Genomic DNA, 57,671 nt, shown 5'->3' on the forward strand with positions numbered 1-57,671 from the left:
GCCTGAACCAGTTGTTGAGCCTGAACCAGTTGTTGAGCCTGAACCAGTTGTTGAGCCTGAACCAGTTGTTGAGCCTGAACCAGTTGTTGAGCCTGGCGTAAATAATTCTCAGTTAACCTCACATATTGATGATCCTCGTACCTTACTACGTTGTCCGACACAAGAGCTGGTGGGTGAGTGGACACCAGAGAAATGGGATTATTGGTTACAGACGGCTCGTGAGGCAGATGTCTTGGCCCAAGATGAGTTGGCGCTTGCTCGTCAAGGCATGATGACCGGTTTATGTGATGGTCAGGCAGTCTTTGTGACCAGTGTGGATAGCCGACATCTGCAAACGACTTTTCAACAGTTAGCAGCCAAATTGCAACAGCAGTTTACCCAAGCGGAGATCGACCTGAAAATTGATGGTAGCGTCATGATGGCTGAAGATAAAACACCTGAACGTCGCCAACAAAAACGCTTAGTACAAGCTAAGGCGGTTGCAGAGTCAAAATTGCTGAACACTCCAGTGATGCAATACCTAACTGAACGTGGTGAAGGAAGGATGGGTAAGGTACATTTGTATTAAGCAGTCAGAAAAAATATTGTTAAAATTATTTAAAGTTCTATATAGTTGTCAGACGCAATTACTACACAAAACATCAAGGTGATATTGTACTATCGTCTTGATGTTTTTACTTTTATTGCTTATAAAATGGATAAATCCGAATAATAGAAGTATGCTTAATTACTATAAGGAAATTAAAAATTCGTTATAGTGGTTAAGTTATATTAAAAATTGAAATGTAGCTTAGGTGAAAGTATGTTGGATAATTTACGCGGTATGGCTGTGTTTGCCAGTGTGGTCGGACATGGTTCTTTTAGTGGCTCAGCTCGTGAGCTAGGTATTACCACCAGTGCAGTTAGTCAGCAAATCAGATCATTAGAAAATGATTTAGGTGTGGTGTTACTGCATCGCTCAACTCGTAAGCTGAGCTTAACAGAAGCGGGTGAAAGTTTTTACGAGGCCGCAAAAGATGTGGTGAGTGCGGCTGAACAAGGCCGAATAAAGGTTAATCAACTGCGTGATGAGTTAGCAGGTAGCTTACGCGTGGCTACAACGCCTGAGCTAGGTGTGAATCATATTTTGCCAGCACTATCTACGTGGATGGCAGCGCATGATGATCTTAGCATTACCTATTTAGCAGACAATCATTATGTCGATATGATTGACGCGCGTATCGATATAGCGATACGGATGAGCCCATCGATGAATGACTCTAGTCTGAGCAGTCATCCTTTGACAGACGTGCGTCAAATGCTCGTTGCTTCACCGCAATATCTACGTCAACATACTAAGTTACAAACGCCCAAAGATTTGGCCGATCACCAGCTGATTTGTATTGAAATCATGAAAGATGCCAATCAAATTGATTTGGTTCAAACCGAAACGGGTAAAAAAACCCGCACAAAAATGAACTCACGCATTTATACCAACAATGTCTTTATGGCAACCACTTTGGCCAAAGAAGGCCATGGTTTGGTTAGAATGTTGGAAATGGATATCAAGAAAGAGCTTGAGAGTGGTGAGTTGGTTGAAGTTTTAACTGGTTATCAGTTACCAAGCTTTGTGCTATATGCAGTTACCTTAAATGGTGAACAGCAACCCGCTAAAATAACTCGCTGTTTAGAAGTTTTGAAAAAGTATTTTCATGCCAATTAAGTGGTAACTTAATGACATGCTAGAAGTTCAGTGATTAGCAGTCAGCAAAAAGCCTATAGATATAACTATCTATAGGCTTTTTTATGGTTCTCAGTTCTATATCAACTGAATAGAGTGTGAAGAGCCTTATCGCTTAGTCTGTCATCTATAGTGCTTTTGCTAATCTGACTTGCACATATTCAAATGATTGTGAATTAACTATGGTATTTATCAGCCACACTCTAAAAAGACGGTTGTAATAAATAAACCAAGCGTTCAACCACTTGTGTGCTCTCATCTCGGCTCATATTCAGCGGCGGTAGCAAACGTATCACATGGCCACCAGTAACGTTGATGATTAGCTTTTGCTCATCACGTGCACGATCTACGAGCTGACTACAGTCCATGTCTTCAGGCAAGGCGATACCAATCATCATCCCTGCACCGCGACTGCTCACGCCATGTTGTCCCAGTGTATCAACTAGCGTCTCTCGAATGAATAGCCCTTCAATAACCGCATTTTCCATTATGTTACTGTTGCCGAGTACATCATAGACAGTATGCACCACGCGGCTTGCCAATGGCGTGCCACCATACGTTGAGCCGTGACTACCTGCACCAAACAAACCATTAGCACGTCCGCGTACCATACAGGCTCCCACTGGGAAACCATTGCCTAATCCTTTAGCTGTTGTCAATACATCAGGGCGCGCATTACTATGTTGATAAGCGAAATACTTACCAGTACGGCCGTTACCTGTCTGAACTTCATCCAACATAAATAGCCAGTTGTTAGCTTCACACTCTGCTTGTATCTCTTCAAGGTACGTAAACCCGTTGGCAGCGGTGTTCAAACCACCTTCACCTTGAATAGGCTCTACAAAGATAGCGCAAATATCATCATGGTCTTGTGCTGCTTGCTTAATGGCTGAAATATCGCCAAATGGAACACGAATAAAGTCATCATCTAATGTATAAAAGCCTTCACGCGCTTTTGGATTGGCAGTGGCAGACAGTGACAGTAATGTGCGACCGTGAAATGATTGTTCCATTACGATAACTTTTGGACGTTTAAAACCTTGCTTATGTGCGTATAGTCTTGCCAGTTTTAAGGCCGCCTCATTTGCTTCAGCACCACTATTGGCAAAAAACACGCTATCCATTCGAGCTGCCGTGCACAGAATCTCTCCTGCACGCTCTTGCCAGTCAATACCGAATAGATTGCTGGTATGCACTAGAGTCGCTGCTTGCTGCTGAATGGCATCGGTCACCTGTGGATGGCAATGCCCCAATCCGCAGACAGCAATGCCAGTCAGTGCGTCTAAATAAGGCGTATCATCTTTGGTATATAACCAACTGCCCGAACCACGCGTAAAGTTGATTGGCTGGCGGTTATAAGTGGGCATCAGGTAAGTAGCAGACATATAAAACATCCTTAAGAGGAACAGTGAGTAAAAAGAAAAGTGATTGGTTATAGCTCGTCAGAGAATGGCGTGGTTTCCGCAGGCAAAGTATAGTCTTCATTTGCCCATGAACCTAAGTCGATAAGTTTGCATTGACTACTACAAAACGGCTTATATTTATTATCCTGCCATGCTGTTTGGGTGCCGCAGCGTGGGCAAGGATAAGTCTTGGGTGATGTGTTGGGGGTAGGGTCAGTCATAATAAGAGTGAAAGCATCCTCGATTTATTTGAATTATTAATAGTGAATGACAGTCAGTAGGTTTGCCTACGTGATGATTAATAGACGGTTTTAGCATTGCTAGCTGTCGTCATATTACTATTGCAGCGGATTGACTATATAATAGCATGCAGCCGAATAATGGCAAAAGACAAATACTTTAAGGATAGTAAATGACTGACAATATTGAGCTTACGCATCAACAAGAGCGTGCATTTCAACCACAGAGACTCTCAGCACCGCGTGACTTTATCTTGCCAAGCATCATTGGTGAAAACAAAAATAATCTGCCCTTATTATTAGAGATTGGTGCAGGGAAGGGCAAGCATGCGCTTGGTTTTGCAGTACAAAATCCTGATAAGCATTTGATAGCAATTGAGCGTACACGCAACAAATTCGAAGCATTTGCGAAACTGGCGGCAATACAAGCTTCACAGAACCTAGACGCGATTCATGCTGATGCCATTGCATGGACGGTGCACGCTATCAAGCCGAACAGTTTGGCAAAAATATTTATTCTTTATCCAAATCCTGAACAGCATAACCCCAATCAACAGTGGCTAAATATGCCATTTTTTGAGTTTCTATTGTCACGTTTGCAGATAGGTGGCGAGGTAGTGCTCGTCACCAATATAGAAGCATATATGGATAATGCAGAGCAGCAGGCAACCAAGGTATGGTGCCTGCCAAACACTCGATATACAGTAGCGACTGATAGCCAGCGCACACATTTTGAAGTGAAGTATCTAGCGCGCGGAGAAACATGTTGGGAGCTGAACATGCGTAAGCCAGAAGGGTATAAAACAAGGTTTGATGAATGGCAAGTAGGCCATATAAGCGAAGACAAATAGCCTAAGTAAAAATAATATGAATATGAAGAGGGACTGGAATAATCAAAACTAACAAATATAAAATAGCCTAAGCAAATAAAATCAATAAAAGATAAAGCCGTCACTAAAAGACGGCCAAAAAATAGGTAATTATTCGATACTATAAATAGGGTTTAACGAGCTTATTAGAATCGGTATAAGCATCCAAAACTGTCAAAAAAGTATAAGCTCCGATGAATTTACGGCTGATAAACATAAATTCTTTCGGTGGTAGGTTAAATTCGAAAGACTGCATTGCTCGTGTGGCTTCTGTAGAAAGGCGCGAGTGTAGCTTGCTATTCGCCCAAATATAGCGGTTGCCTTCATCTAGACAGACAGACGGGATATCAGGATTCATCGCTGGATCGCTGAATGGCTCTGTTGCCAACAGAAATAGCGAAGCAATATCGGAACGCACTTTGCCACTCATACTATCAAAGAAATCATAACCAGTCATTGCTAGATTCATCGCTTGATGGTTATGGCGGTAGCCAGCTTTTAACAAGCCGTGGGCAATGGTTAATAAGTTATTATCAAACTGGCGAATCGCACCAAAATCTAGTAAGACTAATTTATCGATACCATCTTTATCCTCACTGACTCGAACTAGATAGTTACCAAAGTTTGGATCTGTCTGCATTTCACCCCAAACAAAAATCTCTTGCATCATGATTTCGATAGCAGCTTGACCAATGGCATTACGGCGCTCATGAGGGAGTAATTGTAGGGCATCAGATACAACTGTGATACCTGGCTCATAAGACATGCACAATAAACGCTTTTTTGAATAACTGCGGTTAATCTTAGGAACGACATAACGCGGATCGTTGCTTAGGCGCTCATAAAAACGTTCTGTGGTTGATGCTTCTGCTTCATAATCGACTTCATGATGGAGTAGGTCACGTATCTCTTCGAACCATGCATCGAGTGAGCGAGTTTGTGGAACGATGTTACTGACTTTCAATAATTGCTTGAATAGAGAAAGGTCAGAGTTGATAGCATCGGCCACACCTGGATATTGGATTTTTAGTACTACTTGCTCGCCAGTTTCGATGACTGTTGCGCGGTGTACTTGGGCAAGTGAAGCGGTTCCAATAGGGACAGTGTCAACTTCTAGTTCATCTAACTTCTTACCCAACAACTGACGTAATGTAAGCTCTATCGTTGGCCATGATAATGTAGCCGTATCGTCATTTAGGGTTTGGAGCGCGCGCGTGATTTCAGGTGGTAAAATGTGCTCACCATAAATTGCCAGCATTTGGCCAATCTTTACGACAGAACCTTTTAACTTACCGAGCTCTGATGCAAGGTAATTTGCTTGTTCTTCCATAAAAGCTTGGTTACGCGCTGTACGCGTCTCTTTATTCAAAAACATGCCAGACACGCTATTACCTGCCCAACGACGACCAATGTTTAAGGAAGTTTTGGCAATCGACATTCGACGCTCAAACCCTGAGGTTTTTAAGTTATCGATGGATTGCTTATTGCTAGAAGGTTTAGACGTATCATTTGCCATAAATATAATCATTCATCCGGTTGGTATTGATTTGTGGGTTAGGAACCTACAATACAAGGGAGATACGATGCATAGGGGTAAAATTGTATCATATAAAGCATATCTGGTTGATGAGTCTGTTGATAATACTAAGGTTGAATAGCCTCTTTGATACTTATGTTAACATTTAATTTTTGCTAAATTATTGGGTATCATTTTGTAGAAATATACTAGGGTCTGTTTGGAAAACGAAACTGTATCAAAAAATAAGACCTAGCGTGTTGCTAGGTCGAATAATAGAATAGAAGGATTTTACTCAGTTAGATGACTAACTGATTTTACGGTAATGAATTTACTGAGCATTTTCGCGAGCAATGGCATGATGGCCAATGTCACGACGATACTGTGCACCATCAAAACTAATCGCACCTGTCACGGCTAATGCAGCTTGTTGAGCATCAGCGATATTGTCTGCCAGTGCAGTCACGCATAACACACGACCACCATTGGTCACCACTTCATTCTCAGAGCTGGCTTCGTCAGCATTAGAAAATGCCGTACCCGCATGGAATACCTTAACGGCATTGTCATTATTGCTATCTAACTTTGGCAAGCCAGCGATAACGTCACCTTTTGAAGAGGTTTCTGGATAGCCTTTAGACGCAACAACGATACCGAGAGCAGGGCGGGCATCCCATTTAGCATCACTAGGCAACTGACCTGCTAGCCCTTGAGCGACCAAATCTACCATTGATGACTGTAAACGCATCAAGATAGGCTGTGTCTCTGGATCGCCGAAGCGGCAGTTGAATTCGATCACATAAGGATCGCCTGCTTCATCAATCATAAGGCCAGCATATAAGAAGCCCGTATAAGGATGACCGGCATCTTTCATGGCATCAACCACTGGCTGAATGACTTGAGTCATTACCTTGTCATGTACATCCTGAGTGACGACTGGTGCAGGAGAGTATGCGCCCATACCGCCCGTGTTTGGCCCTGTATCACCTTCGAAAGCACGCTTGTGATCTTGGCTGGTTGCCATCGGTAAGATGTTGTCGCCATCAACCATGCAAATAAAGCTGGCTTCTTCGCCTTGCAAAAACTGCTCAATAACCACACGGCTACCTGCATCACCAAATTTATTGTCTGCTAGCATGTCGTCGATTGCATCATGTGCTTGTTCGATCGTTTCAGCAACGATGACGCCTTTACCAGCAGCTAAACCATCAGCTTTGATAACGATTGGTGCACCTTGCTCATCGATATAAGCTTTGGCTGCTGTTGCATCTGTAAAGCCTTGATAAGCAGCTGTTGGGATATTGTTTTGCGCCATAAATTCTTTAGCAAAGGTCTTTGAGCCTTCTAATTGTGCACAATATGCTGTCGGACCCCATGCTTTGATGCCAGCATCACGACATGCATCAACGATACCAGTCACCAAAGGTGCTTCTGGTCCAACGATGACCATGTCGATATCATTATTTTGGCAAAACGCTATCACTGCGCTATGTTCACTAGCGTTATCACCAGTAGATTCTAAGATTACGTTTTGGCATTTAGGTTCAAGTGCAGTACCAGCATTACCAGGAGCGATGTAGATATTATTGACCTTATCGTCTTTTGCACACTGCCATGCCAGCGCGTGTTCGCGACCACCTGAACCGATTACCAAAATATTCATCATACGTCTCGCCCTTAGCATTAAAATTAATAATGAGTTAGTCACACACTCTCAAATATACCGGCATATTCTAACAAAAAAGTCGTACTGATTACCATGAGTATCACTTGCCAGCAGCCAATCAATAACAAAGACAAGCAAAAGTATACTTTTATCTCATTAGCAAATGTTATCGACATGTTGCTGATTCATGAAATGATGTTGCACACTTCAGCTAGCGCCCTAGTTGCGTTACACTTCACTAGATTAATGGCGTTATATCCTGATTGCTGCATGTCATCGAAATATAGTAGTAAATATAGGAGAAAAACTCAAAAAAGTAAGAAAAAATTAGAATAATTTGTATAAATGGCTATACTGCCTCGCGGCATCAATAGTATTCAATATATTCATGCGCTGCCAGTGATGTTACTCATTAATAAACTCAAATAAATAATAGATAGACCAGATCTATAAAAAAGGATAAAGAACATGCCAAACTCTCTTAGTATCGCAACAGAGCGAATCAGTCAGATAAGCGATATTGCGACCAGTTATGTACAAAAAGATAAGTCGTTGTTTGACCATTTTATTCATAGCTATTACCAGCCGCTCCACCAAGAAACGGCAAAAGTCATCAGTAATGCTGATTTGGCAGGCATGGCGTTACATCACTTTACTTTGCTCAAAGCCTATGACCGCAGTAGACCACAACTGACTGTACTCAACCCTAAAGCGGAAGAGCAGCATTTTCACAGTTCGCACACAGTCATCCAAATTGTGGCGTATGACCGATCGTTCTTAGTCGATACGATTCTGATGAGTCTCGAAGCGGAGGGTATCGATGTACATCGTACTTACAATATCATTGTTAGCGTTGATCGTAACGATGATGGCGATATTACGCATATCGAAGGCGCACATGAAAGTGCCACTTCACATCTGTCTTTGATTCATTGCGAGATTGCTTATCAAAATGACGAAGATTTGGACGTGCTACAACAAATGCTATTGGCTAAAATCGATACGCTAGATACAGTCGTTGGTGACTGGACACAAATGCGATCTAAACTGACAGATATTAAAGCAGAGCTGTCTACAAAACCATTGCCAGAAGTGTTTTATTCACAGCAAGAAATTCAAGCGTTTTTAGATTGGGTATTAGACGATCATTTTATATTCTTGGGTTATCGCGAATACCGCCTAGAAGGTGGAAAATCTGTTGAAGTTGATACCGATTCTGTGGATTTAGATTTATTTGCCATTGGCAATAGTGGTCTTGGTTTATTGCGCGGTGCTGAAGAAGACAAATTGTCAGAAAGCTTTAGCCAACTGCCCAAAGTATTGAAGCAACTATTGACTGAACCACGCGTATTGATGCTATCAAAATCAAGCCGTGTATCACCTGTGCATCGTCCTGTATATATGGACTTTTTGGGTATTCATAAGTTTGATGATAACGGTAAATTGGTTGGTGAATATCGATTCATCGGTCTACTGACATCACAAGCGTATCAGCTTACCGTGCAGCAAATACCATTATTACGTGAAAAAGCCAATAAGATTATGGCCATGGCAGAGTTGCCACGTGACGGTCATGCTCATCATAAAATGATGCACGTGATTAACACGTTACCGCGTGATGATTTATTCCAAGCCGGTGTCGAAGAGTTATATCCTATCGTATCTGGTATTAGCCAGTTACAAGACAAAAAGAGCTTGCGTCTATTCAGCCGTATTGATCATTATCAGCGTTTTGTCTCGTGCTTGGTCTACATCCCACGTGATAAGTTCAACACTGAGCTGCGTATCAAAGTACAAAACGTGCTAAAAGATGCTTATGGTGGAACCTCTTCAGGATTTACCACTGAGTTCAATGAATCTGCTCATGCTCGTGTGCATGTCCATGTACGAACAGTGCCTGGTCAAGTGAACGACGTCAACACGACAGCACTAGAAGCCAAATTGTCAGCGTTGATGGAGTCATGGAGCGATGACTATCAAAGAGTACTTCTTGATAATGTCGGTGAGCAGCATGCCAACGCCTTAAACCGTCGCTTTTTGAACTACATTCCTGCCGCGTATCAAGAGCGTTTCGATGCACGTACAGCGGTTGAAGATACCAAGCGCTTGGCTGTATTGACCGCAGAGCAACCGATGATTTGGCACTTGTACCAATCAACGGGTGATGCAAGCAACCAGTTGCATCTAAAACTCTACGGTCGTGAGCAGCCTGTCATTTTATCCAAAGTCCTGCCAATTCTTGAAAACTTTGGTGTGTCGGTTATTTCAGCACAGACTTATGAGTTTGATCTGCCAGAGCAGCCGATTTGGATGCAAGAGTATGAGCTGACGCTAGAACATGTCGATACCGTTAATATGCAAGTGGTACGCGGTCAGTTCGAAGACAGTCTCAAGCAGATTTGGGCCGGAAAAGTTGAAAGTGACTCCTTTAACGAATTGGTATTAACGACCAACTTGGATACTTATGGGGTGGTATTATTACGAGCGCTATCACGCTATATGATGCAAGCCCGCGCACCATTCTCTAGTAACTACATTCAACAAACTGTGGTAAAAAACAGCGATATCAGTGTGGCACTGGTCAGCCTGTTTGATGCTCGCATGAATCCGAAGTACAGTGAAGATGAGCGCACACAGCAAACTGCTCAGGTGCAAGAAAAAGTTATCGCGGCGCTAGCAGATGTAGACAGCCTCGATGAAGATCGTATCCTGCGTTGGTACTTGGATTTGATTAACGCGATGGTACGTACCAACTTCTACCAGACTGATACCGATGGTCAGCGTAAAGATCGTTTGTCGTTTAAGTTTTTGGCAGCAGACATTCCTAACTTGCCTAAACCTAAACCGATGTTTGAGATATTTGTATACTCGCCGCGTGTTGAAGCTGTCCATTTACGTGGTGGCAAGGTTGCCCGTGGTGGTTTGCGCTGGTCAGATCGTATGGAAGATTTCCGTACCGAAGTACTGGGCCTAGTCAAAGCACAGATGGTGAAAAACGCAGTGATTGTGCCTGTTGGTTCAAAAGGCGGATTCATCGTCAAAACTAAAACCATGGCGGATGGTCGTGAAGCGTTCCAAGCAGAAGGTATCGCTTGTTATCAGACGTTCTTGCGCGGTATGCTCGATGTCACAGACAACATCGTAGACGGTGTAATTGTCCCGCCAGCCAATACGGTCAGACATGATGAAGACGATCCATACTTGGTTGTTGCTGCGGATAAAGGTACAGCGACTTTCTCTGACATCGCCAACGCGCTTGCAGCAGAGTACAACTTTTGGCTCGATGATGCCTTTGCATCAGGTGGTTCAGTAGGTTATGACCATAAAGCGATGGGTATCACTGCACGTGGTGGTTGGGAGTCGGTCAAACGTCACTTCCGTATGCGTGGTATGGACATCCAAAACCGTGATGACTTCACTGTCGTCGGTATTGGTGATATGAGTGGTGATGTATTCGGTAACGGTATGCTGCTCTCAACGCATACTAAGCTGGTCGCCGCCTTTAACCATCTGCACATCTTCATTGATCCTAATCCAGACACTGCGGCCTCTTATGCTGAGCGCGCACGTTTGTTTGAGTTACCACGCTCATCATGGGCAGATTATAAAACCTCATTAATCAGCCAAGGTGGTGGTATATTCTCACGCCAAGACAAAAAAATCGCTATCAGTGCTGAGATGAAAAAAATCTTTGATATCCATGAAGACAGTCTCGCACCCAATGATTTAATCAGTGCGTTATTGAAATCGCCTGTTGATCTCCTCTGGAACGGCGGTATTGGTACTTATGTCAAAAGCGCTAATGAGACGCATGCTGATGTCGGTGACCGTGCGAATGACTCACTGCGTATCGACGGCAACGAGCTTCGTTGTGCGGTGATTGGTGAAGGCGGTAACTTAGGATTCACGCAGCAAGGCCGTATTGAATACGCACAAACGGGTGGTCGTGTCTATACTGATGCTATCGATAACTCAGGCGGCGTTAATTGTTCAGATCACGAAGTCAATATCAAAATCTTATTGGGTAAAGTGGTTGAGCAAGGTGATATGACCTTAAAACAGCGTAATGAGCTGCTAGAGAGCATGACCGACAACGTGGCAGAGTTGGTACTGCGCCAAAACTACCTACAGCCTCAAGCGATTGAACTGAGTCACATTCGTGCATCAGCGAATCTAAGCGACCATCAGCGCTTTATTCAAATGCTAGAAGGAGAGGGACGTCTCGACCGTGCAATCGAATATCTACCATCAGATGAAGAGATGACCAAACGCCAAAAAGCGAATGCTGGCCTGACCAATCCTGAGTTAGCCGTCGTGATGGCTTACGGTAAGATGTGGGTATATGACAACTTGTTGTCCTCTGATTTACCTGATGACCCATACTTCATCAACGAGCTACGTAAGTACTTCCCTGATGAGCTAGCGTCGCGCTTCTTCAATGAAATGACAGAGCATCGCTTACATCGTGAGATTATCAGTACTTATCTGACCAATAGCGTGGTCAACCGTTTGGGTATCGAAGCACTGTTCCGCTTGTTCGAAGAGACCGATCAATCACTGGCCACCATCGTGCGTGGCTATGCGATTAGCCGTGATGTTTTTGATGTGTCAAAAGCTTGGAAAACGCTTGAGTCGTTGGACAATCAAGTCGATGCTAAGTTACTGCTGAACCTTGAGCTACGTCTACGTGATGCACTTGAGAGCGGTGTTGTTTGGTTTATCAATGCCTTTGGTCAAGACTTACAAGTCGCTGATATGATTAGCCGATTTAGTGATAGTGTTGAAAAGCTAACGAAACCAGGTGGTTTCATTGAGCAACAATTTGCAGCGTACTTGCAAGAAGATACGACCAGCCTGATGCAGGAAGATTTGTCTAATAGTGATGCTGCGTTGTTTGCGATGCTACCTTATCATGTGGATGCCCTCGATGCCGCGCTGTTAGCAGAGCTGTATGAGCGTCCTGTTGATGAGATTGCAACACTATACTTTGAAGCCTACCATGTCTTGCAGTTAGACTGGATGATGGACAATATCGCCACCTTACCACAGCAAGATTACTGGGATCGTCGCGCACGCCATGCATTGATGAATGAGCTGTCACGTAGCTTGCGTCTGTTGATGGATGCCATATTATCTAAACCGGATGCGAAACAAGCATTTGGCGAGTGGCGCTCACGTCACTTAGATCATCTGGAATCTGTCACATCAGAGATGAGCAAGTTAGATCAGCTTCATGCTAATGATGCAGACAGTCAAATCAGCCTGTCTACACTATCCGTATTGATGAGTGAGTTGAGTGGTTTAGTCACTAAGTAATTAATTAAGTAACTAAATGAGCGATTAAATAAGTCGCTGACTAAATAAAATACTATCTCAAAAAAACCACCGTTATTAATTAACGGTGGTTTTTTATTATTTAATCAAACAAGAGCGTTTACATCTTGATTACTGACACTCTATTATTGAAAAATGAATTAACTTACGAGGCTTTTTCACCGACAACTCTCTGACACCCTTGACCGCTAATTTGGCTAAAGCCACCAGAGATTTTCTCAACCTTAATTTGGGTTAAGATACGGTCTTTTAATGCCTGCACGTGAGAGATGATACCAATCAACTTACCTTCCTGTTGTAAGCTCGTTAACGTATCAAGAGCGATATCAAGTGACTCTTCATCCAGTGTGCCGAAGCCTTCATCCAAAAATAAAGAATCCACACGAATGTTGTGACTGGCCATTTGCGATAGCCCCAATGCGAGTGCCAAGCTAATAATAAAGCCTTCGCCACCAGAGAGGTTTTTAGTACTTCGGACATCGCCACCCTGATAGTTATCAATCACATTGAGTTCAAGCGGATTGTGGTCGTCATGGATGAGTAGGTAACGGTCACTCATCTTTTGCAACTGCGTATTGGCATGACTAATCATAACTTCAAACGTTAACCCTTGAGCAAAGGTACGATATTTTTTACCATCAGCTGACCCAATTAGCGTATGTAGCTGCTGCCAAACTTGTAGCTTTTGTTTTTGCTCATCGATAGCCACGAGTTGTGCTACTTGTTCGCCTTTTTGATTGTCGTTATCTTTGAGTTTTTGGTCAATTGCACCGATCTGCTGACTGAGTTGATCAATATCCGTCTGTATGTGGTGATACTCGCCAGCCAGCGTTTCTCTATCCTTATCTGTCATAGGCGCAGCAAGTTTTTGTGCTAATGACTTTTGAGTACTATCTAGCTGTGACTTCACCTGTTGCAAGGCATTGTCGATAGTCGATTTACGTATGTGTAGTGCTTCGCGCGCTTCTTTAGGCAGGCGTGCACTGACAAAAGCAGCTTCGTCGGCGAACTGTGATTCTGATAGTAAATCCGTAAATTCACTTTGTTGCGTATTAAGCGTACCAGTCGCAGATTGTAGCTCTGTTGCTAGCTGCTGCTGTCTAACTTTTAATTGTTCTAATGTCTGCTGAATGGTATCTAGCTGCCTTTGTGCCATTACCTTACTAGTTTGAGCTTTATCGACCGCACTTCGTAATTGAGTCTCCTCAGCATCTACCTCTTTATCTGCAAAAATCTCTTTTCTGTCTTGCTTTAATTGCTCGATAGTATTGGTTTTATTAGTAGTTAAGCGCTCTAATTCTTTGAGCGATTTTTCGTCATTGGCAAGCTGTGCTTGTTTGGCTTCAATCTGTGCTGTTAAGCCGCTTATCGTATTGGTTAGCTGCTGTTGTTCGTTTTTTTGCTCATGGCAATATTGCTTTAACTGACTTAGGGCGCCACGCTGTTGACGCAGTCTTTCGATATGAGGATTATAATCTGAACTGTCTATGACAGTCTGCTTAGTAATACTATCATTCAGTTGCTTGAGTGCGTCTTGAATGTCTACTGCATTAAAAGCTATAGATAAATACTCTTTATGGTTATCTATAGGGTATTTATGCGCTAGAGCTGAAACAGCGGTCATAATAGGTGCCAATTCAGAGAAGTTGGCAGCGATACTTTCTTTAATACTCTCAATTTTCTGTGCATTAAGCTTAATATCAGTTGCCAAATTACTGATGTCGCGAATAAGTACTTGTTGCTGCTTTTCATCGGTTTCGATTGTAGTACTAATATGTGCCATACGTTGTGTCAGCACATCGTATTGGCCCATCATGGTTTGTAGAGACTGCTTATAATCAATCAGGTTGTGTTTGGCGGCATCCAATAAAGATAGAGAGTTGTCTACGTCAATCGAACCATTGACGTTAACTGTAATTTGAGTAAGCGGATGAATGATCGCTGCAATGGATTCAGAGTAACTATTTTTATCATCAAATAACGAAGCCAGATAAACCCGAATATCACTAGATAAGGTCTCGGTCTCTTGCTGTAACGGCGCTAATTGCTGCTGTTGGTTATTGAGCGTCTCTTTCTTTGTGGCATGTTCAATATGCAGTTTTGATACCATCTGCTCAAGATTGTCTATAACAGTTTCTAGTGTCGCCATTTCTTGCTTAATCTTTTGTGTTTTAAACAATTGGCTTTGGTCGGCATTGTCGTCGATATGATTGTCTAATAACGGATGGTGTTTACCATAAGGATGTTCATGAGCACCACAAAGCGGGCAGGGCGATCCGTCTTGTAGTTCTGTTATATAGTCTTCAAGCTTAGCGACTTTCTGTAGTAGATTTAGATGCTCTTGTTTATCTTGTCGTTTGAGCTTAGCATTTTGAATGTCTGATTGATGACTGGTAATTATCTCTTCTAAATTAGTTAACGCTTGGCTAAGTGCTGGTAGTGAAAGAGTGGTTCTTTTGATTTGGCTAGTAAGTTCGGACAGTCGTTGTAACTTGAAACGAGCCTGCTCAGTTTGGTTATTAATTTGATCAACATGTTCTTGATCACGACGCATACTAACCAGCGATTGTTTTTGGATGAGTGCTGCTTGCTGCTGTCGTACGCTGGCAAGTTGCTCACGCTGTTGTGTTATTAATGACGTATCAGCGTCCTGCTGCTGAGACAATTGATCAAAACTTGCTTGTAGTTGGCTGGCTTGATGGCCATGTGTTCGTTTATCGGCAGCTAAGCGCATATTGTCTTCTAGCAATGACTTTAATCGGCTACAGCTGCTATCAAAGGTTGCCATATCTGTATCGAGATCGTTTACCTCTGGATAGTCATTAAAGTACTTTTCTATACTGTCAAACTGAGTGTTAATATCCTGCTTTGTTTGTTTATGGCTAGCTATTTCTTGACGTAATTGTTGAGTATTATTAACCAGTACGCCTTTACGTTGATTGTCATTTGATAAAGCATGAGCTTGCTGTTTTATATCAGCATCTAATTCACGCACCTTCTTAATAATGGGTAAAGCGGTTTGTAAGTTATCTGTGGCGTTCTTTTCAAAAGTACTCGCCTCATTTAGATGACTTGAAGCTTGCCCAAGCGCTTCTTCCTGTGTCGGGATTTTACTAAGCAATGTTTGTTGCTCAGCATTCAATCTATTGACCATCTCTCGGCTATAGCACAGCGCGCGAAACTGGCTGTCAATTTCTAAGGCTTTGGTCGCAATATCTAAGCGTTGTGCTTCTGGGATAAAATCTTTCTGTTCCTGTTGCGCTGTTGCGAACTCAGCCTGATAAACCGAGAGGTTCTGTTGTAGTTGATAGAAGCTATCCAACCACTGTAGTTGTTCACTCAGGGTTTTGAATGTTTGTCGTTGTTTGATTTGCTGTTGATTCAGAGTGTCTAACTCTGTAGCCAGTCGTCTTTCATCTTCAATATTTAATAAGGATAAGCTATTAACGCCTGCTAGTAACTTGCCAAGCACTTCTTCCTCTGAGCGTTTTTTCTCGTGCACGTTTAACGATATTTTGGCATAGACGGCCGTACCCGTTATTTTTTCTAAAATGGCAGCTCTATCACCAATATCAGACTTCAAAAACGCCGCAAAACTACCTTGTGCCAACATGATGGAACGAGTAAATTGATTAAAGTCCATACCGATTAGATCTTGAATGTAGGCTGATGTTTTAGATTTTTTCTCTTCTAAAATAGCACCTGTTTCAACATCACTAATCTCATGCTTAATCGGTAATAAGTTGCCTTTGGCTTTTTTGTGGGCACGATGTTGATACCAATAGCATAGATAGCGTTTGGAATTTATCTCGATGATAACCTCTGCTGAGCACTCGCCCGTACCTTGGGTCATTATCTCATTCGTTGAACCCGTAATATCACCCAATCTTGGCGTTTGACTGTATAGCGCTAAGCAAACGGCATCCAGTATGGTGGTCTTGCCAGCACCTGTTTGCCCAGTAATAGCAAAAATGCCCTCATTGAGAAAAGCGGGGTCGCTAAAATCAATGTGCCATTCGCCTTTTAAGGAATTTAAGTTTTTGAGTCGCAGTTCAATCAGTCGCATGGGCAGGTCTTATTTTGATATAGGGCAGTGTTAAAAGGTGAGAAAGCTAAAAGGCATTAGTTATTAGTAATTAAAAGTTAGAAGCTATGTATGTTGAATAACTTATATTATTCGGCATGGCTATCTGCATGACGTAGGGTGTAAACGATTTGATCGTAGGCATCACGCAAGGTTGACTTTTGCTCATCAGGAATACTATGTGCGGTCAAGCAACGCTCAAATACCTCTTCTTCATTTAAGTCTTGTAACGTCTCAGAAGTTTGCTGTTGGTTAAGGACTTTATTATAAGTTTGAGTATTCTTAATTTTTAATACTTCACATGGCAAGCCTTCTACCATGGCCTGAATATGCTCGCGTAATTCACTAACAATATCATCGCCGATATAAATAACTTCTAGCCAAACGGATTCTTTTGAATCAAGTGATTGAATGGCTTTATCAATAGACTGATGAATAGACGCTAAGTCACCTGAGACTTGTGCCAGTTTCTGAAATTTTGGAATGGGTAAGGAAACTACTTGCATCTGATTCAAATTATCGTGATGCAGTATTTTATTGGCAGTGGCGGCATGAGTAGGCACTGATTGATTATCTAGGTCTTGCTGAGCAAGAGGGTTCTCTGTGACATCAGTTTTTACAATCTCATCATTCTCATTGGCCGATGGCTCATCAAAACCAAACAAGTCATCCATCAAAGGCTCTGCCTGAATAGCCACTTTTTTAACGGTTTTTTCTACTGACTTTTCAATCTTGGTCGTTTTAACATGAGAGGCTGTATTGATAAGCTGAGGAATATGATGATCAGGGGTAGCGTCTAGATCTGATATGACATTGTTTGCAGCACCAAACTTTACTAGCAATACCTGCTTTTGCTGCTTGGCTTCTCCAAAGCCCATGGCAATAGGGGAGCCTGAATAGCGAATATGCTCACAACCTCCGACCCGCTGTGGCACGTGCAAATGACCAAGCGCAACATAATCAAAGCTTTCATCGAACATATCAGCAGAGATTTTACCCAGTGAGCCAACATAAAGCTCGCGTACACCATCATCATCGGTTGTGGTACCGCCAGCAGCAAATAGATGTCCTGTCGCAATGATAGGGATATGCCGATTATGCGCTTCGATAAGTTCAAATTGCTTGGATTTTGCAATGCTAGCTACTTCATCATAGTGTGCACGAATACCTTTTATGACATTGGCGTCTTTGCTATCCGCTGACTCGCCAGCGCTACTGCTACGCACATCGCGGTCACGCAAGTAAGGAACAGCGGCGATAATACAATGCGGAGTGCCATCTACATCACCTAAAACCAGTACTTCGTTGTTTAAATCGTCACAAGCAGTGCCAATCACATGAACGTTTAAGAACTTAAGCACCTGACTGGGGGCATCTAAAAAAGTAGGGGAGTCGTGATTGCCCGCGACTATCACCACGTGCTGACAGCATGACTTGGAAACTCTCCCTAAAAACTCAAAATACAACGCTTGGGCTCTATTACTTGGCGTCATGGTATCAAAAATATCACCAGCAACGACTAATACATCGACTTTTTGCGTGCTAATTGTCTCTTCAAGCCAGCTCAAAAACGCCTCGAATTCCTCATAGCGCATGCGGCCATAAAGCCTACGACCTAAATGCCAATCTGAGGTATGTAGGATGGTTAATGGTCGATCGGGCATTGAATTGGAAGTGGCAGGTGTAGACATAATTGCACTTAAAGACAGTTAATGGGAAGCTGTCATTCTAGCAAGATTTTTTGTGGTTTGCGCTGTTGGAATGCGTGAAAAAAGAGCCCTACCAATATATTATTATCGATAGAGCTCTTTATTGTTGAAAGTTAATACTAAAAATTAATCAATAATCAGTTGTTCTAAACCTTCCTCTTGCTGCGTAGCCAAACTGGATATCATAGAGAGCGCATGTGCTTGTTGGTCTATCGGTTGTTTTTCTACTTTACCTCTTGACCCTTCGCGCAACCAGTTCTTCGCTAGATCATCACTGTTTTGATTGTGCTGCTGATTTTGTAAGTTGTACCAAGCCAAATTATCATGCAGAGCGACGACATCTCCCATGATAAGTAGCGCAGGTGTTGGTAGCTGGTTTTGCTCTTGTAACTCAACGATATTGGCAAGTGTGCCGGTTAATACTTGCTGATTGGGCATACTGGCATTGGATACGATGGCAATAGGAGTACTATCAGCTCGTCCAGCATCAATCAAGCCTTCAGTCAAACGAGGCAAAGAGTGCAGACCCATATAGAAAACAACCGTCTCATCAGTATTTAAAAAGCTCTTAAAGTTACTGTTTGGTGCGCCAGCCTTTAAAAATCCAGTGACAAAGCGTACCGATTGCGAGTGATCACGGTGGGTAAGTGGAATACCTGCATAGCTAGCAGCTGCGTTGGCAGCAGTAATGCCTGGTACAACTTGATAAGGAACGCTATGTGCCCGTAAGCTTTCAATCTCTTCACCGCCGCGCCCAAAGATAAAAGGATCGCCACCTTTTAGACGAACCACACGGCGACCTTCTTTAGCGCTATTTACCAACAGCTCATTGATACCAAGTTGAGCGACCGCATGGTTGCTGCGCTTTTTACCTACAAACACTTTGTCCGCATCACGGCGGCACAAATCTAAGACTTGTGGCGAGACCAAGGCATCATAATAGACAATGTCCGCTTGCTGCATCAGGCGTAGCGCTTTAAAAGTTAGCAGCTCTGGGTCACCAGGGCCTGCACCCACAATATAAACCTCGCCAACTGGAGTGGTAGCATCCAAAGAGGTTTCGTTGTCGACTACAGGAGTAGCTACCACAGTAGAATTGATTGTTGCCTCATTAGCACTGGCAATATTCGCAGCAGTGCTATCTAAATCGGCTTGTAGCTGCTCAGTGGCTTGGGTTTCATTACCAGCAAACATGAGCTCACTGACTTTGCCTTCAAACGCTCGCTCCCAAAACTGGCGACGCCCCGTTAAGGTAGGAATCTTGGATTTTACCTCAGTACGGAACTCGCCTGCCAATTTGGCCAATTTGCCATAGCCTTGTGGAATCAACGTCTCAAGGCGGGCACGTAGTAAACGTGCTAGCACTGGTGCTTTGCCGTTAGATGAGATACCAATCACAATAGGATTGCGATCAACAATGGCTGGGAATATAAAGTCGCATAAATGCGGCGTATCAACCACATTGACGGGAATATTTAGGGCGGTGGCGTCAGCATGGATTTGATGATTCAGCGTTTCGTCATCAGTAGCCGCAATAATGACGCGTGCGCCTGACATATAGGTGTTATTGTAATTTTCATAGATGAGCTGATGCTTACTATCGCTTAGCAAAGCTTGTATTTCATCACTAATAACGGGGGCAAGGATAGTGATTTCTGCACCAGCACGACTCAGCAGATCCGCTTTGCGTAGCGCCACGTCTCCGCCACCAACGATAAGCACTTTGCGGTCTTCTAATTTAAAAAATAATGGAAAAGTGTTCATAGCATCACCACCAATTCATTCAATGTAAAATATACCACTATTATGAGGTATCGTGCGCGACGTCTCACGCAGTGAATTGGCATTAGTATATTCGTTTTTGATATGAGCGGTGTGTTTTTTGATAGGAAAAGGAATAGATAAACCAAATACATCCATATATGGCAAGGATGGCTGAAGGACAAAATCTTATAGCCAAAGCAGTATGCTTAAGTGCTCTGGCTATAATGTTCATAAAATCTTCGCAATCATATATGCAGTCTTATGCTAAAACCTACTCAAACTCACTGAGCATTTTAGTCATACGTGCATCTTTTTGTTGCCAGATATCTTCTAACCAATCAAACATCATCTTTTTCGTGGCTTCATCACGGTCGTAACCACCATCCATAATCGCGGCAAACAGCTCATCAGGTATCTTTAGGCGAGTCACATCAACACCCAGACGACGGATATTACCTTTCCATAAATCATCATAGTCAGGAGTGCCATCTGGATACACGATAGTGACATCTAAAATCGAATCTAACTGATCGCCTAACGCATTGATTGCCAATGACAGACCACCAGCCCGCGGTTTTAATAGATGCTGGTAAGGTGAGTCTTGTTTGTCATGTTTTTCTTTGGTGAAGCGCGTACCTTCTAGATAATTAAGTAACGCAAAAGGCTTATCTTTTAATTGACGACACGCACGCTTGGCTTCGATTAAATTTTGTTTTTTAAGTTCTGGGTTTTTTGCCATCGCTTTAGAAGAAAATCGCTTCATCATTGGAAAGTCTAAGAAGTAAAAAGCTTGACCGATAACAGGAATATAAATCAAATTAAACTTAGTAAAGAACCGCGTCAAAGGTAATCTATCTTGGCTAATATATTGCACGATACTGGTATCAACCCAAGACTGATGGTTGCTCACGAGTAGGTATTGTTTATCCTCGCTCAGATCGTCAGGCATATTAATACGCCAGTCTTTATGAGGCAACGCATGATTAATTACGGCGTTATTACTGTTAATCCAGTATTTAGTAATCGCAATGAGTGCATCGTCGGCGTATTTTGACTTGGTTAGTACTTTCGCAGCACCCAAAGTCCAAATAGGTAAACCAACGAAGATGCTGTTGGCAGTAAGGACGCTGGCACCAGTCAGAAAAGATGCCGCTTTACCGACAGGAGGCAATTTATCATGGAGCTTTTCGTAGAGTGAGTCATTTTTTTGTATAGAGGGCATAACAAATATCCATATTGATGAGTGCGGTAAAACTATTACCAATCTTGAGTAACACGATGCGCGTGATTATCTACAAAGATGGCAATTTCGTTCGTAATTGGGTTTAAAAGGGTTGGCTTAGTGAAGTGATGGCGCACAGCCCTCAAAGGTAAGCCATAGAATAACGTAATGTTATACCAAAAAACGTTAAAACGTTGTATAAAAATACCAAATGAGTCATTTAACATCTGCACAATGCGCTATTGCCTAACGAAAAATAATGAGAAAACCCTTTGATAAATGACTATATTAAACACAAAAAAGAAGCGATGATATTGAAATCATCGCTTCTTTTTTCTTCTTAATGCCATTAATAACTTAGTCGCTATCTACAGCTGAGTATGCAAACCACACTCACGGCTTTCTTCTACTTTCGTTGGATCAAAGTAGTCAAACTCATTTGGTAGGTTATGCTCTTCAAGATACACGTCTAGATCAGCATCTGTTTTTTCAAATAATGGCGCTACTTTTAATACACCATCTTTTGATAGGCTAAGCACATCAAGACCTTGACGGAATTCTGTTTGATCTTTACGGATAGCATTGAACCAAACGTCAGGCTTCAATTCATCTAATGCACGGCGGAATGGTTCAAGTTTTACTTGGTCAGTAAACTCATCATGCTGTGGATTATCAATACCAGGAATACCGTTCATGGTCGCGTCACGATGTGCAGCGGTTTGCTTAGGGATATAAGTAACGACATTTAGATTTAGGTCACGAATGACTTTATTAGCGAATTGATATGTCGCATCCGTGTTATAGCCTGAATCTACCCATAGTACAGTGATATCTGGGCGCTGCTTGGCAACTAGATGTAAAATCGCTGATTCATAAGGACGAAAGTTAGTGGTAATGATTGGGTTTTTAGCTTGGCTTAGTGCCCATGAAACGATCTCTTCTGGCGACTTGCCGTTTAGCTCTTGGTTGGCTTGATCGATATCTAGGTTTGGGTGTAATTGACTCATGATACATTCCTTACAATGGGATTGGTTTAACAATAAATTTAATAAAAGTTAAATAAATAATGAATGGTAAATTAAACGTTAGCAAACATCGGTAATGCAGCAGCATTTCGACCATCGTAGCTACTGGCAAGCGCGTTGAATGCTTGACCAATATCAGAAATTGATTGCATATCATGCTCACTGAGCACAAAGCTATCTGCACCAGAACGTAGCAGATAAGCGATTTGATCACGGCCAAACTTGCCAGCCATGCGAATCTCACCTTCGTAACCCATTTGGCGTAACGTCTGCGCAAAACTGAAGCCGCGACCATCGACAAACAATGGCACATGAATGACAATTAAGTCTTGCTGTAATAAAAACTCTGATAAACCAACTAATACATCCGTGTCACTGTCCGATGTCACCCAAACGCCTGTACGGCTAGTGTGTTGGGACAGCAACTCACGTACTTGTTGTAATAGTCCGCCAGCAATCTTGCCTGTAGCGTCTAACAAATCATCAAGTGGCAACAGCACATCTGTTTTTTCTGACTTATGCAATAGCTCAAGTAGTGATGTGTGGGTTAGGGCAATACCTCCTGGTAGCTCATTAGTGGTGAGCGCTAGCCACGTATCGGTCTGACTGATATCGATACCATCGCTATTTAATACGTGATGATTACCCATAGACCTTCTCCTTAAAAGGTGCCACGCCAACGCGATTGACCAAGTCACTAAAGGCTTCTACGTCGTTCTCATTGCTCACGCGCTGCTCTAAATAGACGTCCAGTATTTTTTGTAGGGTGATCGCCACATCTTCGGCTGGTACTGCTTTACCCAATATTTTACCGACTTTGGCATCGTTGCTAGAGTTACCACCTAGGCTGATTTGGTACCAATGCTCACCCTTTTTATCAACACCAAGGATACCGATATCACCGGTATGGTGATGAGCACAGGCATTCATGCAACCAGACATATTTAGGCGGATTTCACCCAAGTCATAAAGGTAGTCGAGATCATCAAATTGCTTCTCGATTTGCTCAGCGATATTGTGAGTTGTGGCATTGGCGAGTGAGCAATAGTCCCAACCTGGGCAAACAATCATATCGGTTAGCGTGTTTATGTTGGCGCGTGCTAAATGCAGTTCAGCCAACTGTTCCCATAGCTCATATAGCTGATTGGTTTGCACATCAGAGAAGACGAGATTTTGCTGATAAGTACCACGCAATTCACCAAAGCTATATTTGTCTGACAGATCAGCGAGAGCATCCATTTGTGATTCGCTGACATCACCAGATGGTACGTAGGTTCCGTCGACCAAGCCTGCTTTCAGAGAAATTACGACGGCGCGATAGCCTGCTATTTTATGCGCGACTGTATTTTGGTTATACCAATCGGCAAAATCTTTATTCGCATTGAGTTGCTGTTGCAAGTCAGACTGTACTTGTAGCGCATCAAAACCAACATAATCAGGCTCACTAAAGAAGCCAATAGCCGTGTCAAAGTTTGCATCGGTTAGCGTCAGTGGACCGTCTTTGGTATGGGCTTCCCACTCAGCATCGACCAATTTAGCAAAGGCTGGACCGCCCATGCTCTCGACCAATATCTTGATACGCGCTTTGTATTTATTGTCACGGCGACCATGCAGGTTATAAACGCGCAAAATAGCGTCTAGATAGCTAAGTAAATGCTGACGTGGCAAGAATTCGTTAATTACTTTACCAATCACTGGTGTACGGCCAAGACCGCCACCCACCAATACTTCAAAACCAATCTCGCCTTCGTCATTGGTTTTTACATGCAATCCAACATCATGTACTTGCGTCGCCGCGCGGTCATTGGCAGTACCAACGACAGCAATCTTAAATTTACGCGGTAAAAAAGCAAATTCAGGATGAAAGGTAGACCACTGACGGATAATCTCGCAATAAGGGCGTGGATCCGCAATCTCTTCTTGATGAATACCGGCATAAGGATCGGTAGTCGTGTTACGAATACAGTTGCCCGACGTTTGAATGGCATGCATCTGTACGGATGCCAGCTCCGCCAATATGTCTGGCACTTCTTCAAGTTTTGGCCAATTCAACTGGATATTGGTACGGGTCGTGAAGTGTCCGTAACCCTTATCGTATTTACGGGTAATCTCTGCCAATTTACGCAGTTGATAGCTGGCTAGTAGGCCGTAAGGAATAGCAATACGTAACATCGGCGCATAACGCTGAATATAAAGACCATTCTGCAAACGCAGTGGCAAAAACTGTTCTTCTGGCAGCTCACCCGCCAAAAACCGTTCGGTTTGGTCGCGAAACTGGGCGACTCGTTCCTCTACTAAGTTTTGGTCAGCGTAGTTATATTGATACATGACGTAATCTCAAATTTGTTTTTAGACTTAAAAGCAGCGACGAAAATGATTTGCGTGTGTAATATATTTTGTTGTCGATCGCAATGTGTACCGTTCAGCTTTACATCATATAAGCTTGTGCTTCAAAACATAAATTCCTTTAAGACATATACATATCCAAACACAGCATAAATTTTCATAACGAAAGTTAGGTAGCCTATGCTTATCAAATTTAACCCCTAAAATTTAATATCTGGTAATGCATGATTTTGACTGAAGATCGTTAGCATCTTATTCATAAAATTGCCTTTTAAGCCATTCACTTGCTGTTATTCAACTCTTTTTTCTATACATTGAGGTTTTAAAATTACTATGACATCTACTATCTCTAATCAAAAGCCATCGCAACTCGTTCCTCCACATGGCAGCGATGTACTCAAACCACTATTATTAAACGGTGACGCTCGCAGCGAAGCGCTGACACTTGCCAGCTCATTACCGACCATTACCTTAAGCTCTCGTGAGCGCGGCGATTTGATTATGTTCGGTATCGGCGGATTTACCCCGCTGAACGGCTTTATGAATCAAGCGGATTGGCAAGGTGTGGTAGACAATATGCGCTTGCAAAGCGGTGACAACGCAGGCTTGTTTTGGCCGATTCCTATTACCTTGTCAGCACCTAAAGCCACTGCCGATAGCTTAAGCCAAGGTGACAAAGTTGCATTGGTCGCCGAAGACGGTGAAGTCATGGGCATCTTGACGGTAGAAGAAACCTATACCATCGATAAAAACCATGAGTGCCAGCAAGTCTTTACGACGACTGATAGCGAGCATCCAGGCGTACAACAAGTCTTGAGTCAAGATGACGTCAATATCGCAGGTAGTGTAGAAGTATTAAGCGAAGGCGAGTTCCCAACACTATATCCAGAGATTTATAAAACGCCCGCTGAAACGCGTGAAATATTGGATGCCAAAGGCTGGAAAACTGTTGCGGCATTCCAAACACGTAACCCAATGCACCGCTCACACGAATATCTTGCCAAGATTGCCATCGAGATTTGTGACGGCGTATTGATTCACTCATTATTGGGCGCATTGAAGCCCGGTGATATCCCAGCAGACGTCCGTCAAGAAGCGATCAAAACTTTGATTGATAATTACTTTAGACAAGATACTGTGATTCAAGCCGGTTATCCGCTAGATATGCGCTATGCAGGCCCACGTGAAGCGTTGTTACATGCGCTATTCCGTCAAAACTATGGCTGTAGCCATCTGATTGTGGGCCGTGACCATGCGGGTGTTGGTGATTATTATGGTGCTTTTGATGCTCAGACCATCTTTGATCACGTGGGTAAAGATGACCTCATTACTCAACCATTAAAAATTGGCTGGACGTTCTGGTGTAACGCTTGTAATGCGATGGCATCAGACAAAACTTGCCCGCATGACGCCTCTGAGCATGTCAAAGTATCTGGAACAAAGCTACGTAAAGCACTATCAGAAGACGAAGTGGTGCCAGAAAACTTCAGTCGCCCAGAAGTGCTACAAATATTGCGTGATTACTATGCAGGTATCGCAAAAGAAGAGCGTGCTGAAGTTAAATTGACCGGTGCTTCTGCGGTATAGTCAATCCTCTATAAACTGGATACGGTGTCAGGCTCGCTTAGTCTACGACTTGTAGTACTTTTACTCGCTTTCCTTGTATCCAAATTATATTGAACCGAATATATAACAGCATCTGACTGACTACGGTATCTAACGATATCCAAAAAGCTATATTTAAAGGAAGGGATCATACGATTATCGTTTGGTCCCTTTTTTATGAAGTCTTAGTCAGAAAACCCATATCCTTATGGTTTTTTATAAAATCAAGTAAAAACAGGTAGTTAAAGGCAATCGAAAAAGTTGCTTATGCCAAGTTAACCACTCGATAAGCGAATTCGTCACTAAGAGTCCGGTACACAAACTGCTAGCATATCTTTTATTATCCATAGGGTGATTTTCGAAATACGTTGGGCTGCAATATTAATAATAAAGTGCCCACTATTTTGCCAACGCCCAACCATCTATTAAGAAGAAAATCATGCAATCAGCCATACAATCAAAACTGTCTAATATCACCTTAAAAGTTGGTAGCGTACTGGCCGTTACGGTGCTCATAGCAGGTTGTAACTCTAATGAATCTACATCGCAAGACACATCGACAGCGGGAGGCTCGAAAGATATTAGCTTATTGAATGTCTCCTATGATGTGTCTCGCGATTTTTATAAAGACTACAACACTCTATTCAGTGCAAGTTATCAAAAAGAGCATCCAGGTAGCAAGATTAAAGTTAATCAGTCACATGGCGGATCAAGTAAGCAAGCACTGTCTATTGCCAATGGTTTGCAAGCAGATGTGGCAACCTTAAATCAAGAAAGCGATATGAACTTGTTGGTAGAAAAAGGGCTAGTAGCCACTGATTGGAAGCAGGCATTCCCGAATAATGCGGTGCCTTATACCAGTACCATGGTGCTATTGGTACGTAGCGGTAACCCGAAAAACATCAAAGACTGGTCGGACTTGGCACGCAATGATATCGATGTGGTCATACCAAACCCAAAAACCAGTGGCACAGCGCGCTATGCCTTTTTAGGTGCTTATGGCTACGGTCTGCATCAATTCAAAGAAAACGTGGAAACGCCTACCAAAACCGATGACTTTATCAAAAAACTATTGGCAAACGTGGTCACTTATGACAATGGTGCGCGTGCGGCGACGACCAGCTTTACCCAGCGCGGGTTAGGGGATGTGCTCATCACAACTGAAAATGAAGCACATTTGGCTGCCAAGGAATTTGCTAAAGGAAAAGTTGATATCGTTTATCCAAGCTACTCTATTGTGATTGCTAATCCAGTGGCGGTCGTCACAGCCGTTACGGATAAGAGCGGTAAGACAGATGCTGCAAGTGCTTACTTACAAGGTCTGTGGGACGTGCCTGCTCAGCAGCTCATGGCAGAGATGTATATGCGCCCTAGTAATGCAGAAGTGCTTGCTGCTCATAGAGACACATTGCCTGAGATCACGACTTTTGAACCAGTGGCTGTCTTTGGTGCTTGGACGCAGATTATGGATACGTTCTTTGTCGATGGTGGACGATTCGATCAGCTGGCAAGTGTGAAAAAGTAGTCTGTAAAGTAATCTATAAAATCATGCATAACTTGCCAGCTATCAGATAAAAAATACCTTCAATCGTATCCGCTTTTGAGTCTCTATAAACGAGGCTCTTCTAGTAGGATTTTGCCAACTGATTGATAAGTTTAACGTTACTCTCTTGTTATTCCGTTTTGGCAATAACATACGCATATTCATCATTAAACATAATAAGATGGCGCTGTTAGCATACTTGCATTACTTAACAGATATCTTTGAGGGATTTATGACATACGCTGTGCGCTATCAACAAAAAAGTAAAACACTGAACGTCTTAAGTATTGCCGGTGTTGCATTAACTTTGGGTCTGGTCGGCTGTAGCAACAGCGAGCAGACAGATGCAAGTGGTAGCGCAGCAACAGACACTCAAGATATCGAGTTGCTAAATGTCTCTTATGATGTGGCACGTGACTTTTATAAAGACTACAACCCATTATTCGTTGAGCATTACAAAGCTGAAAACCCAAACAGTAACATCCTAATCAAACAGTCACATGGTGGCTCAAGCAAACAGGCACTGTCTGTCGCTAACGGTCTACAAGCAGACGTTGCCACTATGAACCAAGGGTCTGATATTGAGCTGCTTGAGAAAAAAGGCTTGGTTGAATCAGATTGGGAAAGCAAATTCCCTGACAACGCCGTACCTTTCACCAGCACCATCGTATTTTTGGTACGTAAAGGCAACCCAAAAGGCATTAATGATTGGGAAGACTTGACCAAAGACGGTCTTGAGATTGTGATGGCAAACCCGAAAGTCACGGGTAATGGTCGTTATGCATTCTTAGGTGCTTATGGTTATGGTCTGCATGCTTTTAATCAAGATGAAACCAAGGCTAAAGGCTACGTCAAAGACATGCTCAAAAACGTCAAAGTTTATGAGAATGGTGGACGTGCTGCAACGACTACATTCGTTCAGCGTGGCATCGGTGACGTTTTGGTTACTTTTGAAAACGAAGCAAACCTTGCAGCAACTGATTTTGGCGCTGGTCAAGTCGATATCGTTTATCCAAAATACTCGATTAAATCAGAAAGCCCAGTGGCGATTGTCAAATCAGTAACTGATAAAAAAGGCACAACGGACGCAGCAAAAGCTTATTTGGACTACTTATGGAGCGAGCCGGCTCAACAGTTAGCCGCCAATCTATATCTACGTCCTAGCGTGCAAAGCGTGCTTGATAAAAATGGTGATAAATTACCACCAGTTGAAACGTTCCGCCCGAATGATGCCTTTGGTTCATGGGATGACATCATGGGTACATACTTCAGCGATGGTGGCGTATTTGATCAACTGGCCATCAATGCACCACAGTAGCAAACGACTAAGATAAGAATGATCGCTGAGTAACCATTTAGTAAAGGTGATTACTTTGCTATAAATCAGGTGATGTAGTCATTCATAAGAAATTCCATAAAGGACATGGTCGTACGCACTATGTCCTTTATACCGTAAGCATACTAATAATAAGTTCGATATAACATGGTCTTACGATAAGTACCATCAGTTGGGCAACAGGATATCACTATGAGTGCACCCACATCTTCTACCAGCAAACCCCTTCCTAAGAAAGGCTGGCTGACACGCTTGCGTCAACGCAATGTGCTGCCAGGGTTTGGGCTAAGCATGGGCATTACTGTTTTTAGCTTATCGCTATTGGTGGTGCTGCCGTTTGCCATGATGGCCTATACGACCACGCAGATGGGTTGGACCGGGTTTTGGGAAACCATCAGCCAACCGCAAGTGACTGCTGCTATCAAGCTGAGCTTATGGATGTCCTTTTTAGCGATGCTCACCAATATGGTGTTCGGTACATTGGTCGCTTGGGTGTTGGTACGTTATGAGTTCTGGGGCAAGTCCTTGATCAATGCCTTGGTTGATTTACCATTTGCTTTGCCAACGGCTGTCACTGGTATCTCGCTTGCCACGCTGTATGCGCCTAATGGTCTGATGGGGCAGTGGTTTGCCAAATTCGATATTCAGGTAGCCTTTACTCCGATAGGTATCTGGTTGGCCTTGGTCGTGGTCAGCTTCCCCTTTATCGTCCGTGCTGTGCAGCCAGTACTCGCTGAGCTATCGGTCGAGTTTGAAGAAGCGGCAGCTGTATTGGGTGCCAATCGTTTCACCACCTTCCGTAAAGTAATTTTGCCAGAGTTGCTACCAGCATTATTGATGGGTGCAGGTATGATGTTTGCTCGTGCCACTGGTGAGTATGGCTCAGTTATTTTTATCGCGGGCAATATTCCAATGCAGTCTGAGATTTTACCACTGATTATTATCAGTAAGCTTGAGCAGTTTGACATTCAAGGCGCCTCTGCGGTCGCGCTATTTATGCTACTCATCTCATTTGTGATTTTATTAACCATTAATATTGTGCAGTGGAAGCTGTCGCGCCGTGTAGGAGCCCGCTAACATGCAAATATCTAACAGCTACGACTACCAAAGTAACGCGGCAACCAAAGACACGCCATGGATACGCCGTACCTTTATCGGTATCGCTGTGCTATTCATGGTTGTAATGCTAGTGATACCGTTGCTAGCGGTGTTCTATGAAGCCTTTAAAGGTGGCTGGCAGCTATATATCGCATCGCTAGTCGATCCTGAAGCGTTGCAAGCCATTAAGCTGACACTAATTACCGCTGCCATCGTCTTGCCGATTAATATGGTGATGGGCATCGCAATTGCATGGTTGGTCACCCGCTATCAGTTTAAAGGTAAGCAGTTGGTCACCACGTTACTTGATTTACCATTTTCAGTATCACCAGTGGTCGCAGGTTTGATGTTCATATTGCTGTTCGGGCTCAATTCTACGGTTGGTGGCTGGCTCGAAAGCATGGGTTTCCAAGTGATTTATGCCGTTCCCGGTATTGTCTTAGCGACGTTATTTGTCACCTTTCCGTTTGTAGCACGTGAGCTAATACCGCTGATGCAGACTCAAGGTGATAGTGAAGAGCAGGCAGCATTGACGTTGGGCGCGACTGGTTGGCAGACTTTCTGGCACGTGACGTTGCCAAATATAAAATGGGCACTGTTATATGGCTTGATTTTGACCAATGCGCGGGCGATGGGTGAGTTTGGTGCTGTCAGTGTGGTATCAGGTCACATTCGCGGTGAGACCAATACCATGCCGCTATTGGTTGAGATTGCTTATAACGATTATAACTTTACCGCCGCTTTTGCCTTATCTAGTTTGCTTGCTGCATTGGCTCTCGTGACGCTACTTATTCAGCAAGTCATGACGAAGCTACAAGAGCGCAAGTTTGCTAAATCTGAGCGACTGGCCAACATACCTGAGCTATCATTGAGTACTGATGAGATAAGCACTGATGAGAATGGCGCAGGCAATAATAAGCAGTAATGTCGTCTAGACCCTCTGCCACGATATAGTTGGTTCAATGTAATTTAGGTATGAAGAAGCCGAGTGACAGTACTACAAATAGTAGACTAAGCGAGACTGACACTGTATCCAATTTATAGAGTATGGACCACGCGACAAAAAATATAATAAGAGATACTATTATGAGCATCGAGATTCGCAGCGTTAATAAAAAATTCGGTAATTTTACCGCTTTAGACAATATCAATATCACCGTGCCTACTGGCAAGTTGACCACCTTACTAGGGCCTTCAGGCTGTGGTAAAACGACGCTATTGCGTATCATCGCTGGTCTTGAATATGCCGACTCAGGACAAATATTGTTTGATGAGCTAGATGTGACCAATACGCCTGTGCAAAAACGTCATATTGGCTTCATGTTTCAGCACTATGCCTTATTTCGTCACAAAAACATCGCTGATAATGTCGCTTTTGGTCTGACATTGCTACCAAAGCATGAGCGACCAAGCAAAGCTGACATCAATAAGCGTGTGGCCGAGCTGTTAGAGCTCGTACAGCTGCCACAAATTGCCAATGCCTATCCACATCAGCTATCAGGCGGTCAGCGTCAGCGTATTGCACTGGCACGAGCACTCGCGGTCAAGCCAAAACTATTATTGCTTGATGAGCCGTTCGGTGCACTGGATGCCAAGGTGCGAAAAGAGCTACGCACTTGGTTGAAAAATATTCATCATGAGCTAGGTATCACCAGTATCATGGTCACGCATGATCAAGAAGAAGCACGCGCAGTATCTGATGAGATTGTTGTCATGAACCAAGGGCGAGTGGAGCAGGTAGGAACATCAGAAGAGCTGATACACCAGCCAGCCAGTGCCTTTATCAGTGAGTTTTTAGATCTGACATAATTGAATATGGCATAGCCATATTGCTAAAGCCACGTTACTAAAGACACATTGCTATAGTTATATTATTACAGCCACATTCTCATAGTCACATTGTTAGCAGACATAAAAAAGACCTATGATAAATAGGTCTTTTTTATGTTAAACGATGCCTCAGATTTTCTTAATACCAATCACATTTAGCCTACTTTTGGTAGTGCAACATCATTGGCAGATATTTGCTTATAAGTAATCTCTAAAACCTCTTGGCACCATTCTGGTAAATCATCGGCAACTTCATACCACATCCATGTACCATCACGTACACAGTTCAAAATACCTAATTTTTTCAAATGATTTAAATGACGCGATATCGTTGGTTGAGGTTGATCTAATATTTCTACTAGCTCTCCCACGCAACGTGATTGTTTATTAAAAAGAATTTGAAATATTTTTAAACGCGTTGGATCGGATAGAACTTTAAATAATTCAATTGGTCGTATCGTAAAATTATTATCAGACATAAAATAATCCCTATGGGGTTATTGTTGATAGATGGTCAATATAGCAGTAGTTATCTACAAAATCGATTAAAAAATAAGCTAAATTACAGTTTATCGTAAATTTACTACCATTCATCTATATCATAACATAAATATTTATATTCGCTTACATAGATTAATTGTTGCAATATTCTTGCCAAGTTATACCTTTCCTTTAAAAAAACTTCGCTGTCATTAAAATATATCAAATACTATTGAAAATGATAATAGTTATCGTTATTATAGGTCAAGCAGTAAAAATGATTAGCCAGTAGTTATTGAATAGCGATATTCGTAGGAGTTAGTTCATGTACGTATGCATCTGCAATGACGTAAAAGAAAAGCAAATTAAAGCAGCTATTGCCTCAGGCATTGATACGCTTGATGGTTTAAAAGACACGCTTGATGTAGCGACTTGCTGTGGCTGCTGTGAACCTATGGTCAATGATTACTTAGAAGAGCACCATGCTAAACTTGATGTCTTAGCTTACGCCGTTTAAGCAGCATCGACTTTTAATATTAAAATCAAGAATACGCTTTAGCATCACACAAAGTATCTAACAGACTTCACTTACGCTTTAACTATTATATATAAAGGGTAAGTTGCAAGCGTCCGTATAACTTCGCTAATACACCTATTTTAAGCACCTCTAATAATCAGAATTGACGCTAGCTAATTATTGTTCTCAATTAGCATCTTATTCTTAGTTCCTAACGTTACAAGCGATATCAGAGCCGGTATGCTACTATATATGTCTGACGCTGTAAGGCATTTTGTTGGTTTTGATATCTACTACTCAGTTTGCTAATAACACTATCCTTATATGGGTAATTATGAATGCACTGTGAGTTGTAAAGTATAAATAGGGGAGTATAAGTTATGATAGGTAGCCCAAAAGTCATTGATTATTTGAATTTCTTATTAGGTGGTGAGCTTGCCGCTCGTGATCAGTATTTTATTCATTCAGAAATGTATGCTGAGTGGCATTATGGCAAGTTGTATGATCGTATCCATCATGAGATGGCCGATGAAACACTGCATGCCCAAGCCATCATTCGCCGTATCTTAATGTTAAGTGGCACGCCTAAAATGACGGTTGATGCTATTAACATAGGCGCGACTGTTCCCGAAATGCTTCAGCTTGACCTTAACTTAGAGTATCAAGTACAGCAGCACTTAAAGGATGGTATTGCACTCTGTGAAGCAGAGCATGACTATGTCACACGTGAGATGCTGGTCGAACAACTAAAAGACACTGAAGAAGACCATGCTCATTGGCTTGAGCAACAACTGCGCCTAATTGATATGATTGGCCTGCCCAATTATCTACAAAGCCAAATGGCTGAAGTCACTCCTAATCTCATCTAATATTATGCTAGGGCATGTCCTAGATAATTAGATGAATAATATTTAGCTTAAATAATAAATGAATAAGGAGAGAGATAATGAAAGGGGATAAAGAGGTCATTCGTGCCTTAAACAAAGTACTTGGACAGTCACTGATTGCGATTAATCAATACTTTTTGCATGCTCGTATTGCGCGTCATTGGGGATTAGAAGCCCTTAATGAAAGCTTTTATAAGCAGTCTATTGCCGAAATGAAATGGTCTGATGATCTGATTGCACGGATTTTATTGCTAGGCGGTTTACCGAATTTGCAAGACTATGGCAAAATGTTCATCGCTGAAGATGTGCCTGAAATGATTGACTGTAATTTGCGTTTAGAAAAACAAAAATTTGCAATTATCACGGACGCCATCACGTTATGTGAGACAAAATCTGACTATGTATCTCGCCAGCTATTGGTTATCTTAAAAGATGGTAACGAAGAGTACGAAGACTGGTTAGACACGCAAGAAGATTTGATTAAGAGTGTCGGGGTGGAACGATACATCCAATCACAAATGAGTGATGACGACGCACCATAAGATGATGTGATAGATAAATAGATCATATTTTCTAAACTTGCCAGCCTATGATTGGTCATAAACCAAAACATGAGCTGGCATTTTTATGTCTGAAATTTGACAGACTCTATCCGGTACTCTTTAATATAGACCGCGACCATCTTCAGGCTTTAGGCGTAAAAAGTACAATCCTGAGAGAATGGTTAAAATACCAAGTATCCAATAAGTGGTTTGGAATGCAGCCAAGGTATCTAGCTCGAACCTATCACGCAGCAAATTAAGTACTGCTGCACCAAAGGCGATACCAAAGCTAATGGCCAATTGCTGATTGACCGCCATTAGGCTGTTGCCACTACTGGTCTGTGTGCCATGAAGGTCGCCAATAGTAATGGTATTCATTGCGCTGAACTGCATAGAATTACAAGCGCCCATGACAGTCAAGATGGGTATGAACCACAGCCATTGTGATGCGTCATTGAACTGTGCCAATACGATGATAAGCGAACCCATAAAAAAGGTGTTGTAAACCAAAACAGTGCGATAGCTGTAACGCTGAATGATTTTACTCACCCATGGCTTGATACCGATGGCACCTACAGCGATAGGGGCCAGTAACCAACCCGCCTGTGATGGTGAGTACTCAAACACTACCTGTAATAGTAGCGGTAGTAGGAACGGAACCGCACTGATACCGAGTCGCGTAAATAAGTTACCCGTAATACCAATGCGGAAGGTACGAATGTCAAATAGGCTCAAAGGAAACAGTGGCGCATCCCGCTTTTTGGCATGCCAGATATAAGCACCTATCAGCAGTCCCGCACCCAAACCACAGAATAACCCATAAAGCTCTCGTCCTACCTGTGAGCCGAACTCTACCGCCAACGTAAACCCACAAGCGGCTGCCGCAAACAATAAAAACCCTGTCCAATCTAGACGCTTAGTATCCTCAAATAATGCAGGCACGAGTTTTTTGCCCATAATAAAACCGATGATACCCATCGGAATATTAATTAAAAATATCCAATGCCAGCTGGCATATTGTACGATATAACCACCCAATACTGGGCCAACCAAAGGCGCGACCAATGCCGGTATCACCGCAAAGTTCATCACAGTCAAGAGCTTGTTGCGAGGATAAGACTTAACCAGTATCAAACGAGCAACGGGCGTCATCATCGCACCGCCAATACCCTGCACGATGCGTGAGCCAATCAAAAAATCTAGCGTAGGTGAGGCAGCACAGAGTAAAGAGCCAATACAAAAAATGATGATGGCCGATAGAAATACCCGACGTGTGCCATATTTATCCGCCAAAAAACCACTGATAGGAATGAATATAGCCAAGGTCAAGGCATAACTGATCACTGCCCATTGCATCTTCAGTGGCGACTCGCCCAACGCCTGTGCCATTTGCGGTAAGGACGTATTTAAAATAGTAGCGTCCAAAATCTGCATGAACAGCGCGACTGCTAGCACATAGGGTAAGTATTTATCTTGCGTTGGAGTCAGGGTGATTTTAGACTCATTTTTATTAAGTATAGTAGACATAAATCATATTTTAGTCGATTGTTAGTCGAAAGCGTTATGGGGCATGTGGAGTAAATTATGTTCAATTAATAATGTTTGAGCAGTGTAGAAACCAGATTGGCTGAAATTAATGCTAATCATCCATAAAAAAATAACTAACGGTAAGATTAAGGTCTGTTGAACATTGAAATTTAAATGTTCAACAGACCTTAGACAAAGTCATTTTACGCACTTTCATTTGTTATTATCTTGTATAATTATTACTCGACAATTTTTCTAAATTAATATAACAGCTATAGTCATATCGTTCACATCCTACGATGTAGCTGTTCTCGAGTATGTAATCATATGTATAAACGACAGTCCGTTGCACTCATTGTAACATTGATAGTTGTCACACTTTTAGTATTAATGATCAGTGATGATGAAACTGCTAACTCCGAAACCACCATCAACGACAGCTATTCTGCTGACAATACAGTAAACGGTACTCATATTCTGACAGATGGTTGTAGGGATGCGCAAAAAACTAAACGGCACTTATTGGAGGAAGCCATCTCGGAGTTGTTTGATGGTGACTTTAGTGAAGCTGGTAAAAAACTGGCTTTTTTAAATATGTTTAGTTTAAATGCATGTGATGGATACTCAGAGATGCCTAAAGTAACTCCGGACATAGCTGACAATATTGAGATTGAAAAAGATAGCGATATCCTTCTTGAAACAGTCATTCTGCCGCCTATTGAAACAGGTGCTGAAGACGATAATATCATCACGTTTGATAGTCATTTACATAACTTCCCATTAGCCTTTAATACGTGGAACGATACTTATCAGCTCAATCATGGTATTCCTCATCGGGGATATCAAGTTTTTTATATGCATGCAGACAATCCATCAAAGGTAATAGAAAGAGAACACGTCACAGGAGTGGCAAAAAAATATAGTTGGAGTGACTTTAAAAATATACCATCAGAAAAATTCATGGCATATTGGGTAGGCTCGTTAAGCGTACCTGAATCGGGGTTTTATCAAGTTTTGATTAGTAAAAGTCACTCTGAGGCACGGGTGCTTATCGATAAACATATTATCATTGAGGACAACAAAGGCGGTGATGATATGCAAAAAGTATATATACCAGCTGGTAATCATATTGTCGAAGTTGAGTACCGCAATGGCTGGCATACAACAGATGTGGCAATGGATATCAGTCCTATGGAGAATGTTAATCAACCTGAAGACCCAAATCAAATTTTATCCACCATCAAGCAGCGATACCCAGATGTTGTAGCATTATACGCTGGTGTTTATGAGGCGGATAATCAAGCTGTCGTGCTAGATATACCTGCTATCTCCAAACCGGTAGTATTATACTTAAGCTCTTATGAGGCCATTAAATGGCAAATAAACAATACTCGTAATACCAACATAGTAGGAGTTGTTTACGTAAGCTCTCATAAAGGGTCGCAAGTGCAAGGTCTCACACAACAAAGCACTATCATAAACGCCGATATAAAGAATTTGGGTTATAAGAACAATACAGTATGTCACTGCAATCGTGATGGCTATCAATGTAATGTGAAAGGTGCTCATATAGCGGGTAGTATCGGCACAGGTAACCCATACCAAAAATATGGTATTGATATCATCCAGTTTGTGGGCAGTTACTCTACTGATTATTTCACTTTTCAACCCTATAGCGGTGAATGTGCTACTGTAAGTTCTATCACAACCAGAAAATAATAGGATAAATTATGAGTCAGGATAATAATAAATATGTACCACCAAAAATTTGGACGCAAGATAAAGAAAGCGGTGGTAAGTTCGCCAACATCAATAGCCCGACAGCTGGCGCACGTTATAACAAAGAGCTACCAGTAGGCAATGCGCCACTACAATTGTATTCGCTGAATACACCGAATGGCGTCAAGGTAAACATGCTACTAGAAGAGCTGGCCGAAATTGGTGTCAAAGGCGCTGAGTACGATGCGTATAAAGTTGACATTTCTGAGGGCGAGCAATTTGGCTCTGGCTTTGTGACAATAAACCCCAACTCAAAAATCCCAGCTTTGGTCGATCATTCTAACAGAAACGACGGTGAGCCTATTGCTATCTTCGAGTCTGGCGCCATCTTAATGTACTTAGCAGAAAAGTTTGGCAAATTTATCCCTTTGTCAGCTGGCAAATCGCGGGCCGACTGTCTGTCTTGGGTGATGTGGCAGATGGGTAGTGCGCCGTTTCTCGGTGGCGGCTTTGGACATTTCTATGCTTATGCACCCGAACCATTAGAGTACCCAATCAACCGCTATACGATGGAAGCCAAACGTCAGCTTGATGTACTTAATATCCATCTAAAAGACAACAAGTACATGTGTGGTAATGATGAGACGGATTACAATATCGCGGATATGCTCATTTGGTCATGGCATGGTCAGCTAGTGCTTGGTAAGCTTTATGATGCAGCAGAGTTTTTACAAGTAGATGATTATACTCACGTAAAACGTTGGGCAGAGGCTATTGCTGAGCGACCAGCGATTAAGCGTGCTGTAGAGTTGCCATTAAAATCAATGGGTTAGCTATAATTGGAGAACGACTAAACTGCTACGGCGTTAGCCTTCCTATATGTACAATCTAAAGTCGGCTGCCTTGTACCGTTTTAGCGTTCTTAAACCATAGTTGAGCAGTACACAGCGTAATAATAAGGCTGATAAGTGGATTGCTTATCAGCCTTATTTTATAGATGTTTATAGCCATCAAATTCACAGTTATTCTGTATCTATATATGGTTATATTAAAATAATCATATACTTGCCCGTTTACATAATAGTACATTAGTATAACAGATAGAAACATTGATACGTTAAGATAGCAGACACTGCCCTAATGGGTAGATATTTGTACTACTTCTATTGATGAGTAATGACTATGAATGATGACAACCATAAGCTGATGGGTATATCACTACAAACAAGCAGTGATCGCTTTGCTGTTTGCTATTCTCAGGTCAAGGCCGCGCAGGACCATCGACATATAGACGTCTCTCCATACTTACAACCGAACGATACCACTCGTCTAAGACTTAATTCTAAAAAAACAAAAAAGACACCCTTATTAATGATAAAAAATAAAATACGATTATCTTTATTTGCTGCTATCAGCACCACTTTATTTAGTACAGCAAGTATGGCACATTCAGGCGTTGAGCTGACCAGCCAAGATTGGCAAGTTGCTTGTGATAACACCCGTACGTGCCGGCTGGCAGGCTATCAAGCAGAAAACAATAGCGAATTCCCTATATCTGTATTACTCACACGCCGTGCAGGTGCGAATGCGATCGTGGATGGCAAAGTAAAAATTGGCGGTGCCAAAGAGAGCTCATCTAAAGCCTTGATGAAACTGGGTAACCGTCACCGTATATCATTATTTATTAATGACAAAGACTACGGTGAAACTCAGCCGTTTTCGGCCACAGCAGGCAGTGCCGAATTGACTAAAACACAAGTGACCGCACTGTTAGAGGCACTGACCAAATCAAGCAATATCGAACTGGTGCTGCGTAACTCACGTTGGCAGCTATCTGATAAAGGCGCGAGTGCCGTTATGCTCAAAGCGGACGAAGCACAGGGGCGAGTAGGAACATCGAGCGCTTTCATTGATCATGCTAGTGCGATTAAACCTAATAGTGGTGTGTTAGCACCTAAAGCGGCACCCGCATTACGTTTTGTCGCGCCTAAACCGAATGCCGCCGTGAATGATAAGAAAAAGTTTGTCATGAAGTCGTCGCAATTGGCCGCACTGATGAAAGGCACTATCAAAGATGTCGATGATGACTGCCCAAATTTGTCAGATAAATCACCATGGCGAGTTAGTCGCTTGAACAGCTCAAAACTAATAGCACAGCATGACTGTTGGACGAGTGCTTATAATACAGGGGCGGGTGCCTGGGTTATCAATGACACCAAACCTTACAATCCAACACTGGTAACGACCAACGCTACTGACTACGATAAAGGTATAGTCACTTCAGTACAAAAAGGTCGTGGTATCGGTGACTGCTTAACTAAGACTGACTGGATATGGACGGGAAAATCGTTTGAAAAAAGCCATCAGAGCAGTACTGGGCTGTGCCGCATGATTGAAGCAGGTGGGGCCTGGCAGCTACCGACCTACGTGACAGAAGTTAAAACAAGTAAATAGTATTGAATATAAACGATAACCTGCTGAATCAGATCGATATTTAAACATCGATCTGTTATTGGCTAAGTCTTATTTAATAATTATGTGAAAAAATAGGTACAGTTGTACTTTTATTATGATATACTACGTCGCCACGTTAGCTTATAGCTTTCGTGAATTATGAGATTGATAACATCGCCTGCGATTTTGGGTCTAGGATGACCATAAGTAATTGTTGCCGATGATTTTGTGTACTTAAATAACCTTTTAAAATATCCGTTATTTTTGACTCATATCTTATCTACTGTTCCATAAGTATGGATTAGATTGGTTGCTGTTTGCCTTTATCTGCTTTAGACAAAGCATCGATAATGCGCGTATATCAAGCAAGGATAAGACACTCGGCACTACCACCAAAATACGTCAGACAGCACGAACGCATTTATTGTAGAAACAACAGCTCTATTGGCTGGGTTTCTGATTATCGACACTCCTACAGTGGTCCGGTGATTCTTTAATAAAGGCAGCGTGGTGAACGGTTATCAGTGGTATGCATCAAGTTTGCTGAATTTACAGCAGCTTATACTTACCAAGGATTACTATGACTGACATCTTATCTGCAATCGCCGCTGAAAACGGTATCATCGAAAGCACTGACACCCCAAACACTGACACTCAAGCGGCTACTACTGACGCTGTTGACGAAAACCAAGTTACTTTTACTGATCTTGGCATCGCTAAGCCTATTCTAACTGCACTTGATCGCAGTGGTTACACCAACCCAACGCCTATCCAAGCACAAGCTATTCCTTTTGCTCTAGAAGGTCGTGATCTTTTATTGTCAGCGCAAACGGGTAGTGGTAAAACTGCCGCATTCGTTATCCCAGTACTTGACCGTTTAAGCCGTGCTACTAGCTTTGACAAACTAACCAAAGCACTTATCCTAACGCCAACGCGTGAGCTTGCTCAGCAAGTACATGACAGCGTTCGTACATACTCTAAAGATATGCGCGGTCTGTTCTGTGTACCACTAGTTGGCGGCGCACCGTACAATGGTCAGATCACTGCTTTGAAAAAAGGCGTTCAAGTAATCGTTGCGACTCCTGGTCGTCTACTTGACCATATCAATGCTGGTCGTGTTGATCTATCAAGCCTAGAAGTATTGGTACTTGATGAAGCTGACCGCATGCTAGACATGGGTTTTGCTGATGACATCAGTGACATCTTGCGCGCCGCTCCTACTGATCGTCAAACGATCATGTGTTCAGCCACTTGGGATGGCCCAGTAGGTAAAATCGCTGCCAGCTTCACTAAGAACCCTGAGCGTGTATCAATCAAAGTAGAATCTGCACACATCGAAGAAAAAGTGTACTACTGTGATGATTTCGATCACAAAAACCGTTTACTTGACAAAATCGTTTGCCAGCAAGATATGGAACAGATCATTATCTTTGCTGCTACCAAACGTAGCACTGAAAAACTAGCAAAACAGTTACAAGAAGCTGGTCATAAAGCAAGCTTCCTACATGGTGACTTGCCACAAAGCAAGCGTAACCGTATCGTTCAAGACTTGCGTAATGGTAAAGTTAAAATCCTAGTAGCGACTGACGTTGCTGCTCGTGGTCTAGACATCCCAGCAATCTCGCACGTTATCAACTATGATCTTCCACGCCAAACTGAAGATTACGTCCATCGTATCGGTCGTTGTGGTCGTGCTGGTCGTACTGGTATCGCTATCAGCTTATGTAGCATGGATGATCGTCCACAGCTTAACGCCATCAACCGTTATTTAGATCGCAAAATGGAAGTATGTATCATCGAAGGCATGGAGCCTAAGAAAACTTACGTACCTAGCGAAAACAAAGGTAATGGTCGTGGCCGTGGTCGTGGTCGCTCTAACGGTGGTGGTAATGGTCAAGGCCGTGGTCGTTCAAGCGGTGGCTATCAAGGTAATCCTGCTAATGCTCGTGGTCGTTCAAGCGACAGCTCATCAACTGGTCAACGTGCTAGCAATGACAGCGGCTATCAAGGTAAGCCACGTGATTCATCTGGTAAGCCAAATGAGCGTTCAGGTGGCAAGCCTTATCAAGGCAAGCGCACTGGTGGCCCTAGCCGCGGTGATAGCACTGGCGTTCCACGTGGTGAGCGCGCTGCAACTGGTCGCGGTCGTCCAAGCGGCAGCCAAGGTCGTCCAGCTGGTCGTTCTGACAGCCGTGGCCAAGGTCGTCCAAACGGCGGCAACCGTGGTAACAACTCGTAATACGGTTATATTTGACGATTAAAATGATTGATTCATTGATCGTCTAAAAATAACACTAAAAAAGCCAGATACTTGTTATCTGGCTTTTTTGCGTTTGATAATTCTGTATTTGTCCTTGTATGAGTTTTTTGCCTTGTCTATACTGATTTACTTTTGCCCGTTGTAACACTTGGAGCACCTTGATGTCTGCCACCTCAAATTTAGCAATTGATAATTTGCCATTAGCTTTTGGCATCATCATGGCCATTATTGGTCTGGTTTTTTATACCCAAGGCTTACCGGGTAAGTTTTGGCGACGGTTTTATGCGGTACTACCAGGTATTGTGTTGTGCTGCTTTATACCAGCCACTCTGAATAGCTTAGGCGTCTTCGCTGATGGTATTGGCTCACAGATTTACGGTTTTACTGCGACTTATTTACTGCCAGCAAGTTTGCTGTTGATGACCTTATCGATGGATGTGCCCAAGATATTGGGCTTAGGTTGGAAAGCGATCGCCATGTTCTTCGCTGCGAGTATCGCCATCGTCATCAGCGGTCCAATCAGTTTAGGAGTGGCTAAGTGGATATCGCCTGGTATGTTCACAGATGACACGCTATGGCGCGGATTTTCAGCGGTGGCGGGTAGTTGGATCGGCGGTGCAGCCAATCAAGCCGCGATGAAGGAGCTATTCGGGGTCAGTGATGATTTGTTTGGTATGATGATTTTGGTTGATGCTACCAATGCCTCATTATGGTTATTGGCTATCTTGGTGATGGCAAAACACAGTGACAAGATAGACCGTTTTCTACGCGCGGATACCAGTAGTATCGATAAGGTTATTAAAGCCGTCGAGAGCTATGAGCGTGATCATGCGCGCCCAGCAACCATCAATGATTTGATGGTGATGTTTGGTTTATGTTTTGCGATGGTCGGAGTGGCGCATTTCGTCGGAGGACAGATTGCAGGGTTTTTTGCCCCATACAAATGGGCAGTACAGTATAGCTTTGCCAGCTCGTTCTTTTGGATGGTGGTGATTATCACCTTAATAGGCGTCATCTTTTCTTTTACTAAGATTCGCAGGCTTGATCATGTTGGTGCATCAAAAATAGGCACGGTATTTATCTTTGTATTAATCGCCGCGATCGGTATGCAAATTAATCTGGCCGGTATCGTCTCGCAATGGCGACTATTACTAATCGGTCTGTTATGGATGAGTATTCACATCGTGATTATCTTTGCTGTCGCTCGACTCATTCGAGCACCGTTTTTCTTTTTGGCGGTTGGCTCCAATGCTAATACTGGCGGCGCATCCTCTGCACCAATTGTGGCAACGGCTTTTCATCCGTCACTGGCTCCTGTCGGGGTATTCTTGGGTATTTTAGGTTATGCGGTAGGGACATTTGGTGGTTATATCAGCACGCAGCTGATGCGATTAGCCGTGTCTTAATCTCCCAGTAACCATTATCCTGATAGTATTTTTTGCTAAATAAACCCGCATTAATTGCGGGTTTATTATTATTAATGATTGGGTGACTTGAGTTATCGTTTTGTCTATCTATGCTATTGATACGTAAGCCTAGCCATAGCCTTGCATGAGTACGTGTTAACCTTTCTGCTAATTGAATAAAGACAAATAGGCATGTTAGGAATAAACAAAAAGTTAATAGGAACAGTAGCACTATGGCAAACCCAAAAAAATTAGAAGAAAAAACAAGTATAACAAGCACAGTAAAGAACGCTCTCTATAACCCTGACCAAGAAAACATTCAGGTCAGAGGCGCACGCGTACACAACTTGAAGAACGTCGATGTTGATTTACCTCGTAATGCGCTGGTGGTCTTTACAGGTATATCCGGCTCAGGTAAGTCGTCATTGGCATTTGGTACGTTGTTTGCTGAGTCACAACGCCGCTATCTTGATTCGGTATCCCCTTATGCAAGACGACTCATTGATCAGGTCGATGAGCCAGATGTTGATTCTATAGAAGGGTTGCCACCAGCAGTCGCACTACAGCAGAAGCGGGGTACACCTTCAGTGCGCTCGTCCGTGGGTAGCGTGACGACGATATCCAATGGTCTACGCATGCTGTACTCACGAGCAGGAGAATATCCGGCAGATCAAGGAATACTATATGCCGATGCATTCTCTCCTAATACGCCAGATGGTGCTTGCCCGACTTGTTCAGGTATTGGCCGCGTGTTTGAGGTCACTGAAGAGTTGCTGGTCCCAGACAATACCAAGACCATACGCGAGCGTGCGATTGCGGCATGGCCACCAGCGTGGCAAGGTCAAAACCTCAGCCGTATATTGACCACATTGGGTTACGATATTGATAAACCATGGCACACATTGCCGAAAAAAACACGCGACTGGATTTTGTTTACGGATAATACGCCGACGGTGCCTGTCTATCCTGAATACAATATTGAGCAAACGCGCGATGCGATTGAGAAGGGCGAAAAGCCAAACTATATGGGTACTTTTACCAGTGCCAAAAACTTCATTTTGCACTCTTTTGCCACCACTCAAAGCCCACGTACCAAAAAGCGCGTCTCGCAGTTTATGCAGATATCTGAGTGTCCAGAATGCCATGGCAAAAAACTAAAGAAAGAATCGCTATCGGTTAAGTTTGCAGGATTGGATATAGGCGAGCTATCACAGTTAACGCTAACAGAAATGGCGGAAAAATTAGAAGTAACCGCTTGTACCAAGGTAGCTGATAACACGCCAAACCGCGAAAAAGCCATCGTCGCCCAGCGTATCGCCAGTGACATTCTCTCTCGTGTTGAGGCGCTGACAAGGTTAGGGTTAGGCTATCTCTCGCTTGAGCGTACCACACCGACGCTCTCTCCTGGCGAGTTACAGCGGTTGCGCTTAGCTACTCAAATTCGCTCGCAGTTGTTTGGTGTGGTCTATGTTCTTGATGAGCCATCAGCTGGTTTACATCCCGCTGATACTCAAGCATTGTTAGGGGCGTTAGATGAGCTAATCGCGGCTGGTAACTCGGTGTTTGTCGTTGAGCATGACGTGAGTGTCATTAGACATGCCGATTGGGTAGTCGATGTCGGGCCAAAGGCGGGCACGCATGGTGGCGAGATTGTCTATAGTGGTCCTACAGATGGACTTCGTGAAGTTACGCAGTCGCATACTGGTCAATATCTATTTGCCAATGCTACGTCTAACGCACAGTCAAAATCTAGCACAAGGCAGCCAGCAGCCTGGCTCAAGCTTGCCAACATTGAGCGAAATAACATAACAGGATTAGACGTTGAGTTTCCGCTTGGGGTCATGACCAGCGTCACAGGGGTCTCGGGCTCAGGCAAATCAAGCCTTGTCAGTCAAGCGTTGGTAGAGCTTATCAATGAAGCATTGGGACAAAAGACAGTTACAGAAGCGCCTATTGGTGAAGCGGATTTGTTAGAGCAAGAGCTTGAGTCAATAATTGGTGGTGAAATCGTCGCTGGCATGGAGCACGTCCGTCGGCTTATTAATATCAATCAAAAAGCGATTGGACGTACACCGCGCTCTAACTTGGCAACCTATACGGGTTTATTTGACGATGTACGTAAGCTGTTTGCAGCCACCAAGCAAGCAAAATCTCATGGCTATGATGCTGGCAGGTTCTCCTTTAACACCACAAAAGGCCGCTGCCCAAATTGCGAAGGCTTAGGGTTTGTCAGTGTTGAGCTGTTATTTCTACCAAGCGTCTATGCGCCTTGTCAGGTTTGTCATGGCCAACGCTATGACGAGGATACGCTGGCAATCACTTATCGAGATAAAAACATCGCTGAAGTATTAAACTTAACGGTTGAAGCGGCTCATGAGTTTTTCGTTGATGAGGCACCTATTTTGCGTGCATTAGAGGCATTGCTACAAGTTGGACTTGGCTACTTACGTCTGGGTCAGCCTGCCACCGAACTATCGGGCGGGGAAGCGCAACGGATTAAGCTTGCCACTGAGCTGCAGCGTGTGCAACGAGGCGACACGCTATACATATTGGATGAGCCAACCACAGGTCTACATCCTGCTGACGTGTCTATGCTCATGACGCAGTTAAATGGTCTCGTCGATGCGGGCAATACCGTCATCATGGTTGAGCATGATATGCAAGTGGCTAGCAATAGCGACTGGATCATTGATATCGGGCCAGGGGCAGGAGATGCGGGCGGAATGATTGTTGCTCAAGGTACGCCATATGACGTTTCTCAGTCAAAAGACAGCCGTACTGCACCATTTTTATTGGTGTAATGGCGCTATATTTATATCAGTGTCTTTACATCAGTAACATGTAATGATGTAAAAATGAGTATTAGAAATAGAATTTTTCTAATACTCATTTTTTATAAATATAAATAAATATCTATGCAGATGTCTCTTGCTGCACGTGCAAACGCTCAATTCTATCTAGATAACTATGTCCCAACTCTGGCTCTGCCGAGGCTATCCAAGCAGCATATCCTGACAGCGTATTTAAAGTCTCATCGGCGCGTAATGTGCCGCCTGACTCTAAGTTATGAACGGCTGCTCGTAACATGCGCTTGATTTGGCGTGATACCCTTGGCACACCGCTACCGTTAACGACCATGCCAGTAACATTATGCTGATTACCTGTACGAATCACACGTGTCTTGTCATTATTTAGTGCAAAGCCTTCTTCTCGCAATATTTTATTCACTGATCCTAAGAGCTGACCAATCAATTGGTTGTGCTTAGTGTCTGAATCGCTCTTTGCAGTGTTGGATTTCTGATTGGATACTGGCAAACTAAACGTTAAATCATCGGCATAGCGGCTATAGCGCAAGCCAATTTTGTCAGCCAGTCCCGTTAAGCGTCGATCTAAATTTAAGCAGACGATATTGGATAGTGCAGGGCTAGTAGGTGCACCTTGTGGCAAAGCTCTATCACCCAATGCCACATAGTAGGTAACGCCATCTTGTTTGATGATTTGTCTGGGTGCTTCGGTGCACAATAGCGCCAGTAGCGTGGATATTTGTTCTTGATAACCGGCATGACGGAATACGCCTTTGACGCGGCGCCAACTGACACTAGGAAAAAAGTCTTTGACATCCAGCTTAATAAGCAGCTCGCTATTGCTGTGTACGGCTGCATTGGTCACGATGGATTTGCCACGAACAAAACCATGTGCGGCATCATGCGTCGTTAAGTTGTTTAAGACTTGATTCAAAATCCAGCGCTGTACAAACTTCAAACGCGGTATGGGCGACCAAATTTGACGCGCTGTTCCATTGCGCTTGGCAATAGTGAAATGCGAATAGGCCAGATTGGTTGCGACGTCCCTTTGATAGCAGAGTCCTTTCAACTGGGGCACGGTTAGGTTAACTGCGTCTGCCAGCTCAGTATGCTTGTTGAGTAGTGGTAATTTATTTTCAATAAGCCGATTGGAAGCGTCTTTGATATCCCATTTATCGGTACTGGTGTCATCTGACCAGTAAACTTGGTGACCAAGATGGACAATATGATGGGCTTTATAGGCTTGCCACGCTGATTTCTTGAGGATTCTTTCTTCTGCTGCCTCTTTTTTCAAGGCTTTTTTATAGCGATCCCGTTCTTTTGGGCTCATATTATCGACAGGTTGGCGATCTACCATAAAGCCGTTCTTCACCAGCTGCTGCTGAACGTATTGATAGCGTCCGCCTGCCAGCTCAATGTCTTGCCATAGTTGCTGCCACTGTCGCTCAAAGGGCGTGGCATTAGGCACAGGGGTTATATAATCATTTTGCTGCTCTGTCTGCGTCGTCATACCTTACACCCCTTGGTTTTCGATAAAGCCTTTGGCTTCAAATCTGGCAATATGTTGTAAATAAGCCGCTTTGGCTTGAGCAGGTTGGTTAAACACAAAGTGCTGATGCGTACTGTCATCGCCCGTGGTCTGCTCAATCGTTATTTTTTTATGTGCAATGGTCAGATAGATATAAGTAATACAGGTCTCATCTGTTGCGACCACAGCCTTTTCTTTTATACGATCTTTTATATTTTCTGCTGTATTATCTAGAGATGGTTCTGATAGCTGCGCCAATGCAGATAAGTCCATCACCAAGCCTGAAGATGCTGTGATAGCCTCGTTTTTATACTGAGTGGCAGCTTTAGTGGAATGGCGAATAGAGTGACGAATAGGGTGATGAGCAGGTACACGCTGACTCAATATGCGAGTGTCATGCCAGCTGTCATTTTTGGCAGTGGTACTGTCGTAATTGTTGTAACTGAGCCTTAATGCGATGAGATGTGCACACACACCTTGTGTGAGTCGGTGCTGTAAATACTGCGGACAGCTACATTCTGCTCGGCTGACCAGTGCTTCATCGCCCAGTTGCAGCTGACTGTGGTAAGTACGTCGATCCTCTTCAACATAGATATCAGCACTGATGCTCACGCCTTTAGTAGCGACGGTCTCGACAGAGAACTTCTGCACGGCATCCGCACGGCCAATCAAATCAAAGGCCTGTTTTTCTGCCTCATTGTGATAAGCAAACTGCGCCATATCAAGCGGTGTCTGCGTCAATGGGCGATAGTAATAGCTCCCTTGCGCGATATCATAACGAATCAAGCCTTGCTGCGTTCCTGCTAGTAGCCACTGTCGCACTTGGGCTTGCGTGATAGGTGCTGATTTTAATTCTGACTCTTGCGTTGATAGCTGCTGGGTCAATGATTCTACCGTACTTGGGCGGCGAGTAAGAATATCAACGACCTTTACTAAACCACTATCAGTACTTTCTGCTACTTGTTCACGTGCTTGCTTATTATCCGCGCTGAGTGTGTTTTGCTGTGGGCGCTTGGGTAGTAACAAGTCAAAGTTTAACGACTGTGACCAATTGGCTTGGCTAAAGCCTGTCATAGCAAAGGTGAAATGAAAGCCTTTGCCTTTTAGTGTCCAGTAGCTTGGCATGCCTTGACCCAGTAGCGATACTGAAACGCTGTCAGTATGTGGCAACAGACGTTTTAATAGGCTGAGACGACGGCGACCCCATAAGCGAATCAGCTTCGCTTGTTGACCTTGATAGGGCTTTTGCTGTTGGCTGACTTGGCTAGTAACAGTGATGTCAAAAGGCTCTAATATAATCACTGGCAGCTGCTGAGGTCTAAGCTCAATCAACAATCCTCGGCGTTTGCCTTTGATATCAGCATGCATGCGCAGCTCAAACAATACGTTATACAGTGCGATTGGATCAAGATGAATGGTGTCTTGTGGTAATTGACCTGCAGACTGTACTTGTAACAGTGCTCTGATCCAGCTTTTAGGCACATTAATGCGCTTTTCTATGATCTGTTTTTTTACGGTGGGCGTGGCCACTGTACTATCAGTATCTGCTTCAGCTGTCTCTGGCATGGTTTCGAGTAATTGTAAGCCGACCGCTTCATGACCAATGTCTAACATTGTTTGCTGATGGTCGCGAATTTTCTCAATACCGTTAAACAACGCCGCACTATAATCAATACTTGTGGTACCAAGGGTAGCTTCGGCACTTTGCTCAAAAATCTCATTGGTTAATGTCAATTGAGCATAGCAGCCTTCATCACGGCTAAATACCTCAAAGCTAACACCTTGCTCATGCACCTGAATAATCGGGTCCAAAATACAAAAAGCCAGTGGGTCATTGTCGAACAACCACGTGAAATAATCACGCTGCGCAGTAAATAGGTTTTTATTGCTGCTGGCACGGCGCATCTGCATAAATACCGTGTACGCTGAGCGGTCTTTTGGCACATAGCGATAATCACTACTCACCACATCAAATAAGGCTAGCAAACTGTCACGAAAGACAAGGGGAGATTTGACCTTACCGTGGAAGTTAACCTCCGATCGATTCAGCTGAGCAAATAGAGCCACATGCTGAGTGTGTTCGGTCGTTTGCGCCTCCGACAATGAATCTGACGATTCGTTAACTTGACTAATCTGGCTAGGTGCGGCGTAGTCCAACTGCATCATCAGGCCATCAGTGTTTGCTACTACTTCTGACTCTGTTTCTGATGCTTGGTCTAATTGATTGTCTATAGTCATTGACTGTCTCCTTCACCCTGATTGCTTTTTTGACTGCTGTCCTGACTATATGCCAACGGACGCTTTTGCTGCGCTCGTATCATGGCACGTTGCCAGCGGCGTAGTACTTTATAAGCAAGCTTCTGAATGTCTGAATTTTCATGTGCCATGAGCGTCGTCAGCCATTGTTCAATATTTGGATCATGTAGCTGTCCAAGCGCTTCAATGGCACGGATACGAACCGTCAGCTCCATGTTGTCATTACTCGCACAATGATAGAGTGCATCAGCGTCTTTGGCTCTGATCCACTGTAGTAGCTGCTGATTGATTGGTATCTCGGTAGACGAGCCCTTATGTTTTAGCGCATTCTTTACTACCGTTATTATGGATTTTTGGGTAGATGTACCGCTTTGTTCAATACGAGCAATCACAGTTCCTAGCAAGGCTTGGTTGTCATAAGTAAGCTGCGATTGAGTTGCTGTCGAGACAACGCTCAACGTTGGCAAGATACTTGATAGCACCTTATCTTCAGCGGCAGGTCTAGCCAGCAATGCTAACAGCGCTTGCTGCCACCAACCGCTAACAGTCGTAGAGAGCAGTGGAATAGAGGTGATGGTCAATGGTTGACGAGCATCATTGAGCCAATCAAGCATTGCCGCGATCTGCTTAGTAGCCGCTTTGTCGACAGCGCCTTTGGCAGTTGTAATGGCTATATGACGCATGATTAGCCAAACCAGTTGTCTGATGGTGCCACCCACTTGCTCAACCATATCAATCCACTGACTATTATTGATGGTCGTTGGACTGCAGTTGATGGTATCGATAAGCGTATGCCATTGCTCGCTTGCAGTGTCAAAACGCTGCTGCAACGTCGCAACCATTTCTTTGTCTAAATAGCTAGTTGGATATTGGGTCAGATAGCACAGTCCAATATGCTGTGTCAGTGTGTTACTACTGCTAATCAACGCGGTAAGCTGCGATGTTGGCATGTCTTGCTTGGCCATAATGGCATTTTGCAGTGCCATCAAGGTGTCGGCTGGTAAGTGCGCGCCATACTGGGTGATAAATGCTGCCAGCTCATCGATGCTGCTATTATCAATGATACGCTTTAGACTCAAATGCTCAGTCTCTTCTATAAAGTCATTATTATGGCTTTGGATGGCTGCCCAATCATAAGGATAAATCTGCGTCGCAAGACTGCCCCACGTTTTCTGTGATGCCGTATAAGCCGCCATGAGCACAGCACGATCTAGGTTGTTTTGCTTTAAGATATCTAAAATTAATGCTTTATTGGCATCGCTATCATTCATCTGCAGTAGCCATACCGCATGCCTTTGTGGACGGAAGAATATGGCTTTATCGATATGAATGCGTATATAGTGGCGTATTTCTTCCCAAGCAGGCGTTGTGTTGAGCCAGCGCAGTCCATTTAACCAATGGACAATGCCGGGATTGGTGAAATGGATTGCGGGGTCTGACAAGTGCGATTTTAATAGCTCAAAAATATGCGGGCTATGTTCAAAATCACCACCTTGTGCAAGGCGACCCAAGGCTTCGCTAGCCACGTCTTGCAAGTAATGTTCATCATCTTCGGCCAGTTTGATTAACTTATCATAGGCTTTGTATAAAGTATGAACCTGTAAGTTTTGATCAGCGTTGTTCACAGGCGCTTTGGCATTAGGCGAGTTATCACTTTGGTTTTGATGGTCACTGCTGCCTAGCAACTCGCCAATGGCTAACACACTGCAACTGCGGAATTCAGCATCAGGGTTGTAATCTATCGTTGCCATCAAGATATTGACCCCATCAGCGTGACCACACTTAGCCAGTCCTTCAGCCGCGGCAAATTGCACATCAGCGTCTTTATTGCGTAGAGCGTTTTGTAATGAGGCAATGCTGCTATGTCGTCTTTTGGCTCGATATGCCAGTGCCTCGACCAATTTAAAGGTATGGTTAGCTGGCATCTGCTCGTAGGCTAGGGCTAAAGCAGTATCAATGCGTGAGGATAAATCGCTATCGCCCGATTGTACCCATGCCAGTGACGGTAATAGCTGCGCGGCAAGCGCATAATCACTATGATTCATAAGCGTAGTAAACAGTGACAACAAGACTTGCGAGTCTCTAGGGTGCTGACGTTGTAACCAGCGCGTGTCTTCACGCTCCTCCAAATAATCCTCAATGTTTTGATCGTAACCACTGATTTTTACTAAGGTATCAAATAAATATTTACGCTCTTCTTTATTTTTTTGCGGCGTGTGCTCAAACAGACTTTCTAAACGCTGTAGTAATGGCGCCACGAGATTCGTGTTACGTAGGTCAGCGATATCCCAATAAATAAACTGCTTAGGTTTGTTGATATGTGGATCATCAAGTAAGGCTAATAATCGTAAGTGCGCTTCATTGGCGACCTGTTCAGCAGTCGCAATATCAAAGCTGCTATTTAAACGACCCTCTAAAGTGTTCTTATTGATGAATTGGTACGACGTGAGTGCCTCAGTAAGTAATTTCCAGCTACGATATCTCTCATTACTGGACTGAGCGTCTTCAGCAAAATCAAATAAGCTATCAAATAGCGTGCTGTCCGCAAAGAGTACGTCATGAAACTCGACCAGTTGACTCAGTGCTTGATATTTTGCATTCCAATCATCACTCTTCACAGCGTGCAGCAAAAACGTCAGTTTGTCTTGGCGCTGCACTGACGGCGATTGACTGTTTGCAAAGGGCGTGACGATGACTTGTTTCCATTCAGCAACGATCTGAGGCAGTAGCGACTGACAATAGGTCTGTAGCCCAAGTAAGCTAGCAGGCAGATGGCCTAGTCGGCCTTTTAGCAGCTGATAGGTCTCTTCTGCTAAGGTGTGATTATTGATTTTTAATAAATCAATGAGTTGTTGATCAGCCCTACTACTGACAGTAGCTGTATCCGATGGTTTTCTTTGCTGCTGTACGGCATTATTATTTGCGGTATCTAGCAATAGATCCAAGCCGCGTTTGACCATATCACGGTAGGGCGTGCTCATGGCATAGTCAGCCAGCTTTTTGGCAGGCATGTCCAGTTTATACAAGCATGCCCAAGCCAACTCACGAGTGTCAAAACTACTGTGGTTGAGTAGTGGCAACAACACGCGACTGGTACTATCTCGCCAGTCCTCATCGTTATTAGTGTTGTTATTGGTGTTAAGCTGCGATGATTGAGTAGCAAGCCACATTAGCCCTCGCATGGCTTGGTCTGTGGTGCTGCTATTAGTATAATAATCATCGCCTGCGCGTATGACACCAATCCAAGCGCCAAAAGCAAGGGACTGGTATGGATAATGCACCTCAGAACTATCTTGTTTGTCAGTAGGAGAGCTACCTACTGTTTGCGCATCGTCGTTTGAAACATCCTGAATAGAAGCTGATACAGGGTGAGCACTTAACAATGCCTGCAAACTGCGTTGCCATTTTTGTAGTGTCTCAAAAACATCGTCCTCATCGTCATAATAATCATGAGCGAGTAATTCAGATAAGTTGCAGATAACATCGATAGTTTGGGCGCGTACCGATGGCTGCTGATGGCAACTGAGGTTGGCGAGCTGTTGTAAGTTTTCGGTACTGACGGTTGTCAGAGTACTTGCTCGGATAGAGGCCGTATTATTCGACTGTCCTTTAACACCACCTTTATCTACCATGTTTGGCATGGCATCCATCATCATTGTAATGACTTCAGAGTGAGCGGATAAAACACTGCCTAATTTACGTGACAAGTAATCACTTAGGTACTGCCACGTTGACGATAGTGCTGGCTGGTTATTAGGGTGTTGTACGTCATTTGGGTAACGAGCGAGTATATTGGCGTAGACTACTGCCGTGTCATTATCCGCAAAGCTTAGGGCTTCTATCAGTCGGTTAGGTCGACCAGTGCTAGTAGTGTCTGTTTTAGTAGCTTGCAGGCTATCTTGCCAGTCATCTTGTAAGTTATTAAATATCAATAACAGTCTGGCTGCTACTGCATAGGACTCTGACTCAAACAAAGGCTGTAATTGCCGTGCATGTGTAATACCTAAACCGTGCTGCGCTTGTAGCCAATGCGTAGGCGTCATCGGTGCAACAAGCGTACTCAGATTGTCTGTCTCGTCTCTTATGTTATGAGTAAGGAAGTACTGCCCTCGAGCATCACCCAAAATAGCCAAACACAAACTGGCTGATTGACTGATAATGGCGCGCTCATCTTTTTGCCATTTCACCAGTAGATCAATGTCCTCAAAAGAAACTATCTGCGTAATCGTTGGTGCAAGAGGTTTAAAATCAGCATCAGGGTGGTGTAGATATTTAGCATACCAACCTAGCGCATCATGCTTTGATGGGTATGCCAGTTTAGACAAGCCAAACAGCGCTTGGCTAACATGACTGTGCCACTGGGTATAGCTATCACTTTTCTTACCTTGAGAGGGCATAGGCAGTTCTAGATAGTGTTTAAAGACTTGATACGCTTGTTCATCACTCCGCTGTGCCTGTTCTTCGTCAGTGTATAAGCGTGATTGACTGGCCAGTAGTTGAGCGACTGTTAGCTGTATATCAGGGTAAGGGCTGTTGAGGGCAGCGGTAATCAATGCTTCGTGTTGATTCGGTTGATCATCGGTGCCGTTTTTATTCGCTAAAATAGTAGGCTGTAAGTCTGTCAGCGCCAAAGCAACCGTCAAGGCTTGCTTGCGCAGCTCAATACTGTCATCAGCGAACATAGCCACTAGAGCTGGCATCAACTGTGTCAGCTGAGTCGTATTCGCTCTGGCTTGCACTGTCGTAAAGGCCAGTTGCTTGGTATCAGCATAAGGGCTGGCAAGCGCATTCAGCATTACGTCAGCAAACCCTAAATGCTTGCTTTGCTTAAGTGCGATGTCAAAGGCTTGCTGACGAATAGCGGCAAACGTATCTGCAAAGAACAGGGTCAGGACAGCTTGATTGGTCTTTTGGTGGCTAGTTTCTTCAGTGTTATTGGCTTTATTCGTTTTATGTTTCGATGTCATCGACAGCAACAGTCGTTGCCATTCTTCTATCGCCACTTGATGCACATCTTCAAAGAGGCTTTGCTGCAATAGCTCAATGATGTCAACGATGGCGCTGTCAGATGACTGCTTAAATTGGCGGTTTAATAGAACTTTAACCACTTCTAACCGAATGCTGGTAAAAGGATTATTCAATGCCTGTAGCAGTATGTCTGTCATCTCTGACGACATCTGAGCGCTTTTATCACTGCTATCACCACTATTTGCGCTATCTGGTGCAACATGCTTTAAAAACAGCGCTAAAGACTGCTCGTGAATATCTTGATGTTTAGAAGCAAAACCCGTCGCTGCCCAGGATAATGCATTGTCTGACAACTTACCATAGGCTTGCATGGCGACTTGGCGCACGCCAGCGTCCTTATCATCTAGTAATGTCGGTAGGACTGCTTTGGCGTCTTCTATATTTAAATGACCAAGCGCGGTGGCCACACCAGCACGGATGATGGCGCTGTCATCATGGCTCATCAGACTAATCAGGGTGCCAAACGCTCGTTTGTCTTGTAGGCAAGCCAGCGCATAAGCCGCTCGGAAACTGATATCTTCGTGACTATTGCTTAAGCTTTGTAATAATGGCTCTAACGTGTCATTGCTTAGCTTTATAGATTCAGCAGCAGGCTTCTTGGATTTGGCCGTTTTAGCCTTACTCTTAGATGCTTGGGTACTATCTGCTTGCGAGATAAAATCTTGCGTAGATAAGGTTAAACGTATTGCCTCATCGGATTCTGATTGTTTAACACTCTTATCATTGGTCGCTGTGCTGCTAGCATTATCTAATAGCGTGCCACGCAGTAAGCGAAAGTCATCAAAATCAGTTAGGGTACGTAAGGTTTGCGTGTCACCTTGCTGTTTCAACGCCTCTATCAATTTAGGCTGAGACAGCAATGAGACGTAAAACGCCGTTTGCCTAATCTCTGTATTACGATGATGCTGTAGCAGCATCAATTGACGCGAGACTTCAAGGTGATTTAGCATGCCGCGCTGATACAGACGAATTAACCCTGATTGGACAATGTCTGATTGATTGCAGTCTAAGGCCATCAAATCTGCTTGCGGACTGTTCTCTGGCAATAAAGTCTCAAGGGACGCCAATGCTTGCTTACGAATATTCGCAAAACTGTGTGACAACGCTTCTCTTAAAATAGGTAAGATGCGGCGCTGGCTGGTGGCATCCTTCATCGCAACCTTTAGGTAACCTTGTAACGCAGAAGCCACCACTTCTTCGTAGTAACGGTTTTTAAAGGCTTCTTCTAGATAATGCAGCGGGCGCTTTGCCGTACTTGCGCGGTCGGCCAAGGCATGAAAAGCAGCAAGGCGTACTTTTGCACTGTGCGCCGAGCTTAGTTGCTGCTCTAAAACCTGTGCAGTTTTATCAAGATTAGTAGTAGCAACCCACTGTACCAATTGCAATGCTTGATTGGCCGTGAGCGTATCGCTATCAGCAAGTGATTTTTTAACCAGCTCTAATATTTGGTTATCTGCTTGTGCCTGTAGCAGCGCCAAGCCTTCTTTAAACGACACATCATTATTGTTTGAAGTATCTGTGAGCAGATTGCTGATTCTCTGATAGCCATCTTTGATGATATAAGTGACTGGCAATAGCTTGCTATTTTTTGACGTACTTTGAGTATGGTCAATAGGTATGAAACGTAGGCTCTGATCGGCACTGACTACGATGAGCGCTGGTTGTTCAGCGTAAGAAGATAAGGCGATCTGTCGAGCCTTGGTTAGATCCTCTTTACAGCTGTTTGGCTGACCTTTATCAAATGCCCATGATTTGACGCTCTTGTCATCGGCGGCAGTGAACAACCGAGTGTCTGAGACACAAAGCGCCGTGATCATTTCGCTGTGTTGGCTAGACTTGGCTCTATCAACAGGATGCAGATCGCCTTGGATATGAGTACGGTATAAGCACTTATCTGCGCCTGCTGAGAAGAAATACTGCCCAACTGGCTCAAAACAAAGCGCGTTTACTTTAC

Annotated in this window: 34 protein-coding genes and 1 pseudogene (1 of these 35 running past the window's edge); 19 read left to right on the forward strand and 16 right to left on the reverse strand. The window is 43.4% G+C overall.

The features are described from left to right. Both AAEY75_RS00005 and AAEY75_RS00010 read left to right on the forward strand, forming a co-directional pair. Positions 1 to 568: pseudogene (locus AAEY75_RS00005) on the forward strand (DNA polymerase III subunit gamma/tau); the annotation flags it as partial. 234 nt (positions 569 to 802) lie between these two features. Continuing rightward, a complete protein-coding gene (locus AAEY75_RS00010) occupies positions 803 to 1,702 on the forward strand; it encodes a LysR family transcriptional regulator (RefSeq protein ID WP_110923512.1) in 900 nt (299 codons plus the stop codon). Positions 1,703 to 1,923: 221 nt separating this feature from the next. Here the strand turns inward: AAEY75_RS00010 and AAEY75_RS00015 are convergent, their stop codons facing one another. Then, positions 1,924 to 3,105, reverse strand: a complete 1,182-nt coding sequence (locus tag AAEY75_RS00015) for an aspartate aminotransferase family protein (RefSeq protein WP_197217311.1) — start codon at positions 3,103 to 3,105, stop codon at positions 1,924 to 1,926. Between the two features lie 47 nt (positions 3,106 to 3,152). Next, the gene (locus tag AAEY75_RS00020; RefSeq protein ID WP_197101193.1) at positions 3,153 to 3,344 is read right to left on the reverse strand and encodes a DNA gyrase inhibitor YacG; all 192 of its coding nucleotides are present in this window, start codon (positions 3,342 to 3,344) and stop codon (positions 3,153 to 3,155) included. Between the two features lie 191 nt (positions 3,345 to 3,535). Here AAEY75_RS00020 and AAEY75_RS00025 point away from each other — a divergent pair, with 191 nt between their 5' ends. Continuing rightward, on the forward strand, positions 3,536 to 4,213 hold the full coding sequence (locus AAEY75_RS00025; protein WP_197217310.1) for a class I SAM-dependent methyltransferase: 678 nt from the start codon (positions 3,536 to 3,538) through the stop codon (positions 4,211 to 4,213). A gap of 139 nt (positions 4,214 to 4,352) precedes the next feature. Here the strand turns inward: AAEY75_RS00025 and AAEY75_RS00030 are convergent, their stop codons facing one another. Both AAEY75_RS00030 and purD read right to left on the reverse strand, forming a co-directional pair. Beyond that, complete coding sequence (locus tag AAEY75_RS00030; protein ID WP_197217309.1) at positions 4,353 to 5,747, reverse strand: ABC1 kinase family protein; 1,395 nt, start codon at positions 5,745 to 5,747, stop codon at positions 4,353 to 4,355. Between the two features lie 331 nt (positions 5,748 to 6,078). Then, positions 6,079 to 7,410, reverse strand: a complete 1,332-nt coding sequence (gene purD / locus AAEY75_RS00035; RefSeq protein WP_197217336.1) for a phosphoribosylamine--glycine ligase — start codon at positions 7,408 to 7,410, stop codon at positions 6,079 to 6,081. A gap of 471 nt (positions 7,411 to 7,881) precedes the next feature. Here purD and AAEY75_RS00040 point away from each other — a divergent pair, with 471 nt between their 5' ends. After that, on the forward strand, positions 7,882 to 12,729 hold the full coding sequence (locus AAEY75_RS00040; RefSeq protein WP_352257573.1) for an NAD-glutamate dehydrogenase: 4,848 nt from the start codon (positions 7,882 to 7,884) through the stop codon (positions 12,727 to 12,729). 163 nt (positions 12,730 to 12,892) lie between these two features. Here the strand turns inward: AAEY75_RS00040 and AAEY75_RS00045 are convergent, their stop codons facing one another. The 7 genes from AAEY75_RS00045 to AAEY75_RS00075 all read right to left on the reverse strand — a co-directional run bounded on the left by AAEY75_RS00045 (position 12,893) and on the right by AAEY75_RS00075 (position 24,879). Continuing rightward, positions 12,893 to 16,813 (reverse strand): AAA family ATPase, encoded by a 3,921-nt coding sequence (locus tag AAEY75_RS00045; protein WP_352257575.1) that lies wholly within the window; start codon positions 16,811 to 16,813, stop codon positions 12,893 to 12,895. A gap of 107 nt (positions 16,814 to 16,920) precedes the next feature. Beyond that, a complete protein-coding gene (locus AAEY75_RS00050; protein WP_352257577.1) occupies positions 16,921 to 18,522 on the reverse strand; it encodes an exonuclease SbcCD subunit D C-terminal domain-containing protein in 1,602 nt (533 codons plus the stop codon). Between the two features lie 144 nt (positions 18,523 to 18,666). After that, entirely contained in the window at positions 18,667 to 20,304 is a 1,638-nt protein-coding gene (cysG, locus tag AAEY75_RS00055; RefSeq protein ID WP_197217305.1) for a siroheme synthase CysG, read from the reverse strand. A 271-nt stretch (positions 20,305 to 20,575) separates the two neighbouring features. Continuing rightward, positions 20,576 to 21,526, reverse strand: a complete 951-nt coding sequence (yihG, locus tag AAEY75_RS00060) for a 1-acylglycerol-3-phosphate O-acyltransferase, YihG family (RefSeq protein ID WP_197130217.1) — start codon at positions 21,524 to 21,526, stop codon at positions 20,576 to 20,578. Positions 21,527 to 21,894: 368 nt separating this feature from the next. Further along, positions 21,895 to 22,533: a phosphoadenosine phosphosulfate reductase domain-containing protein gene (locus AAEY75_RS00065; RefSeq protein ID WP_201589550.1), complete on the reverse strand. Its 639-nt coding sequence runs from the start codon at positions 22,531 to 22,533 to the stop codon at positions 21,895 to 21,897. Between the two features lie 71 nt (positions 22,534 to 22,604). Beyond that, positions 22,605 to 23,201, reverse strand: coding sequence for a DUF934 domain-containing protein (locus tag AAEY75_RS00070; RefSeq protein ID WP_197217302.1), 597 nt, complete (start codon positions 23,199 to 23,201; stop codon positions 22,605 to 22,607). Next, the gene (locus AAEY75_RS00075; protein ID WP_352257580.1) at positions 23,194 to 24,879 is read right to left on the reverse strand and encodes a nitrite/sulfite reductase; all 1,686 of its coding nucleotides are present in this window, start codon (positions 24,877 to 24,879) and stop codon (positions 23,194 to 23,196) included. The genes AAEY75_RS00070 and AAEY75_RS00075 overlap by 8 nt, the downstream gene beginning before the upstream one ends. A 351-nt stretch (positions 24,880 to 25,230) precedes the next feature. Between AAEY75_RS00075 and sat the strand changes: the two genes are divergently transcribed. The 6 genes from sat to AAEY75_RS00105 all read left to right on the forward strand — a co-directional run bounded on the left by sat (position 25,231) and on the right by AAEY75_RS00105 (position 32,288). Beyond that, positions 25,231 to 26,484 carry a sulfate adenylyltransferase gene (gene sat, locus AAEY75_RS00080; protein ID WP_352257582.1) on the forward strand — a complete coding sequence of 418 codons (1,254 nt, stop codon included), beginning with the start codon at positions 25,231 to 25,233 and terminating at the stop codon, positions 26,482 to 26,484. Between the two features lie 457 nt (positions 26,485 to 26,941). Next, a complete protein-coding gene (locus AAEY75_RS00085; RefSeq protein WP_352257584.1) occupies positions 26,942 to 28,027 on the forward strand; it encodes a sulfate ABC transporter substrate-binding protein in 1,086 nt (361 codons plus the stop codon). A gap of 250 nt (positions 28,028 to 28,277) precedes the next feature. Next, on the forward strand, positions 28,278 to 29,363 hold the full coding sequence (locus AAEY75_RS00090; protein ID WP_352257586.1) for a sulfate ABC transporter substrate-binding protein: 1,086 nt from the start codon (positions 28,278 to 28,280) through the stop codon (positions 29,361 to 29,363). A 210-nt stretch (positions 29,364 to 29,573) separates the two neighbouring features. After that, on the forward strand, positions 29,574 to 30,458 hold the full coding sequence (gene cysT / locus AAEY75_RS00095) for a sulfate ABC transporter permease subunit CysT (RefSeq protein ID WP_110923496.1): 885 nt from the start codon (positions 29,574 to 29,576) through the stop codon (positions 30,456 to 30,458). Position 30,459: 1 nt separating this feature from the next. After that, positions 30,460 to 31,404: a sulfate ABC transporter permease subunit CysW gene (gene cysW, locus AAEY75_RS00100; protein WP_197101168.1), complete on the forward strand. Its 945-nt coding sequence runs from the start codon at positions 30,460 to 30,462 to the stop codon at positions 31,402 to 31,404. Between the two features lie 161 nt (positions 31,405 to 31,565). After that, positions 31,566 to 32,288, forward strand: coding sequence for a sulfate/molybdate ABC transporter ATP-binding protein (locus AAEY75_RS00105; protein ID WP_194196572.1), 723 nt, complete (start codon positions 31,566 to 31,568; stop codon positions 32,286 to 32,288). A 176-nt stretch (positions 32,289 to 32,464) separates the two neighbouring features. Here AAEY75_RS00105 and AAEY75_RS00110 read toward each other — a convergent pair whose 3' ends face one another. After that, positions 32,465 to 32,788 (reverse strand): ArsR/SmtB family transcription factor, encoded by a 324-nt coding sequence (locus tag AAEY75_RS00110; RefSeq protein ID WP_352257589.1) that lies wholly within the window; start codon positions 32,786 to 32,788, stop codon positions 32,465 to 32,467. A 326-nt stretch (positions 32,789 to 33,114) separates the two neighbouring features. On the opposite strand from AAEY75_RS00110, the gene AAEY75_RS00115 reads away from it, so the two are divergent. From AAEY75_RS00115 to bfr (AAEY75_RS00125), 3 genes are all read left to right on the forward strand, one after another. Next, positions 33,115 to 33,306, forward strand: a complete 192-nt coding sequence (locus AAEY75_RS00115) for a (2Fe-2S)-binding protein (RefSeq protein WP_110923492.1) — start codon at positions 33,115 to 33,117, stop codon at positions 33,304 to 33,306. A 380-nt stretch (positions 33,307 to 33,686) separates the two neighbouring features. Next, positions 33,687 to 34,175, forward strand: coding sequence for a bacterioferritin (gene bfr, locus AAEY75_RS00120; protein WP_110923491.1), 489 nt, complete (start codon positions 33,687 to 33,689; stop codon positions 34,173 to 34,175). Positions 34,176 to 34,252: 77 nt separating this feature from the next. Then, positions 34,253 to 34,735 (forward strand): bacterioferritin, encoded by a 483-nt coding sequence (gene bfr / locus AAEY75_RS00125; RefSeq protein ID WP_197101164.1) that lies wholly within the window; start codon positions 34,253 to 34,255, stop codon positions 34,733 to 34,735. A gap of 120 nt (positions 34,736 to 34,855) precedes the next feature. Here bfr (AAEY75_RS00125) and AAEY75_RS00130 read toward each other — a convergent pair whose 3' ends face one another. After that, the gene (locus AAEY75_RS00130; RefSeq protein ID WP_352257592.1) at positions 34,856 to 36,262 is read right to left on the reverse strand and encodes a DHA2 family efflux MFS transporter permease subunit; all 1,407 of its coding nucleotides are present in this window, start codon (positions 36,260 to 36,262) and stop codon (positions 34,856 to 34,858) included. A gap of 327 nt (positions 36,263 to 36,589) precedes the next feature. Between AAEY75_RS00130 and AAEY75_RS00135 the strand changes: the two genes are divergently transcribed. From AAEY75_RS00135 to uvrA, 6 genes are all read left to right on the forward strand, one after another. Next, positions 36,590 to 37,981 carry a hypothetical protein gene (locus AAEY75_RS00135; RefSeq protein ID WP_197217294.1) on the forward strand — a complete coding sequence of 464 codons (1,392 nt, stop codon included), beginning with the start codon at positions 36,590 to 36,592 and terminating at the stop codon, positions 37,979 to 37,981. An 11-nt stretch (positions 37,982 to 37,992) separates the two neighbouring features. Beyond that, the gene (yghU, locus tag AAEY75_RS00140; RefSeq protein WP_197217292.1) at positions 37,993 to 38,814 is read left to right on the forward strand and encodes a glutathione-dependent disulfide-bond oxidoreductase; all 822 of its coding nucleotides are present in this window, start codon (positions 37,993 to 37,995) and stop codon (positions 38,812 to 38,814) included. 349 nt (positions 38,815 to 39,163) lie between these two features. After that, complete coding sequence (locus AAEY75_RS00145) at positions 39,164 to 40,435, forward strand: DUF1176 domain-containing protein (protein WP_352257595.1); 1,272 nt, start codon at positions 39,164 to 39,166, stop codon at positions 40,433 to 40,435. A 580-nt stretch (positions 40,436 to 41,015) separates the two neighbouring features. After that, a complete protein-coding gene (csdA, locus tag AAEY75_RS00150) occupies positions 41,016 to 42,674 on the forward strand; it encodes a DEAD/DEAH box helicase CsdA (protein ID WP_201551252.1) in 1,659 nt (552 codons plus the stop codon). Between the two features lie 182 nt (positions 42,675 to 42,856). Next, positions 42,857 to 44,101 carry a DUF819 family protein gene (locus AAEY75_RS00155; protein WP_197217288.1) on the forward strand — a complete coding sequence of 415 codons (1,245 nt, stop codon included), beginning with the start codon at positions 42,857 to 42,859 and terminating at the stop codon, positions 44,099 to 44,101. 233 nt (positions 44,102 to 44,334) lie between these two features. Further along, positions 44,335 to 46,902, forward strand: coding sequence for an excinuclease ABC subunit UvrA (gene uvrA / locus AAEY75_RS00160; protein ID WP_352257597.1), 2,568 nt, complete (start codon positions 44,335 to 44,337; stop codon positions 46,900 to 46,902). Between the two features lie 112 nt (positions 46,903 to 47,014). Here uvrA and AAEY75_RS00165 read toward each other — a convergent pair whose 3' ends face one another. The 3 genes in view from AAEY75_RS00165 to AAEY75_RS00175 are tightly spaced (at most 3 nt apart) and all read right to left on the reverse strand, a layout consistent with a single transcriptional unit that may run on beyond the window. After that, entirely contained in the window at positions 47,015 to 48,415 is a 1,401-nt protein-coding gene (locus AAEY75_RS00165) for a reverse transcriptase family protein (protein WP_197217284.1), read from the reverse strand. A gap of 3 nt (positions 48,416 to 48,418) precedes the next feature. Next, positions 48,419 to 50,671 (reverse strand): hypothetical protein, encoded by a 2,253-nt coding sequence (locus AAEY75_RS00170; protein ID WP_352257599.1) that lies wholly within the window; start codon positions 50,669 to 50,671, stop codon positions 48,419 to 48,421. Then, positions 50,668 to 57,671, reverse strand: partial view of a HEAT repeat domain-containing protein gene (locus AAEY75_RS00175; RefSeq protein WP_352257601.1) — the 3' portion only. 649 nt of this gene lie beyond the right edge of the window; only the last 7,004 of its 7,653 coding nucleotides appear in the window; its start codon lies off the right edge, out of view — the gene reads right to left on this strand; it ends in the stop codon at positions 50,668 to 50,670. Before AAEY75_RS00175 ends, AAEY75_RS00170 begins: the two co-directional genes overlap by 4 nt.

It is taken from the genome of Psychrobacter sp. TB55-MNA-CIBAN-0194 (assembly GCF_040309505.1).
In the GTDB taxonomy this organism is placed as follows: domain Bacteria; phylum Pseudomonadota; class Gammaproteobacteria; order Pseudomonadales; family Moraxellaceae; genus Psychrobacter; species Psychrobacter fozii.

Excerpts from the sequence above, each read along its gene's own strand:
- AAEY75_RS00045 (WP_352257575.1), bottom strand. The coding sequence starts at position 16,813 with ATGCGACTGATTGAACTGCGACTCAAAAACTTAAATTCCTTAAAAGGC.
- AAEY75_RS00090 (WP_352257586.1), top strand. The coding sequence starts at position 28,278 with ATGACATACGCTGTGCGCTATCAACAAAAAAGTAAAACACTGAACGTC.
- AAEY75_RS00130 (WP_352257592.1), bottom strand. The coding sequence starts at position 36,262 with ATGTCTACTATACTTAATAAAAATGAGTCTAAAATCACCCTGACTCCA.
- cysW (WP_197101168.1), top strand. The coding sequence starts at position 30,460 with ATGCAAATATCTAACAGCTACGACTACCAAAGTAACGCGGCAACCAAA.
- sat (WP_352257582.1), top strand. The coding sequence starts at position 25,231 with ATGACATCTACTATCTCTAATCAAAAGCCATCGCAACTCGTTCCTCCA.
- uvrA (WP_352257597.1), top strand. The coding sequence starts at position 44,335 with ATGGCAAACCCAAAAAAATTAGAAGAAAAAACAAGTATAACAAGCACA.
- AAEY75_RS00105 (WP_194196572.1), top strand. The coding sequence starts at position 31,566 with ATGAGCATCGAGATTCGCAGCGTTAATAAAAAATTCGGTAATTTTACC.
- AAEY75_RS00070 (WP_197217302.1), bottom strand. The coding sequence starts at position 23,201 with ATGGGTAATCATCACGTATTAAATAGCGATGGTATCGATATCAGTCAG.
- csdA (WP_201551252.1), top strand. The coding sequence starts at position 41,016 with ATGACTGACATCTTATCTGCAATCGCCGCTGAAAACGGTATCATCGAA.
- AAEY75_RS00075 (WP_352257580.1), bottom strand. The coding sequence starts at position 24,879 with ATGTATCAATATAACTACGCTGACCAAAACTTAGTAGAGGAACGAGTC.
- AAEY75_RS00050 (WP_352257577.1), bottom strand. The coding sequence starts at position 18,522 with ATGTCTACACCTGCCACTTCCAATTCAATGCCCGATCGACCATTAACC.
- AAEY75_RS00115 (WP_110923492.1), top strand. The coding sequence starts at position 33,115 with ATGTACGTATGCATCTGCAATGACGTAAAAGAAAAGCAAATTAAAGCA.
- AAEY75_RS00155 (WP_197217288.1), top strand. The coding sequence starts at position 42,857 with ATGTCTGCCACCTCAAATTTAGCAATTGATAATTTGCCATTAGCTTTT.
- bfr (WP_110923491.1), top strand. The coding sequence starts at position 33,687 with ATGATAGGTAGCCCAAAAGTCATTGATTATTTGAATTTCTTATTAGGT.
- AAEY75_RS00135 (WP_197217294.1), top strand. The coding sequence starts at position 36,590 with ATGTATAAACGACAGTCCGTTGCACTCATTGTAACATTGATAGTTGTC.
- AAEY75_RS00015 (WP_197217311.1), bottom strand. The coding sequence starts at position 3,105 with ATGTCTGCTACTTACCTGATGCCCACTTATAACCGCCAGCCAATCAAC.
- AAEY75_RS00010 (WP_110923512.1), top strand. The coding sequence starts at position 803 with ATGTTGGATAATTTACGCGGTATGGCTGTGTTTGCCAGTGTGGTCGGA.
- cysG (WP_197217305.1), bottom strand. The coding sequence starts at position 20,304 with ATGAACACTTTTCCATTATTTTTTAAATTAGAAGACCGCAAAGTGCTT.
- AAEY75_RS00170 (WP_352257599.1), bottom strand. The coding sequence starts at position 50,671 with ATGACTATAGACAATCAATTAGACCAAGCATCAGAAACAGAGTCAGAA.
- AAEY75_RS00085 (WP_352257584.1), top strand. The coding sequence starts at position 26,942 with ATGCAATCAGCCATACAATCAAAACTGTCTAATATCACCTTAAAAGTT.
- AAEY75_RS00165 (WP_197217284.1), bottom strand. The coding sequence starts at position 48,415 with ATGACGACGCAGACAGAGCAGCAAAATGATTATATAACCCCTGTGCCT.
- AAEY75_RS00025 (WP_197217310.1), top strand. The coding sequence starts at position 3,536 with ATGACTGACAATATTGAGCTTACGCATCAACAAGAGCGTGCATTTCAA.
- AAEY75_RS00040 (WP_352257573.1), top strand. The coding sequence starts at position 7,882 with ATGCCAAACTCTCTTAGTATCGCAACAGAGCGAATCAGTCAGATAAGC.
- bfr (WP_197101164.1), top strand. The coding sequence starts at position 34,253 with ATGAAAGGGGATAAAGAGGTCATTCGTGCCTTAAACAAAGTACTTGGA.
- yghU (WP_197217292.1), top strand. The coding sequence starts at position 37,993 with ATGAGTCAGGATAATAATAAATATGTACCACCAAAAATTTGGACGCAA.
- AAEY75_RS00145 (WP_352257595.1), top strand. The coding sequence starts at position 39,164 with ATGAATGATGACAACCATAAGCTGATGGGTATATCACTACAAACAAGC.
- AAEY75_RS00030 (WP_197217309.1), bottom strand. The coding sequence starts at position 5,747 with ATGGCAAATGATACGTCTAAACCTTCTAGCAATAAGCAATCCATCGAT.
- cysT (WP_110923496.1), top strand. The coding sequence starts at position 29,574 with ATGAGTGCACCCACATCTTCTACCAGCAAACCCCTTCCTAAGAAAGGC.
- AAEY75_RS00020 (WP_197101193.1), bottom strand. The coding sequence starts at position 3,344 with ATGACTGACCCTACCCCCAACACATCACCCAAGACTTATCCTTGCCCA.
- yihG (WP_197130217.1), bottom strand. The coding sequence starts at position 21,526 with ATGCCCTCTATACAAAAAAATGACTCACTCTACGAAAAGCTCCATGAT.
- AAEY75_RS00110 (WP_352257589.1), bottom strand. The coding sequence starts at position 32,788 with ATGTCTGATAATAATTTTACGATACGACCAATTGAATTATTTAAAGTT.
- purD (WP_197217336.1), bottom strand. The coding sequence starts at position 7,410 with ATGAATATTTTGGTAATCGGTTCAGGTGGTCGCGAACACGCGCTGGCA.
- AAEY75_RS00065 (WP_201589550.1), bottom strand. The coding sequence starts at position 22,533 with ATGAGTCAATTACACCCAAACCTAGATATCGATCAAGCCAACCAAGAG.